Source organism: Acinetobacter sp. YH12144 (assembly GCF_013418345.1).
Lineage (GTDB): Bacteria > Pseudomonadota > Gammaproteobacteria > Pseudomonadales > Moraxellaceae > Acinetobacter > Acinetobacter amyesii.
Genome location: NZ_VPCD01000022.1, coordinates 1 through 57671, shown reverse-complemented (window position 1 = coordinate 57671; position 57671 = coordinate 1). Strand labels below are relative to the sequence as shown.

51 protein-coding genes and 2 pseudogenes (1 of these 53 running past the window's edge) are annotated in these 57671 nt (G+C 38.0%); 17 read left to right on the top strand and 36 right to left on the bottom strand.

The features are described 5' to 3' along the window. Both benD and benE read left to right on the top strand, forming a co-directional pair. Positions 1–601, top strand: partial view of a benzoate diol dehydrogenase BenD gene (gene benD / locus FTU79_RS13930; RefSeq protein WP_180027182.1) — the 3' portion only. It extends 185 nt beyond the left edge of the window; only the last 601 of its 786 coding nucleotides appear in the window; its start codon lies beyond the left edge, outside the window; its stop codon occupies positions 599–601. A gap of 64 nt (positions 602–665) precedes the next feature. Further along, entirely contained in the window at positions 666–1889 is a 1224-nt protein-coding gene (benE, locus tag FTU79_RS13925) for a benzoate/H(+) symporter BenE (RefSeq protein ID WP_180027183.1), read from the top strand. Between the two features lie 181 nt (positions 1890–2070). On the opposite strand, the gene FTU79_RS13920 is transcribed toward benE, so the two are convergent. Continuing rightward, positions 2071–2907, bottom strand: coding sequence for an SDR family oxidoreductase (locus tag FTU79_RS13920; protein WP_180027184.1), 837 nt, complete (start codon positions 2905–2907; stop codon positions 2071–2073). A 524-nt stretch (positions 2908–3431) separates the two neighbouring features. On the opposite strand from FTU79_RS13920, the gene FTU79_RS13915 reads away from it, so the two are divergent. Further along, positions 3432–3872 carry a DUF2147 domain-containing protein gene (locus FTU79_RS13915; protein ID WP_168379617.1) on the top strand — a complete coding sequence of 147 codons (441 nt, stop codon included), beginning with the start codon at positions 3432–3434 and terminating at the stop codon, positions 3870–3872. Positions 3873–3957: 85 nt separating this feature from the next. On the opposite strand, the gene FTU79_RS13910 is transcribed toward FTU79_RS13915, so the two are convergent. Next, the gene (locus FTU79_RS13910) at positions 3958–5013 is read right to left on the bottom strand and encodes an aromatic ring-hydroxylating dioxygenase subunit alpha (protein WP_180050827.1); all 1056 of its coding nucleotides are present in this window, start codon (positions 5011–5013) and stop codon (positions 3958–3960) included. Positions 5014–5261: 248 nt separating this feature from the next. Between FTU79_RS13910 and FTU79_RS13905 the strand changes: the two genes are divergently transcribed. Continuing rightward, positions 5262–6191, top strand: coding sequence for a LysR family transcriptional regulator (locus FTU79_RS13905; RefSeq protein WP_078190745.1), 930 nt, complete (start codon positions 5262–5264; stop codon positions 6189–6191). A gap of 103 nt (positions 6192–6294) precedes the next feature. Here the strand turns inward: FTU79_RS13905 and hpxO are convergent, their stop codons facing one another. After that, complete coding sequence (hpxO, locus tag FTU79_RS13900) at positions 6295–7452, bottom strand: FAD-dependent urate hydroxylase HpxO (RefSeq protein ID WP_180050824.1); 1158 nt, start codon at positions 7450–7452, stop codon at positions 6295–6297. Between the two features lie 208 nt (positions 7453–7660). Between hpxO and alc the strand changes: the two genes are divergently transcribed. Beyond that, the gene (alc, locus tag FTU79_RS13895) at positions 7661–8668 is read left to right on the top strand and encodes an allantoicase (RefSeq protein WP_180050821.1); all 1008 of its coding nucleotides are present in this window, start codon (positions 7661–7663) and stop codon (positions 8666–8668) included. A 90-nt stretch (positions 8669–8758) separates the two neighbouring features. Further along, positions 8759–9259: an ureidoglycolate lyase gene (locus FTU79_RS13890; protein ID WP_180022856.1), complete on the top strand. Its 501-nt coding sequence runs from the start codon at positions 8759–8761 to the stop codon at positions 9257–9259. Between the two features lie 204 nt (positions 9260–9463). Here FTU79_RS13890 and FTU79_RS13885 read toward each other — a convergent pair. The 6 genes and pseudogenes from FTU79_RS13885 to FTU79_RS13860 all read right to left on the bottom strand — a co-directional run bounded on the left by FTU79_RS13885 (position 9464) and on the right by FTU79_RS13860 (position 14818). Continuing rightward, positions 9464–10844: pseudogene (locus tag FTU79_RS13885) on the bottom strand (nucleobase:cation symporter-2 family protein). Positions 10845–10874: 30 nt separating this feature from the next. Next, positions 10875–11195 carry a hydroxyisourate hydrolase gene (gene uraH, locus FTU79_RS13880; protein WP_168379624.1) on the bottom strand — a complete coding sequence of 107 codons (321 nt, stop codon included), beginning with the start codon at positions 11193–11195 and terminating at the stop codon, positions 10875–10877. Then, positions 11192–11695, bottom strand: a complete 504-nt coding sequence (gene uraD / locus FTU79_RS13875; protein ID WP_180050819.1) for a 2-oxo-4-hydroxy-4-carboxy-5-ureidoimidazoline decarboxylase — start codon at positions 11693–11695, stop codon at positions 11192–11194. Before uraD ends, uraH begins: the two co-directional genes overlap by 4 nt. 143 nt (positions 11696–11838) lie before the next feature. Next, positions 11839–12801 carry an allantoinase PuuE gene (puuE, locus tag FTU79_RS13870; protein WP_180050816.1) on the bottom strand — a complete coding sequence of 321 codons (963 nt, stop codon included), beginning with the start codon at positions 12799–12801 and terminating at the stop codon, positions 11839–11841. A gap of 96 nt (positions 12802–12897) precedes the next feature. Then, entirely contained in the window at positions 12898–13464 is a 567-nt protein-coding gene (locus tag FTU79_RS13865) for a hypothetical protein (RefSeq protein ID WP_180050813.1), read from the bottom strand. Between the two features lie 958 nt (positions 13465–14422). Next, positions 14423–14818, bottom strand: a complete 396-nt coding sequence (locus tag FTU79_RS13860) for a hypothetical protein (protein ID WP_180008126.1) — start codon at positions 14816–14818, stop codon at positions 14423–14425. 265 nt (positions 14819–15083) lie between these two features. Between FTU79_RS13860 and yddG the strand changes: the two genes are divergently transcribed. Further along, a complete protein-coding gene (yddG, locus tag FTU79_RS13855; protein WP_180050810.1) occupies positions 15084–16007 on the top strand; it encodes an aromatic amino acid DMT transporter YddG in 924 nt (307 codons plus the stop codon). Between the two features lie 23 nt (positions 16008–16030). Here yddG and FTU79_RS13850 read toward each other — a convergent pair whose 3' ends face one another. The 14 genes from FTU79_RS13850 to FTU79_RS13785 form a co-directional block, all read right to left on the bottom strand. Beyond that, positions 16031–17329 carry an MgtC/SapB family protein gene (locus tag FTU79_RS13850; protein ID WP_180008124.1) on the bottom strand — a complete coding sequence of 433 codons (1299 nt, stop codon included), beginning with the start codon at positions 17327–17329 and terminating at the stop codon, positions 16031–16033. Between the two features lie 275 nt (positions 17330–17604). After that, positions 17605–18492, bottom strand: coding sequence for a DMT family transporter (locus tag FTU79_RS13845; RefSeq protein WP_180050808.1), 888 nt, complete (start codon positions 18490–18492; stop codon positions 17605–17607). A gap of 241 nt (positions 18493–18733) precedes the next feature. Then, positions 18734–20362: a long-chain-fatty-acid--CoA ligase gene (locus tag FTU79_RS13840; RefSeq protein WP_180022639.1), complete on the bottom strand. Its 1629-nt coding sequence runs from the start codon at positions 20360–20362 to the stop codon at positions 18734–18736. Between the two features lie 400 nt (positions 20363–20762). Next, positions 20763–21509, bottom strand: a complete 747-nt coding sequence (locus FTU79_RS13835; RefSeq protein ID WP_306669385.1) for an OmpA family protein — start codon at positions 21507–21509, stop codon at positions 20763–20765. Positions 21510–21529: 20 nt separating this feature from the next. Continuing rightward, on the bottom strand, positions 21530–22489 hold the full coding sequence (gene tagF / locus FTU79_RS13830) for a type VI secretion system-associated protein TagF (RefSeq protein WP_078190765.1): 960 nt from the start codon (positions 22487–22489) through the stop codon (positions 21530–21532). 57 nt (positions 22490–22546) lie between these two features. Next, positions 22547–26380 (bottom strand): type VI secretion system membrane subunit TssM, encoded by a 3834-nt coding sequence (tssM, locus tag FTU79_RS13825; protein WP_180050805.1) that lies wholly within the window; start codon positions 26378–26380, stop codon positions 22547–22549. 28 nt (positions 26381–26408) lie between these two features. Next, positions 26409–27854 (bottom strand): hypothetical protein, encoded by a 1446-nt coding sequence (locus FTU79_RS13820; RefSeq protein WP_180050803.1) that lies wholly within the window; start codon positions 27852–27854, stop codon positions 26409–26411. Next, positions 27854–28849 carry a type VI secretion system baseplate subunit TssG gene (gene tssG, locus FTU79_RS13815; RefSeq protein WP_111885473.1) on the bottom strand — a complete coding sequence of 332 codons (996 nt, stop codon included), beginning with the start codon at positions 28847–28849 and terminating at the stop codon, positions 27854–27856. Before tssG ends, FTU79_RS13820 begins: the two co-directional genes overlap by 1 nt. Next, entirely contained in the window at positions 28813–30621 is a 1809-nt protein-coding gene (gene tssF / locus FTU79_RS13810) for a type VI secretion system baseplate subunit TssF (RefSeq protein ID WP_180050801.1), read from the bottom strand. Before tssF ends, tssG begins: the two co-directional genes overlap by 37 nt. 15 nt (positions 30622–30636) lie before the next feature. Beyond that, complete coding sequence (gene tssE / locus FTU79_RS13805) at positions 30637–31113, bottom strand: type VI secretion system baseplate subunit TssE (RefSeq protein ID WP_078190770.1); 477 nt, start codon at positions 31111–31113, stop codon at positions 30637–30639. Between the two features lie 70 nt (positions 31114–31183). Further along, on the bottom strand, positions 31184–31687 hold the full coding sequence (locus FTU79_RS13800) for a type VI secretion system tube protein Hcp (protein ID WP_078190771.1): 504 nt from the start codon (positions 31685–31687) through the stop codon (positions 31184–31186). A 47-nt stretch (positions 31688–31734) separates the two neighbouring features. Further along, positions 31735–33219, bottom strand: a complete 1485-nt coding sequence (tssC, locus tag FTU79_RS13795) for a type VI secretion system contractile sheath large subunit (RefSeq protein WP_180050798.1) — start codon at positions 33217–33219, stop codon at positions 31735–31737. Continuing rightward, positions 33212–33715 (bottom strand): type VI secretion system contractile sheath small subunit, encoded by a 504-nt coding sequence (gene tssB, locus FTU79_RS13790; RefSeq protein WP_078193364.1) that lies wholly within the window; start codon positions 33713–33715, stop codon positions 33212–33214. The genes tssC and tssB overlap by 8 nt, the downstream gene beginning before the upstream one ends. A 15-nt stretch (positions 33716–33730) precedes the next feature. Next, positions 33731–34342: a hypothetical protein gene (locus FTU79_RS13785; protein ID WP_180050796.1), complete on the bottom strand. Its 612-nt coding sequence runs from the start codon at positions 34340–34342 to the stop codon at positions 33731–33733. A 457-nt stretch (positions 34343–34799) separates the two neighbouring features. On the opposite strand from FTU79_RS13785, the gene tssH reads away from it, so the two are divergent. The 6 genes from tssH to FTU79_RS13755 are packed head-to-tail and all read left to right on the top strand — an operon-like array spanning position 34800 to position 42442. Further along, a complete protein-coding gene (tssH, locus tag FTU79_RS13780) occupies positions 34800–37472 on the top strand; it encodes a type VI secretion system ATPase TssH (protein ID WP_180050793.1) in 2673 nt (890 codons plus the stop codon). 19 nt (positions 37473–37491) lie between these two features. Then, the gene (gene tssA / locus FTU79_RS13775; protein ID WP_180050790.1) at positions 37492–38622 is read left to right on the top strand and encodes a type VI secretion system protein TssA; all 1131 of its coding nucleotides are present in this window, start codon (positions 37492–37494) and stop codon (positions 38620–38622) included. Between the two features lie 5 nt (positions 38623–38627). After that, entirely contained in the window at positions 38628–39992 is a 1365-nt protein-coding gene (gene tssK / locus FTU79_RS13770; RefSeq protein WP_180050787.1) for a type VI secretion system baseplate subunit TssK, read from the top strand. 9 nt (positions 39993–40001) lie between these two features. Beyond that, entirely contained in the window at positions 40002–40805 is an 804-nt protein-coding gene (icmH, locus tag FTU79_RS13765) for a type IVB secretion system protein IcmH/DotU (RefSeq protein ID WP_111885479.1), read from the top strand. A gap of 12 nt (positions 40806–40817) precedes the next feature. Next, on the top strand, positions 40818–41489 hold the full coding sequence (locus FTU79_RS13760) for a hypothetical protein (RefSeq protein WP_180050783.1): 672 nt from the start codon (positions 40818–40820) through the stop codon (positions 41487–41489). Next, positions 41486–42442: a M15 family metallopeptidase gene (locus FTU79_RS13755; protein WP_180050780.1), complete on the top strand. Its 957-nt coding sequence runs from the start codon at positions 41486–41488 to the stop codon at positions 42440–42442. The genes FTU79_RS13760 and FTU79_RS13755 overlap by 4 nt, the downstream gene beginning before the upstream one ends. A gap of 45 nt (positions 42443–42487) precedes the next feature. Here FTU79_RS13755 and FTU79_RS13750 read toward each other — a convergent pair whose 3' ends face one another. From FTU79_RS13750 to FTU79_RS13710, 9 genes are all read right to left on the bottom strand, one after another. Next, positions 42488–43249, bottom strand: a complete 762-nt coding sequence (locus FTU79_RS13750; protein ID WP_168379488.1) for an alpha/beta fold hydrolase — start codon at positions 43247–43249, stop codon at positions 42488–42490. A 175-nt stretch (positions 43250–43424) separates the two neighbouring features. Continuing rightward, the gene (locus tag FTU79_RS13745; protein ID WP_180050776.1) at positions 43425–44309 is read right to left on the bottom strand and encodes an MBL fold metallo-hydrolase; all 885 of its coding nucleotides are present in this window, start codon (positions 44307–44309) and stop codon (positions 43425–43427) included. After that, a complete protein-coding gene (locus FTU79_RS13740) occupies positions 44309–44728 on the bottom strand; it encodes a DUF6691 family protein (RefSeq protein WP_180050835.1) in 420 nt (139 codons plus the stop codon). Before FTU79_RS13740 ends, FTU79_RS13745 begins: the two co-directional genes overlap by 1 nt. Before the next feature lie 2 nt (positions 44729–44730). Beyond that, positions 44731–45144: a YeeE/YedE family protein gene (locus tag FTU79_RS13735; protein WP_180005525.1), complete on the bottom strand. Its 414-nt coding sequence runs from the start codon at positions 45142–45144 to the stop codon at positions 44731–44733. 241 nt (positions 45145–45385) lie between these two features. After that, on the bottom strand, positions 45386–45631 hold the full coding sequence (locus FTU79_RS13730) for a hypothetical protein (protein ID WP_180050773.1): 246 nt from the start codon (positions 45629–45631) through the stop codon (positions 45386–45388). 43 nt (positions 45632–45674) lie between these two features. Beyond that, positions 45675–46430 carry a zeta toxin gene (locus tag FTU79_RS13725; protein ID WP_252725865.1) on the bottom strand — a complete coding sequence of 252 codons (756 nt, stop codon included), beginning with the start codon at positions 46428–46430 and terminating at the stop codon, positions 45675–45677. 3 nt (positions 46431–46433) lie between these two features. After that, on the bottom strand, positions 46434–46694 hold the full coding sequence (locus FTU79_RS13720; protein WP_168379492.1) for a hypothetical protein: 261 nt from the start codon (positions 46692–46694) through the stop codon (positions 46434–46436). Between the two features lie 583 nt (positions 46695–47277). Then, positions 47278–47670: a hypothetical protein gene (locus tag FTU79_RS13715; RefSeq protein ID WP_180050770.1), complete on the bottom strand. Its 393-nt coding sequence runs from the start codon at positions 47668–47670 to the stop codon at positions 47278–47280. Positions 47671–47673: 3 nt separating this feature from the next. Further along, complete coding sequence (locus tag FTU79_RS13710; protein WP_078190788.1) at positions 47674–48042, bottom strand: hypothetical protein; 369 nt, start codon at positions 48040–48042, stop codon at positions 47674–47676. Positions 48043–49161: 1119 nt separating this feature from the next. On the opposite strand from FTU79_RS13710, the gene aroQ reads away from it, so the two are divergent. From aroQ to accC, 3 genes are read left to right on the top strand one after another with little or no spacing between them, the layout of a single operon-like run. Next, positions 49162–49617 (top strand): type II 3-dehydroquinate dehydratase, encoded by a 456-nt coding sequence (gene aroQ / locus FTU79_RS13705; RefSeq protein WP_078190789.1) that lies wholly within the window; start codon positions 49162–49164, stop codon positions 49615–49617. A gap of 15 nt (positions 49618–49632) precedes the next feature. After that, positions 49633–50049 carry an acetyl-CoA carboxylase biotin carboxyl carrier protein gene (gene accB, locus FTU79_RS13700; RefSeq protein ID WP_078190790.1) on the top strand — a complete coding sequence of 139 codons (417 nt, stop codon included), beginning with the start codon at positions 49633–49635 and terminating at the stop codon, positions 50047–50049. Between the two features lie 17 nt (positions 50050–50066). Further along, positions 50067–51428: an acetyl-CoA carboxylase biotin carboxylase subunit gene (accC, locus tag FTU79_RS13695; RefSeq protein WP_111885487.1), complete on the top strand. Its 1362-nt coding sequence runs from the start codon at positions 50067–50069 to the stop codon at positions 51426–51428. A gap of 74 nt (positions 51429–51502) precedes the next feature. On the opposite strand, the gene FTU79_RS13690 is transcribed toward accC, so the two are convergent. Beyond that, positions 51503–51985 (bottom strand): hypothetical protein, encoded by a 483-nt coding sequence (locus FTU79_RS13690; RefSeq protein ID WP_078190792.1) that lies wholly within the window; start codon positions 51983–51985, stop codon positions 51503–51505. A 299-nt stretch (positions 51986–52284) separates the two neighbouring features. On the opposite strand from FTU79_RS13690, the gene FTU79_RS13685 reads away from it, so the two are divergent. Next, a complete protein-coding gene (locus FTU79_RS13685) occupies positions 52285–53667 on the top strand; it encodes a sensor domain-containing diguanylate cyclase (RefSeq protein ID WP_257224315.1) in 1383 nt (460 codons plus the stop codon). Positions 53668–53691: 24 nt separating this feature from the next. Here FTU79_RS13685 and FTU79_RS13680 read toward each other — a convergent pair whose 3' ends face one another. The 3 genes and pseudogenes from FTU79_RS13680 to FTU79_RS13670 form a co-directional block, all read right to left on the bottom strand. Beyond that, positions 53692–54852: an MFS transporter gene (locus tag FTU79_RS13680; protein WP_180050765.1), complete on the bottom strand. Its 1161-nt coding sequence runs from the start codon at positions 54850–54852 to the stop codon at positions 53692–53694. A gap of 246 nt (positions 54853–55098) precedes the next feature. Next, the gene (locus FTU79_RS13675) at positions 55099–57069 is read right to left on the bottom strand and encodes a choline BCCT transporter BetT (RefSeq protein ID WP_180008104.1); all 1971 of its coding nucleotides are present in this window, start codon (positions 57067–57069) and stop codon (positions 55099–55101) included. A 433-nt stretch (positions 57070–57502) separates the two neighbouring features. Further along, positions 57503–57671: pseudogene (locus tag FTU79_RS13670) on the bottom strand (IS5/IS1182 family transposase); the annotation flags it as partial.

Here is a 57671-nt window from a genome sequence, read left to right as displayed (position 1 = left end):
TAAAGCCAATCTTGAAACATTTGCAGGCGCTCAATCAGTTGCTGCTCAAGCCATTGAAAAATATGGCCGAATTGATATTTTAATCAATAACGTTGGCGGTGCGATTTGGATGAAGCCCTTCCAAGAATTTTCAGAAGAAGAAATCATTAAGGAAGTTAATCGTTCATTATTTCCAACCCTCTGGTGCTGCCGAGCCGTGTTACCTGAAATGATTCAAAATCAGCAAGGGACAATTGTAAATGTATCTTCTATTGCAACCCGTGGTATTAACCGTGTGCCATATTCAGCGTCAAAAGGTGGGGTTAATGGCTTAACCGCTGCTCTCGCTTTTGAACATGCCAAAGATGGTATTCGAGTCAATGCCGTAGCCACAGGTGGCACAGAAGCCCCACCACGAAAAGTACCAAGAAATACCAATCCATTGTCAGATCATGAAAAACAATGGATGCAAGACGTGGTCGATCAAACCATTGACCGTACATTCTTGGGACGCTATGGCACAATTCAGGAACAAGTGAATGCCATCTTATTTTTGGCATCCGATGATTCATCTTATATGACAGGAACAGTCGTCCCTGTTGGTGGTGGAGATCAAGGTTAAACGCTATACCGTCATTGGTTTAATTCAACAGGCTCATTGACATAGTCGCATGGAGGCAAAAGCGATGGCACCCCTGTTAAAAACATTAAAAGAAGATTGGTCGATCTCAGCGACGGTTGCAGGATTTTTAGCCGTGCTGATTTCATATTCAGGCCCACTGATTATTTTTTTCCAAGCCGCACAAAAAGCTCAAGTTTCCCCAGCCATGATGATTTCATGGATTTGGGGGATTTCTATTGGTGCTGCGCTGGCGGGTATTTATCTCTCTATTAAATATAAAACCCCGGTGATTACCGCGTGGTCAGCGCCCGGTACAGCCCTTTTAGTCACCCTATTTCCGAATATTTCACTGAATGAAGCCATAGCAGCTTATATCACGTCCGCTATTGTTATTTTCTTGATTGGCATCACTGGCTATTTTGACAAACTCTTAAAATGGATTCCTCAAGATGTCGCTGCGGGAATGATGGCAGGTATTTTATTTCAGTTTGGACTTGGACTGTTCACTGCGACAGATAGTATGCCGATCATTGTCTTTGGCATGTTATTGGTCTTTCTCATATCGAAAAGACTTTCGCCACGCTACGCGATGATTTGGGTCTTACTGACTGGTGTCATCCTGAGTTTTACATTAGGAAAAATTAATCCTGTTGATGTGAATTTTCAACTCGCTATACCGCAGTTTATTGCTCCAGTTTGGACTTGGAACTCGACTTTAAATTTGGCGATTCCCTTAATTTTAGTCAGTCTGAGTGGTCAGTTCCTTCCGGGGATGGCGATCATGAAACTAAGTGGATATGACACGCCAGCTAAGCCCATTATCACTGCGACCAGTATTGCCTCGCTCGCTGTCGCATGTGTCGGAGGTATTACCATTGTTTTGGCGTCTATTACCGCAGCCATGTGTATGGGCAAAGATGCACATGAACTAAAAGAAAAACGTTATATAGCCGGTATTGCCAATGGTATTTTTTATATTTTAGGCGGCTTATTTGCAGGCAGTATTGTCATGTTATTTAGCCTATTACCTAAAGAGTTGGTCGCTGCACTTGCAGGTTTAGCGTTATTAGGTGCGATTGGAACAAACATGTCCGTTGCGATGAAAAATGAGGCCAACCGTGATGCGGCGCTAATCACTTTTTTAGCGACAGCCTCAGGTATGCATTTTTTAGGGCTAAGCTCAGTATTTTGGGGGATTTGTATCGGTGTCGCTGCACATGTCATTTTGACCAAACGAGTAGCCACACAAGCACCGATGACAACGACTCAAGATTCTAAAAGTTCATAATGTCCAAACGCATTGCCAATACAAAGAAGATGGAACACTACATCTTCTTTGTTTAATCGAAAACTCAATTTTTTGATTTTCTTGTCATTTATAAACTTAAAAATTCAATATTCGAAATTAAGAGCTCTATAGGATAAAAAAGGGATCATGTTGCATCATCCCTTTTTTACTTATCTTTGAATTATTTACGTTTTTTCTTACCACTAAGTAGATCTATGGCTTGGGCATAACGTGTAGGTGCAATTCGCTGAATTAAATCAATAATTTTGGCATCATTACCAATTAAAACTCGACGTTTATTCTGCTTTACCGCATCTAAAATGACTTTTGCTGCGACTTCAGGCGGTGTTTTTAGCACTTTATTAAATGCTTTGGTTGCCCTATCTGGGTTCATCCCTAACGCACGAATACTGTCACTCATACGCGCGCTATTTGCAATATTGGTTCGAATCCCACCCGGATGCACGCAAGTTGCGCTGACTCCAGCATTTTCCAAGTCTAATTCTTGGCGTAAAGATTCAGTAAAACCTCGTACCGCAAACTTCGTTGCATTATAGGCACTTTGAGTCGGTTGAGCCGTCAAACCAAATAAGCTGGAAATATTAACTATATGTCCATCGCCACTTTGTTTTAAATACGGTAAAAATGCTTTTGTCCCATATACCACGCCCCAGAAATTAATATTCATAATCCACTCAATTTCATCATAATGCATACCTTCTACAGTACTGGCTAACGCGACACCTGCATTATTAAAGATCAAATTGACCTGGCCAAATTCAGCTTGGGTTGCAGCCGCCCATTGCTCTACAGCGGCACGATCAGACACATCTAATTGGGTCTGAATTATTTTCACACCGGTGTACTTAATCATTTCAGCCGTTTGTGCAAGACCGTCAAGGTTGCGATCACTTAATGCTAGATGCGCACCTGATTGAGCCAGTTGAATGGCTAACTGCTGCCCAATACCTGAACCTGCTCCAGTAATGGCTGCGACTTTGTTGTTAAAATTTTTCATCGTTATTCCTATACACACTTAATCTCGTTCAGTGAACAAGCTGCATTTTCATATTATTCATAACACAAGCTTAACGAGAACTGATCTATGAATGAAATGATTTTATTTAATTGTAAAATATGAATGCTATACATAGCTCTTTAGCGTTATTGCTTCAAATCAAATTAATGTAATTCAACATGATTAGAGCAAAAATTGAAAACTTAAATGAGCCTTTTAGCTCCGGCTTTTTTTGGGATTGTAGCTCTAAATTTTTCAGCTCAAACAGCGTTTGATATTTATAAAAGTGATACAAATCCCAAATGTTATAAACAAAGCTCAACATTTATTCTATTTTTCTACACGATCCAGATTCTACATATTCAAAATCAGTATATAAAATCCACAATATATACTTATTTTTTTGTGAATATAGCCCTTGAAGACAACAAGGCTGATGCTTTGTAATTTTCCAAGTCTTGTGTATCCACCCTTTGGAAGATCAGGGATGCACATCTCTTACTATGTTCAATAGAGGTTCTAAAATGATAAAAACAACTCTTAGCCTAATCGGTTTGTCACTGGTGTCTAGCTTAGCTTTGGCTGCTGATCCATTGCATGGTACTAAATGGAAAACCATCGATGACCAAACCAAAAAACCTTTATCTGTAGTTCAATTTAATGAAACATCAAAGGGCGTTTTATCTGCAAAAATCGTTGATGTACTCACCCCGGGTGAAGCAGAAAACTGCCAAAAATGTGTAGGTAAATTCCACAATAAACCACTACTCGGTGTGCAAATCGTGAATGGTTTGAAAAATACCGGTAAAAATACCTATGACGGCGGTAAAATTACTGACCCGAAAAATGGTAAAACCTATAGTTTCAATGCCAAAATGTCGAATGACGGCAAGACCTTGAATGGTCGTGGCTATATTGGTGTATCTGCGCTTGGACGCAGCCAAACATGGATACGTGTAAACTAATCCTTTATGTACAAAGTCAAAAGCGGCTCGATTGAGTCGCTTTTTTTGTATGAAAACCAAGAATGAAATTATTCGAAAATAAAAATTAAACGGTATAACGTTTGCTTAGCCCCCATTCAGCTAATATGCGACGATAGGTTGTCGATGATCGATCTGCTTCGAAATGCGCCTCCATACTAATATCCAGTGGCAATTCCTCTGGTTTTTGACTTTCCACCATGTCCTGATCTTCAGCAAAAATTTGTGCATTAAAATCATAGACCGCTTGCAAATCGCCAGTGGTATCAAAATTACGAGTTAAAGGCACAAATAAACGGGTTTTATTATGCGATACAGGACAACAAGCATTTAAGATTTTTAACACCCCATTTTCAGGAAAATCGATGGTTAAAATTGCAGAAAATGGCGGATAGACATCAAACGTTCTTTTCCATAAAAAATCTTCTGGCGCTAAATGTTGTAAGCCATGCGGATAATTACTCACATCACTGAGATATTCTGTATGTAGTCCATAGTCTGTACGCACTGTCGAATATTTTTTCACTTTGGGGTTTTCACGGTCTGCAAAGCTCTCATGATGCACCCATGCGAAATGTGCAACATCAATAAAGCCTTCGAGCTGACGTCCACTTGAACCACCAATATCTACATAAGGTGGCAATATAGATTGGTGCTGCTCGTTATCCCACGTGTCTAAATCTGGAAAATTGGCCGTAGATTCATCGCGATTAAATAAACTGGTCCACACCAATCCATATTTCAATACAACTGGAAATTTAGTTAATGAAAAACGCTCTGAAATTTGAGTCAGCTCTGGCTGTGCGGGAATTTTTACACACCTTCCTGCGCCGTTATAATGTAAACCATGATATGGACAAATGATGTCTTCACCCTTGACCCAGCCTTTAGTTAATGGCACCCCTCGATGTGGACAAATGTCACGAACCAAATGAATTTTTCCACTTTCAGTTTGATATAACGCCATTTTTACATCGAGTAATTGCACTTGTTGCGGTTCAGTCGAAACATCTTCTACACGTGCAACGGGATACCAGTGCTGCGCCAAAATATTCCAGTCGTTGGCATCAAATGTACTGCACTGAGGTTGGGTAAATAAATTGAGTACTGGAATGGCATTCATAGTTCATCTCGACAATTGCAATATTTCTTTAGCATTTAGCGCTATTTAAATTTTGCTAAATCCTTATTTTCTAAGTCGAAATTAAATTCTAAACACATTTCTGTCTATTAGAATGATTTGCATAGATTGTTCTGTTTTTTAGAACAATAAGCATTGATCTCTGCACGATTTGATAAAGCTGGCATGAATATCGCTTAAAATGCATAACATTATAATTCGCTAATCACGCGATAGAGATTGAAGCTTGTATGTCGATTACCTTTTCTAGATTTTCTGAATATTTTATGGCGGTTGCACGGACTGGAAGTCTGCGCAAAGCTGCTGAACAACTTTTTATTTCAGTCTCAGCAGTACATCGGCAAATCGTTTTGGCAGAGGAAGAACTGGGGGTTGCCCTATTTGAACGATTACCTCAGGGCTTAAAACTGACGCTCGCGGGTGAATTACTGTATGCCGATTTATTAAAATGGCAAAAAGAATATCAACTGACACGAACTCGATTTGATGAAATCCAAGGCTTAAACCGTGGAAACATTGAAATGGGCTTTATTGCGGCTTTGAATGACAGTTTCGTCGTCGACTGTATTCAAAAGATGGCTGAAACCTATCCGTGGATCAACCTCAATATCAGCATGAATAGCAGTGAAGATATTTCCAGAAAAATCGTCGATGCAGAATTAGATTTTGGCATTATTTTAAATCCCAAAAGCCATAGCCAATTAGAGATTTTATCCTTTATAGAAATTCCGTTGGGCTTTGTGATGTCGCCGCATCATACCTTGGGTGGAATGGATAAAATTTATCTTTCAGATACGTTAAATGAACGGCATATTTTGCCGAGTGATCCACTCATTATTAGTGAATATGTACAGACTTTATATAAACATCATAAGTTTAGTCCGATTCAAAAGATTGAATGTAATGACATTAGAATGATATTATCATTGGTTCAACAGCAATTAGGTATCAGTTTGATGTCATACATGGATGCTTTACCACTGCTTGAGAATAATAAGATTATTTTTAAACCGATCCGTGAAAAAGGCTTACACAGTTTGACCATCGCTTTATGTGTCGCATCGAAACGCCAAACCTCTCGAATTTCTCAGATCATGATTAATCTTTTGGTGGAAAAAATGGAAGAAATTAAGATCAATTTAAAATCTTTGAACCCCTAAAACCATTATTTAGGCTTTTTTTGTCACTTAATTTTTTGTAAAAAAAGCCAGTGCGAATAACCCGTACTGGCTGCTGAAAGCTAAAGTTTTATCTGTTTATTTTTTAATCCAATGGATTACCTACAATATTACTAATAATGCCTTTCATAATATGATTGCCTTGTTCTTTACGCAGTTCTGCATACCATTCACGCGTCACACTTTCATCTTTCATATGGGTCACATCACAACGCTTACGCGCTCGCAGTACCAATTCATTGGCACGTTCATTACGTTTATTTTGATAACGACGCAATGAATCTTGTAAGCCTAAAGTATTGATTTGCAGAGAACGGGCTAAATAAATTGCATCTTCCATTGCTTGGCAGCCACCTTGTCCAATATCCGGCGTTGTACTGTGTGCTGCATCACCCACGATCACCACACGACCTTTGTAGAAATCTGCAAAAGGTTCAATATCATGAATTTCTACCCGATTGGTTTTTTGGGCATCTACAGCATCAATCAGCTTTTGCACCGGTTCACACCAACCTTTAAAGTATTCTTTAAATAAAGCCTTATATTGTGTGCGGTCATTTTCTAAGCCTGCTGCTAAAGGGACATCAAAGAAGAAATAGAATCGGTTGTCGGCAACGGGCATCAGCGAAACACGTTTACCTTCTCCTACAAATGTCGTCCATTGATCTGCCGCAGCAAATTCTTCTGAAATATCGACTAAACCGTTCCAATTGACATAACCTGCATAGCGGCGCTCAACTTGTTCCCCCAATACATACGCCCGTGTCAATGAATGTGTACCATCGGCGCCAACCAATAAATCAGCCAGAACCTCACTTCCGTCAGCAAAACGGGTGATCACTTGATCATCTTGTTCTGAGAAGCTCACCATTTTTTTGCCTAGATGAATATTCTCACGACCAAATTCATCCATGAGCATATTTTGTAAGTCTGCGCGTGAAACTGGATAAGGTCGCTGACCAACTTCTTCGATTAAAGGAAACAGACTAAACTGTGTCATAACATCGCCCGTTAAACCATCGATATAGGCTAAGTGATCCATCTTGCCACCGAGCTTTTCGACTTGTTCGGTTAGCCCCAAATAGTTCAAACATTTGACACCGTTAGACCATAAAGAAATAGCGGCTCCAACAGGTAAAATTTGTTCTGCCTGTTCATAGATGGTTACTTGGTGTCCAAATTTTTTCAAAGCGATCCCTGTCGTTAGGCCCGCCATACCTGCACCAATAATTGTAATGTCCATCTATAACTCCCCTGTGTTTTTTTAAATATCTTTCTCCTAAAAAGCGAAAAGCATGCCATTTTTTCAAACAAACAATAAAAAAATCTAAAGTTGGCACACGCTGTGCTTCTAAACACGTGTAAATGCTAGTTTTTATCAAATGTTAAATTTTTAACACTAAAAACAAAATGCATATGTTTTAAATGAAAATAGTGAATGGATTTTATATATGGCGACTTTACTCGCACCAAGTTTTGATATTCCTGCACAATTACAGACACTTACAAATTTAGCAGATGACCGTATTGGTGCAAAAATACTTGAATGTTCAGATGATTTTTTTGCAGAAGCAAAACGCATGCTTCAATTTAATGCACCTATCTTCGTCGAAGATAAATTTGATGATCATGGCAAATGGATGGATGGTTGGGAAACGCGTCGTAAACGCCATGCAGGTTATGATTGGGCAATCATCCAACTCGGTGTTGCTGGACGAATTCAAGCCTTAGATATTGATACAACATTCTTTACAGGGAATTATCCAGCTTCCGCATCAGTTGAAGCCTGTTTTGCACCAAGTGGTGAGCTAGCACAGGCAGCATGGGTCAATATCTTAGACAATACCGTATTGGGCCCGAGCCAACACCTTATATTGAAGGTCTCAAATGATCAGGTGTTTACCCATGTACGTTTAAATATATATCCAGACGGTGGTATTGCACGATTTAAAGTCTATGGTGAAGTTCAGGTTCAAATTCAAGACAGTACGAGCACATTAGACCTTGTTGCACTGGAAAATGGTGGACGCGTAATTGCTTATAGTGATGCTCATTTTGGACATCCACGAAACTTAATTAACCCTGGTCGTGGTATCAATATGGGAGATGGTTGGGAAACTAAACGTCGCCGTGCACCAGGTTTTGACTGGTGTATTTTGGCTTTGGGTCAATCTGGTGCAATAGAGAAAATTGATATTGATACTGCCCATTTTAAAGGCAACTTCCCTGCGCAGGTTTCCATACAAGCTATTTATGTGGAAGATGCCACTGACCCTCAACTGATTCCGCAAAGTATGTTCTGGCCGTTTTTGCTCGACGCACAAGACATGCAGATGGATCACATTCATAGCTTCGTCAGTGAGATTTTAAAGCATGAAAAAATATCGCATATCCGCATCAATATGATTCCTGACGGGGGGATTAGTCGCATACGGTTATGGGGAAAAATACATCCTTAATTGCAATATTGATAAAATAGGAAGCCTTCGTGCTTCCTATGTGTATGGTTTCAATTTTTTTAATTAAATGCCTTACTAAGATATCTAAACATGACACATAGCATAAAAATACAAGCTCTAAGTATTGAAGGCTTTGCGCCTTTTGGAGAGGTCATTTGCACGACTGGACATGATTTTTTCCACATCAATGACACACATACAGAGCGATATCATGCCCTCGTGGAAACAGAAATTTCAGGTGATGCGGTTGCTGGAATTAGCATCTTTAGAAATATCAAAACCACTGAATTGCCTTTTACGATTTCGATGTTGGAGCGTCATCCCAACGGCTCACAAGCGTTTATTCCAATGCAAGCGCAGGCTTTTTTAGTGGTAGTTGCACCTGCGTTGGATGATCACAGCCCTGATCTTACACAGCTATGTGCTTTCATCACTGATGGGAGCCAAGGAGTCAACTATCGTGCAGGAACATGGCATCATCCTCTCCTGACACTCGAAGCACCCAGTAGCTTTGCCGTCATCGATCGTATTGGCATTGGACATAATTGTGATGTGTTCCAGTTCCAAACGCCTATTCACATTTCAAATTAATGTATTTTTAGCTTAAACACTTACAGTTAAATAGACTAAAAATCACTTAACCAATTGTTAATACATAATTAATTTCATCTTTTGATATTATTTAATTTAAACATAACGCATTAAAAAAGCCCTCAATTCAAAGGGCTTTATTTATTCTATACAAACTATATTCTATGAATCATCGTGTGGTTCAAGACCCAAGATTGCCAATGATTAATGTTGTACATCTATCGCCATGCTTGGTTTTTTAACCTGATCTTTGCTCATAGTCACTTCTTTATTTTTAAATAAATTCAAATGATTGAACACAATATTTAAAATAATCGCCATCAAACAAGTTGAACTAATGCCTGAATGAAAGAGTGTTTGCACCCATTTCGGGAAGTTTGCGTAGAAAGAATGATCGATAATTGGAATCATCCCTGCTGCAATCGCAGTCGCAACAATGATGAGGTTCTTTTGCTCGTTATAGTCAATTTTCGCCAAGGTACGAATACCACTTGCCGCAACCGTTCCAAACAAAACTAAACCAGCACCACCTAATACAGGGACAGGAATCGCTGCAATCAGTCGCCCCATAATTGGCAGAACGCCTAATACGACTAAAATCATTCCACCCGCTGCGACAACAAAGCGACTTTTCACGCCAGTAATCGCTACTAAACCGACATTTTGTGCAAAAGCACTTTGCATGAATGAGCCGAAGATTGGCGCTGCTGCACTAGATAACATATCTGCACGTAAGCCATTGGTAATACGCTCAGCATCCACTTTAGTACCAACAATCTCCCCAACGGCAATAATATCTGCTGTCGTTTCAGTCATAATCACTAAAGTCACGATCAACATAGCAATAATGGCACTTAACTCAAAAGTTGGCATACCGAAAGCAAAGAAGCTTGGAAATTGAATCCAGTTACCATTTGCAACTTTAGAAAAATCGCCAAAACCAAAGGCATAAGCCAGCACCGTACCGAAGACAATGGCCAACAAAATTGATAAACGTCGGATAGTTGCATTACGGGTTAAGTTCAGCGCAATCACGATACCCAAAGTTAAAAATGCCAAACTGATGTTCTCAGCACTTCCCCAGTCTGGTGCTTTATTGTTCCCCCCCCATCATCCAGCGGACCGCTACAGGCAGCAATGAAAGACCAATCACGGTGATCACACAACCAGTCACAATCGGTGGGAAAAAACGAATAATTTTTGAAAAATATGGAGCTAGAAAAAAGCCAATTAGAGATGCAACAATCACTGCGCCATAAACAGCAGAAAGCCCACCGCCTGCGGTTACTATGGCAATCATCGTCGCCACACCTGCAAATGAAACACCTTGTACTAAGGGTAATTTTGCACCGATATATTTCACACCTACGGTTTGTAGGATGGTCGCCAAGCCACCGACAAAAAGCGCCGCCGCAATCAATAAACCGATCTGCGCAGGTTCAAGTCCCGCGGCTGTACCAATAATCAATGGCGGAGCGATAATACCGCCATACATGGTTAATACATGCTGTAGACCATAGGCAAGGCTTTTCCCTGCGCCTAAATATTCATTTTCTGGTGAAACTGTTTTATCTTGTTCTGTCATTTTTATATCCCCTATTTTTTAACTTTGCTCTTAGCTTCCGCGATACGTTGAATATGCAAATGGGCTGATGAGTAAAGGAATATGAAAATGCTGCGAGGCATCTTTTACATAAAAATGAATCACAGCTTTTGGAAAAAAGGTTTCGGTATTTAAAGTCTGAAAATATTCAGCAGTCGCAAATTCAAGGCTATAAGCACCTGCTGTAAAGTCCTTCAGCGCAAAATCATTGACGCGACCATCTGCATTGGTTTGGGCTGAACCTAGTAACTCTCCGTGTGCATTAAATAATTGAATGTGGACATTCGCTGCAGGTTTACCCAGATTGGTATCTAAAATATGTGAGCTAATCATGCGCTAAGCTCCTGTTTTAATCTTAATAAGGCAATTTCAGCCAATTGATGATGAACAATTCGTTTTTCAGTTTCAGGATCATTCAATAATCGATATTGCAGTGCCTGTAGTACATCTTCACTACTAAGGCCAGAGGCTTTGATTAAAAAGAGATAACCATACTTTTTCTCATACGCGATATTGCCTTTGAGCAATGCAAATTGAGTTTCTTCATCTGCTGAAATTTTAGACTGTTCTCGATTTGAAAATTGTTGTTCAAAACTACTTAATTCAGCCTGCGCCTTTTTTTCACCAATCCGGGGATGGTTATCTAAAGCATTTTTGATTTCATCCCAAGTCCAAGCATTTGCAGCTTTTACTGCTTGATCTATGATTTGCGTGACAGAGGTATAAGGGCGCTGCGCCACAATGTGTTCTGCCCAGCTTTCAATTTGCACACAGTGCTTTAAAAAAGTTTTTACATCTGCTTCGGATGCTTTATTAAATTCAACAAGTTGCACTATAAAATCGCCTAAAATTATTGAATGATTGTTCAAATTTAGTTTTGCAATATCAGTGCCAACCTAGGTCTATGATGTCAGTTACCTAAGTACAGGCCTAAAAAAAGAGGAGCTAAGCTCCTCTTTATCCAAATATTTTTTTACTAGACTGCATGATGTGTATACCAATGTTCCGCAATATCACCACGGCGACAAATCCACACTTTTTCATGTGATTGCACATAATCTAAGAATCGTTGTAGTGCTTTAAAACGGCCTGGTCGCCCTAAAATACGACAATGCATCCCAATCGATAACATTTTTGGCGCGCTTTCACCTTCTGCATATAGCACATCAAAAGCATCTTTAAGATATTGATAAAATTGTTCACCACTGTTGAAACCACCAGGCGAACAAAACTTCATATCATTGCTTTCGAGTGTATAAGGAATAATTAAATGTGGACGGGTTTGACCATTTTCATTTGTCAAACGACTCCAAAAAGGTAAATCATCACCATAGTGATCACAGTCATATTTAATTTGCGGAAATTCAGCCAATAGCTGACGTGTGTTGGGACTGTCACGCCCTGTGTACCAACCAATAGGCGTCTTTCCAAATAATGCTTCAAGCACACTAATTGCCTGATCCATGTGCTGACGTTCCAACTCTATCGGCATATCCTGATAATGTAACCAGCGTTGACCATGTGAAACGACATCATAATTGGTTTGTTTGATCGCATCGACAATATAAGGATTGCGTGCTAAAGCCATACCAACGCCAAAGACCGTCATGGGTAAATCACGTTTTTTAAATTCTTCATGAATCCGCCAAAAACCGGCTCTGGAGCCATATTCATACATCGAGTCCATCGACATATGTTTGGCAGGAAAACTGGCCGCTCCAATAATATCGGATAAGAATTGTTCTGATCCTGCATCCCCATGTTCGATATGGTTTTCTCCACCCTCTTCATAGTTCAACACAAACTGCACTGCGATACGTGCCTGATTAGGCCATACGACTTGAGGTACATCGCCATGATATCCAATTAGGTCTCTGGAATAATCCTGTTGTTGGATCTGGTCAATTAAGTCTTGCCCGCGTAAGTAGCCTGTAGTCACTTCAACTTCCTAATTTGTTATATCAAACAGTAAAAAATTAGGTAGAAGCAAGCAAATTATACGCCAATATCGTAGACGGCTAAATAACTTTTCATATCAATGACCATTGCCTTTTTTTAAAATATTGAATGGTTGCCCTGAATCATCTGCAATGATTGAAATTTGCCAAATTTCATCTATTTCTGGAAAATTCTGATGCAGTTGATCAATGAAATAGTAATAACCCTGTGTATTTTCGGTAATATAAATGATTGTATTTGAACACAATATATAGAGCTGAATCTCATCAATGGTTCCAAGATCTTGGCGTACGACATCTATACTTTGAATATCTTTCCATAATATAGTTTTAGTGCTTATTTCAGGCCCAGTTATAGTGTATGTGAAACCATCATTAAAATATTCAAAATCACCTTTATCCTGTCTTAGAATTTCAAATTCGTTTGTTTTATTTTTTATATCTTGTTTTAAATCAATTGAATCTACAAACCAAATATGAGGATGACAAATTATTGCATTCCAAATAATAAAAATACAAAGTGTAAAAAACCATATATTAGCTGTAATTACTATCGTAAGCACTGCCAATATAAATAAGATAAAACCCAAATTTAGGTTTAAAAATAATATAGTTGAAGTTCTTATTGGTAGTTGTACTTTCATTGGCAACTGCTTGAATAAAATATTACCATCATTCAATTTTTCGTTATATTTAAAGTAAAAACAAATTGCCAGTATTAAGAATGATATTAAACTAATGAATGTAAAATGTTTTTCCCATATTTGCCAATTAGATAAAAAATATATAAAAATGACCATAAATATTGAAATTGAACAATACATCGTAAGTAAGGAATTTAAAAAAATATGCATTCTCATTGTTTGTTTAATCTAGTAATTTTTTAATGGTATAACTATACTTAATTATTGATAAATTTAAAGCGTCATGATCAAATATTCTTTGTAAAATCAACACACCTAACTCTGAAAATTAATTTATATTCATAAGTCACTTTTACTCAGTTCCAAATAAAAGATTCAAACAATAAGATTGGCTAGCAATTGATTAATCCATGCTTTGGAGAAAACAAAAGATTTTGATTAGGCCCACCTCATATCCAAGTAAGTTACTTAATTTTTAGTGACTTATGGTGGTCTGCCTTAAGAATCTTTATGCAATAGAGCCATAAACGAGCAAAACTCTACAAAATATTAAAAAAAATATTTACTTATAATTTTTAAATTTTACTCTTCACTCAACAATGCAATATATTGAAAATAAATAAATTACAAAAATATAGATAAACCTAATATAATATTCATAAACTTCAGTTTCTTTTTTTATCTTTCCGATCAACAAATAACTCCCATTATAAATTAGATCAACAAAGATAATAAAAAAAACTACTGCACCAATAAAACTCCAGAAACCTATCCCAAAAAAGTAATACTTTATTAAAAAAATCAAAAATTCAATAATAAAAAAAATAGCTATAATTAGCCTTTTACAATCGTGATAAACTCTAATTACAAATTTATCCATTATTGTTCCTTTTTAAACTATCGATCCATCTCATTACGAACTGCATCATTATTTACTTCTTCAGTAGACATCAATTATTTAATACACATTGCGGCGGTAATGACCTGCTTTACGCAGTGTATGCAGTTGTTCAATGCCCAGTATCTCTTGCAAAGTGGCATCTACCGCTTTGGCCATATTCAAACTGCCGCAGATATAGAGACAAGCCCCTTGCTCTAGCCAATCAATCAATTCAGCTTTTTTTACAACTAGGACATCTTGCACATACTTTTCAGCAAATCCATCACGAGAAAATACCCGATCGATTTCTGCAATTTTACCTTGGTTTTGTAATTCATGCAGTTCATCAGCAAAAATTGCATCGAAAGCTTGTTGACGCTCACCATAAATTAACCAGTTTTGACAGTGCTCTTTTGCGACACGTTGCTTAAGATGTGAAAGCAAACCCGCCATTCCTGAGCCATTGCCAATCATAATTGCCGACTTAACGCCCTCTGCTAAGTGAAAATTTGGATTCGCACGAATATAGGCATGAATACATTGTCCAAGTTTTAAATCGTGCGTTAATAAGCCAGAATCTAAACCTAGTTCATCGCCATGCTGCTCTTGACGTACGACGAGCTCTAAATCTTTTTAATTAAATAGAGTTTGATAATTTCACGCTTATACTAAACGACTGAATAAAGACTATAATAAAAATTAAAAATTCATTCGCCATTTGCGAAATCTTCGAGCAATCATGTCCAAAAATCTTGCAACGCTGATTGGATTCAGTGCAATCTTACAATGGTCTTCTATTGTTGGTTTACTTAAGAAAATTAGTTTCAGTATTGGCCCTGATCTTGCTGTGCTCTTTATGTATACCTTGAGCGCAATTATTCTATTGCTCTTATTTAAAATTCCAAACCTTAAACTGGTTCCGCGCCAATTTTTGATATACGCCACCCTTTTATTTGTGATTTATGAGTTGTGTTTTTCGTATGCCATTGCTTTGGCTCAAACAGCTCAACAAGCGATTGAAATCAGTTTGGTCAATTATTTATGGCCGAGTCTGACAATTGCCGCGTTAATATTATTTAAAGAATTAAAATTTAACTTTTTCGTAATCATTGGTTTAGCCATTAGTTTGGGCGGCATTATTTTAATCCAAACTGGTAACGGAAGTTTTAACTGGTCTACAGTCTTTACCAACATTCAGTCCAATCCCTTTAGCTATTTTCTTGCTTTTATGGGCGCGAGTTTATGGTCACTCTATTGTGTGATTACACGTAAATACAGTCATGGGCATAACCCTATTTCATTCTTTTTCGTCGTGATCACCATTGTGCTATGGCTAAAAATGTTGATATTTCACGGTATCCCGCGAATGCCTGCCGTAGACTTACATACCGGTAAGTATATGTTAATCGTGTCCATCGTGACCGCATTGGGTTATGCAGCGTGGAATGTAGGTATTATAAAAGGCAATATTACGATATTGGTAACTTTATCGTATTTTAGTCCGATTTTTTCTTCGGTTATTTCAATGTTTATATTACAGACACCACTGAGTTTAAGTTTTTGGCATGGTGCCATTTTGGTGACATTAGGTTCGCTGGTATGTTGGATTTCAACCAATTGGCCACAAATTAAAGCCAGATTAATGCAATTGCGCCATGAATAATAAGAAGCAGTCACTTGGCTCATTTATCTTAAACTGAATAGCAAAACCGCGATTAGGCACAGCATATGAAGTAACTGTGTTGGTGCAAAATATAGAAAATATTTCCAGCCACCTGTGAGAAATGCATTCACACATTTTGAAATCGCATGGGCTGATAATCCAATCACCACAGCATAAACCAATGTTAAATTGTCGATATTACCTTGCATCACCACGGTTGCCATAGCTGCATGGACTTCAAAGAGTGATGCTAATAATGTCCCTAAAATTAAGCCTTTATCACCTAAAGCGAGATTTAATCCATAAACAAGTGCTTGGATCAAAGTAAGCGTGATGGCAATGATTGCCGCCTGTTTTAAGCTAAACATTCGACTATCAGTATTTTCTAACGGCACTGTTTCATTCGCCTCTACACGAAGCATTTCAGGTTCTGACTCTTTATTATGCTGAACTTGAGATGAGCCATAAATCAGATATAACGCAGTAAGGACCAATATCAAGATGCCGACGATACTTGGTATAACTAATATTTTAAACCAAGCAAAACTCACCCCAAGGACAATGATCAAAAGTTGAACCAATGTCGCAACACATGAAAAAAGTCCTGCCCCTGCATTACTTTTGGCACTGGCTTTTCCTGCTCGCACTTCCATGCCTAAGCTTGCGATTGTTGCTGTGCTCGACACAAAACCTGATGCCAAGGCCGATAAGATAATCGCTTTATCAGAAGATAGAAGCCGCTTGGCGATGTGCGCTAATGACTGCACCACCAAGATCAATATCAGTAATTTTAAAATCACATAGGGATTTAATACAGAACCCCAATAGGCCTGATTCGGCGTTAAAGGTAAGGCAATTAGGATCAATGCCAGTAAAAATACACCATCTCTTAACTCATAGTCTTTGATCCAATGTGCTGCAAAATGATGTAAGCCTTTTTTTCCAACTAATATGAGGGTCAACACCACAGCCAAACACGCAGCCAATGGAATATTAAATACACAAGCAGCGCCGATTAAATAGGTCATAACAAAAGCTAGTTCTGTGGTTGTGCCAATATCTTGTTTTTGCTGGCTTAATCCATAATAGCTAAACACACTGACGACAATTGCACCGATTACACCAACAGCTAAATGGATTAAAAAACACAATGCTCCAAACAGCGCACAAATGGTAAATGAGCGTAAACCGGCAAAGCTCTGTTCACTGTCCAAATTGTTGTTACGTTGACGCTCCAAACCGATGAGCAATCCACAGCCTAAAGCCGAAGCTAAAATAGTTAACAACGCTGGGAAGGATAATGTTTGTATGAGTATTTCCAAATTTAAGCCCTCCCATCAATACATTGTTTATTTTGGCAATATAAATAAAAAATAATATAAAAATTTAACGCTAAAATTTGAAAAAAACATATAAATTGAACAACTTGAGAATTTTCAATCATGTTCAAAGTTTAGTCATACTTTAAATCATAAACAATTCCATGATAAATATCCTAGTGGACATCAAATATTTCTCATCTTTTAATTAAAAAAAATATTCGAAAATCTGACTTAAATTCGGACTTTTTTACCTTCATGTCTGTTTAAAGCACACATTAAGCCCAAATCACCATAATCGCCGCAATCACCACTAGGGCTAAACCCCAATGATCAGTTCTTGCGAGTTTTTCCTTAAAGAAATAGGCAGAGATTAAGAGGCTAAATAATATTTCGATTTGACCTAGGGTTTTGACAATCGCAACCGTTTGCATACTCATAGCAGTAAACCAGCCCAAGGATGCTAGAAAGCTACAGACACTAACGCGAAAGGTCAGACCGACTCTATCCCACATGGCAATGAGCGTTTTGCGGCTAAATAGACTGAGGTACAGCAGCATAATCACACATTGAAAGCCAATTACACTCAACAATACCCACGCCGCACGATGCAAAGTCGGTAAATCACTTAGCTCTAAACTGGCTTCACGAACCAATAAAGAGGTAATAGCAAAACTTAATCCACTCCCTACACCGATGCATAAAGTTGGCAAAGATAACTTTTGTCGTTGAGAACCTTTGCTTAAAAGAAAAACGGCTATGCCACCAACCAAAACACCAATCCAACCAAATAAACTTAATTGTTCACTTAAGAAAATCACTCCAACAATGGCCGCAAAGATCGCTTCACTTTTCGCTAAACCGACGCCGATGGCATAATTCTTTTGCTTAAAAAGCAAGACCATTAAAATCGTCGCTAAAATTTGACTTAGTCCTGCAATCACCACATAGATCCAAAACATAGGTGTAAATGTGGTCACCTGAGTCACAGGCTGTTGTTGGTACAGCACAAATAAATAAATGCAGGCAAATGGGAGCCCAAAAATAAACCGTGCAAGGGTGACACCATACACATCAACAGTGGTACTGAGTTGTTTTTGAAATGCATTGCGCCATGACTGCATAAAAGCAGCCATTAAAGTGAACAAGATCCAAACTGGAAACATAAGAAAGGTGGTTTAACGGTGGATGCCTCATCAATTTACGCTTTTATTGAATTGAATGCGACCCAACAGGGCTAGATTATTCATTGAACTTGGTTATAGATTCGTTGAAAAAAATTTATTTAAAAACCTGATATTAAGAATATAGTATTTATCAAAATTTAAGTTTTTATAAAAAAATGCAAAGGCATATCACCTTTGCGTTTTGCTCTTTACCAATATTTAGTTGGTAACTTACAGTAAGTTAGCTTTCAAGTAGTACAGCACCAAATTGCTCACGTAGATCTTTTTTCAGCATTTTACCTGTTCCGCTCAAAGGAATAGCATCCACGAAAATTACTTTATCTGGCACCTGCCATTTAGCGACTTTATCTGCATAATAATCCAAAATTTCTGTATCAGATAAATCGACATCTGGCTTTTTAATTGCAATCAATACAGGACGCTCATCCCATTTTGGATGGGTTGCTGCAATCACTGCCGCCATTGCAATTTTAGGATGTCCCATAGCTAAATTTTCTAACTCAACAGAAGAAATCCATTCACCGCCAGATTTGATCAAATCTTTTGAACGGTCACTAATTTTTAAGAAACCATCCTCATTCAGGGTTGCAATATCCCCTGTATCAAACCAACCATCTGAGGTTAATGGAGACTCTGTTTTGCCAAAGTAATTGCCAATAATCCAATGCCCTTGGATCTGTAAATTACCCGTCGTTTCGCCATCACGTGCAACTTCGTGTGTACCGTTTTCTTCATCGGTAATACGTAAATCGACCCCAAATGGTGGACGACCTTGTGATAATCGTACTTGTAATTGTTCTTCTTCAGATAATAACAAATGTTTGGCTTTAAACTGGTTTGAAGAACCTAATGGACTGGTTTCGGTCATTCCCCAAGCATGAATCGTTTCACAGTTAAATTGTTCTTTAAACACTTTTAACATCGCAGGAGGACAAGCAGATCCACCCACCACATTACGCACTAAACTTTGGAGCTGACTACCCGCTTGTTGCGCAGCATTAATTAAACCCTGCCAAATCGTTGGAACACCCAATGCAACGGATACTTTATAGTCATCAATCATTTGCGTCAGGCTTGCTCCATCTAAACCTGGGCCTGGCAGCACTAAAGTACATCCCACCATTGCCGCAGCATATGGCGTACCCCATGCATTGACATGGAACATCGGCACAACAGGCATCATAATATCCCGCGCTGAGATATTTAATGAATCCGGCATACAAATCGCATAACTGTGTAAGACTGTTGAACGATGGCTATACAACACACCTTTCGGATTGCCTGTGGTACCAGAGGTATAACATAAAGAACTAGCCGATAATTCATCTAATTCTGGCCATGTATAGTCTGCAGATTGTCCCGCAATAAGTTCATCATAAAATTTAACATCTGGCACCGCTTCGACAATTGCTGCATCTGGTGCATCTAAACAAATAAAATGTTCAACAGATTTTAATAGTGGTTTTACTGCTTTGATTAACGGCAAAAAGGTTTTATCAAATAACATCACGCGGTCTGCGGCATCATTGATGATAAAAATTAATTGTTCTGGAAATAAACGCGGATTAATAGTGTGACAGACATAACCACTACCTGAAATAGCGTACCAAGACTCTAAGTGACGATGGTTATTCCAAGCGATGGTCGCAACACGATCCCCTAAATTTAAACCGAGTGATGCAAGAACATTGGCAAATCGTTTTGAATTTTTATGGACTTCACCCCAAGTGGTTTTCGTAATCGTCGTGTCTGTATTTTTTGAAATTACTAAACTATCCGCATGATAGCGACCCGCATGTTCAATCATGCTACTAATCAAAAGCGGTTTAAACATCATATTACCAAGCATTCTTTGCTCCCACATTCATCCATATTGAGTTGTTGTTTTTCCGCACTGTCCTGCAGATTTTTTAAAACTTTGCACCATGTCAAAAGTGATTATTCTTTATCGACAAGGTTAAAGCAGTAGATATGAAACGCATATCCAAAACTGATTCTTATGTTTTAACCTTAATTGATTTTAGAATCCACTGTTTTATTACTCAAAATATGAATGCTTTAGTGGTATAAAATGCAAAAATTAATAGCATCATCCCAATTCAAAATATGTTCCTATTTTGTTTTCGCTCTGCTGCTTTAAAAAATGTCGTTTTCAGTTATCAAATAATCGACTGAGTCAATTGGTATAAAAAAACCCAGTCTAGATACACTGGGTTCATTCGTCGCATTAGCCGTTGTAGTTACAATAGTTACAGTACTTCAAACTCAATACGACGGTTTTTCTTACGACCTTCAGGCGTAGCATTGTCTGCTACAGGCTTATTTGAGCCCATCCCTTCAGTACTTAAGTTCGCCGCTGCAATATTTTTTGAAATCAGGTAGTTTTTAACTGCATTAGCACGATCTTGGCTTAAACTTAAGTTTTTCTCAGGATTCCCCGAGCTGTCTGTGTGACCAATAATTCGTACTTTTTTCCCACCGACGCGATTCAGTGCGACAACCATTTCATCTAAGATCTGTACCCCAGATGGCGCTAAAATAGCACTTCCCGATTCAAATTCGATAATACGATTACGTAAAGCCGCATCAATAATAGCCTGTTCAGCCTGATTGACAGAAAGCTGTGCATTGAAACGAAAAGGTGCTGTGACCAAAGACTGAAACTTGGTGGTCGTTGGTTGGATATCATTTTGATTTGACATCTTGCCACTTAAATCGACTTGCGTTCCGCGTACAGAGAGTTTCCCCTGTTTTACTTTTTTTAAGTCATCATTAATCATTTGGCTTACGCTATTGCCCCAACCATTGGGTGCTGTAACCGCTCGAACCTGAATTTTATCAACCACATTTGCCTGACCATAGGTCAAATAGGCTTTATTTAATATTTCTTGCTTGGTTGCTTCATTCGGTACAGCACCTTCAATCACAATAGGCTCTGCCCAAAGCAAAGTCGAACAACCTAAAATGTACACACTCGCAAGAAATTTGGGCAACATTGGTAAGATTCTTTGCATCATTATTCTTCTATAAAAGTCTGTCTAAAAAGTTTAATGCCATGAATAAGGCTGATCTGGCGCTCACTCAAAGACTGTTCCAAAACGGCTAAGCCTGCATTTTGTTCAAGATAAGGATCAATCCAACTAGCATCAATCAAGGAAACCCAATGATCACTTTGCATGTTTTGGGTAAATACATCACTCAGCGCTGTAATATCAGCGCCTTGAAAACCAAACAGTAAAACTGGCGAATCACTGTGTAGGATGCCAATGAGTAATTCAGCATCTTGGTTTTCGACAAAGCGACTAATTAAATTGACCCAAAAAGCCGCAATTTCATAACAGTAACTAATATTATTGATCGGTAAGATCAACACTTTATTCAACCGAGACGTACCCTGATGAATAATCGGTTGTAGCAGCAAACCGAGACCAATCATGCTTTGCGCCAGCTGATACGGCGTAAAATTCAATAAACGTGCAAATGAATGCAAAGTATGATGCTCATAAAAAGAAGAGGTTTCTTCTGTTCCGAACACTTGGATTTCGTTATTTAATTTACCTAATTTATCGAGCAAAATATCGGGATCGCGAATAGAACGCATCACTCGGTTACGCTGATATAAGTCAATCAAAGTCTGTTTATAACGATATGGTGCATACAAAATATTATCGAAAGGATCATCGATTTCTAGCAGATGAGCGAGCACCATTGGAAATTGACGCTTTGAACTGTCTTCACTACTAATCAAATTGGCAACCAAAAAACGCTTATCTTTTGGACTGGCAATAAAGAAATCTAATGAAGGCAGTGAGTTATACGCTGCATTAAAATTGTCTGAACGCATAGCGAACTCAAGCGCCTCCGTGATCCACTGATCGATTAACTGAATCAGTGAATATTGTTCACGGCTCTTTAAGAAGTCACCACGAGCTGGACATTTTCCATAATACAGCGGTGTCGTTCTCACTTCATACATCGTCACACTCCTTGTTCTTTTGCACGAATGCCACCGCTCTCATTTTTAAATTCATCATCATGGTGTTGCTGTTCCTTGTACAACACTCATCGGTGAAGTCGCTGGTGGCGCTACAGGCGCTTGTCCTGCAGGCATCGTTTGCGCTGCGACGACACGAACACCTTTATTCGTCACCACTTGATCAACAAGAGTCATACCTGAATAGCCTGAACCTGTAGTTGGGCCAGATGCGTTACCACTAATTAAACGGAAATTCACTTTAACAAACACTTTTGGATTTTGTTTGCTACGCCACACCATTTCAAATGAATTACCATTTTGTGTACGCTGAGCGCCTTCAACCAATCGGTTAATACCATATTCACCCGGCTCATCAAAAATCGTATGCGTTTGACCTTCCAAGTCAATTGCAGTAATACGTGCACCCGGAATTGCCCCTTTATTTGGCCAAACGAAGTTCACCCATTGCTGAACACCGTTTTCATACACCATACGCTGACCATCAATATCAATGGTATATGAAAGCAACTGTGTATTTTCTAATGGGAAGAACTGGAAGTTCGATTGATTGGTTGCCGCAGGTGCTGCTTGACTCAATTCCCCTGTAGCAACGCCATTACTTGGCGCAACATAGCGTTGGAAGTTCGCTACAAATTGTGGATTTAAACCAATGCCCAAATCTTTCCATGTTTTCGTGGTTAAGGTATAGCCTCGACGAATCACCAATGGATCTAAATATTCTTTTACAAAGCGAGCGATACTTCCGTTTTCACCAAAAATTTGGCTAATTTCATTACTGGTCGCTTGTAAAGTAGCATTGCTATTAAATGGATATTTAGGTGCAAGATTGGTTGTAAATGGTTGATACGCCTGCATTGCCCACAACTTATTAATTTCGTTTTGAGCTGGAATCAAAAGAACTTCAAATGACTGAGTCACCGGCTGCATAAAGAGTTTTTGAATCAACTGCTGGTCTAATTCATTCAGACCCACAGACATTTTTTCATCCACAAATTTTTGCGTGCTATTAAAGACAGAGCTTTGATCATTGATGGTTTGTTTCACCAATGTCATGCTTGCAGGTCCCATATCACCGCCACTCTTCAAGTCATTGAACTTGCTGCGCACTTGACTCAAAGACAGCATGTATTCATCTAAAATAGATTTGTTTTGCTGATCATCACGCTTACGAACCAATTGATAGAACACATCAAATTCTTTTGCAATAACACCTTGACCGGCTTTAGAAGCAACTTGCTGTGCCTGCTGCGCATCATCACGGCTGAGGACTTTACGTTTAAACCACGCAATAAAACCTTTCTGAGGCGCAGCCAGTTCTGCTTGAACAATTGGATTATCCCAACTGGTTTCTTTCGCAATACGGTCCACCACTTTACGAATTGGCGAATTCTCAGGTTCACCTAAAATATCGATAAAACGTGACTGCTGAGCGACATCTGCGCCTTTGCCATAATGCACAGCATTTAAGAATTTACGCCATTCAGCGATATATTCCTGCTTATAAAGTTCGGTTAACTGTTTACTGATCTGATCTGGACTACCACTAAACGTCAGGTCATCAGAACGATTGGTATTGAGTACCCAATCTTGAGTATCCGTCGGATTATTCGCAGCTTGGTTAATCGCATCTTTTACATAATCATTCCAAGCTTGGTAAGTAAAGATACCCGGCAAGGCGTAACTACCCAACATGCTGTTTTGGCCTGTTTCACCTAATATTTGCTTCACTGTCACCGCAGGGAAACGTACCGAACCACGCATTTTAATTTCATTATAAACGCGGTCACGTGCAGGAATACCCATGGTAACAGCCGTCAATAATTGACGTGTTTGATCTACCAATAAAGGATCAGATTCCATTTGCGGAAACGCAGGATCAGCAGCTAAAGTCATCGCATAAGATAAAACTTGTTCGGCTTTTTGAATCATTTCCCCACGTGGCATTTGACCACGATTTGAATCTAACCACGAACGCCAGAAACGAGTAACTTGGTCACTCAAATGGCTCGATTCCATATATTTATGATTGCTCATCATCAAATAAGCCTTCAGTGCATTATATGCATCCTGAGGGTTAGTATCTGATGGTTCTAAATAGGGCTGATTTGATTTCACAGCTTGAGTGATTTGCACATTGACGTGATTTTCTTTCAACGTCGCTTCATTGGCTTTAACGCGTTGTAAGTACTGCGCCATATTTTGCTGAGATGGTACTAATACAATTTGTTGAATACCACGTAAATACTCAACTTTAAGTTTTTCACGGATTTTATTCCCTTGGTATAAACCAAAGCTGTATTTCAAAGGACGATCTTCATCAAAGTGATCGAGCTGCTGTAAATGCCCTTGTAATATCAGCAATGCATCCAATTGAGTCGAAAGCTCACTTCCGCTACGGCTTTCCATTTGCACAACTTTGTCTAAGTCAGCTTGAACTTCCGCCACGAGTTGTTGGTTATTACGATACGACCAAACCCATAACCCAAGCACCACAGCAACCAATAACAATGCAGCAATAAATGCCATAAAGCGCTGACGTTTACGTGCAGGATTGATATGTTGTTTAACTAGATTTTTATCTTTTAAAATGACGGTTGAAAAGAGTCCTTTTAAGAAATAACCATGGTCTTGCGAAACAGAATTCGTAGGAATGCCAAACTCACTATCCGTACTTTTCACCAAATGAAAGTCTTCAGCGATTTGCTCGGTCATTGGACTTTCAATCACACCTTCTTGTAACGCACTGGTGAAATAGAACCCACGGAAAACTGGTTTAAACTGATAAGGGTTGTCTTGAAACAACGTACCAATAAAAGTTTTTAACACTGGCTTTAAACTTTTAAACTCAAGTGGAAATGTCATTACACTTGGAGAAATATTTTGCGAATGACGACGACTCAAGTGCGTAGTACTGACGCTCTTCAAACCATCGTATAAAATTGAATAATGCTTTTCGAACATCTCAACGGCATGCTCAGATGAGTCTGGATCATAAGGCAGTGTTGCACCCCAAACTTGATCAAATTCATCCTTATCATAACAATCAAAAAATTCAGTAAAGCCAGCAATCAAATCCATTTTTGAAAAAACGATATAGACTGGTGCAAAAATTTCTAAACGTTCAGTCAAATCCTGTATACGTGCGCGTAAGTTTTTGGCTAATTTGATTGATTTTTCAGGGCTTTGACTGACAAGCTCAGCCACAGAAACAATCACGATTAAACCGTTAATTGGTGCTTTAGAACGGTTTTTCTTTAGAATATTTAAAAAGCCTAACCATTCTGAATGGTCTTCGGCATAAACAGAATATCGACCTGCGGTATCGAGTAACACACCATCTGTAGAGAAAAACCAATCGCAGTTACGAGTACCACTTAGACCTGCCGACACCATTTTCTGATGAGTTTCTTCAAATGGAAATCTAAGACCAGAATTATAAATCGCTGAACTTTTACCCGCTGCTGGGTTACCAATCACCATGTACCAAGGTAATTCATATAGCGCTGCATTACCCTTTTTGTCGCCGAGTTTTGATTTACGGATAAGTTGAATCGAGTCTTTCATTTGCTGATTGATCAGCGCAAGTTCTTCTTTATTCTTTTGTTTGCCGTATTCAGCTTCATTATCTTTGGCAATCGCCTCAGCAAGCTCTTCGCCTTGCTGTTTATGACGATAATGCTGCACTAATTCATAAATACCCCACAGAATTAATCCGAGAATATAAACAGCAACCACAATGTAAAAAGTCTTTTGTGGAATCGAATTATGCATGGCAACAATGGCCACAAAAAATGACAAAGCCACCATCGCTTTAGGATTGGTGACGTACTGCCAAACATAACCGAGGATCGTATAAAATAGTGTGTTCACAATGTTCTCAATTTCGTCTTAATTCTAATTAAACAGTTTCTTGTTCAAGTTCATCTTCTACTGAAAATGCTTGAATAAAAGCAAATGTCGATTCTTGGTCTGTGCTATAAATCATGGCAGTTAACTCTTCTGGCAAGTGCATACCCAACATGAATCCAAAAATTTTTGCCAATTGCTGGGTATTTCCAAGATTCTGTTTTGTATATAAAAAATGATAGGTTTCAATCGCGGTTTCATTAAATTTATACTGTAATTTTTTCACCACTTTCATATCCGTTGCATCATCTAACATCAATAAAAAGGGTTGTTCTTGATCATACTGATCTAAATTATTCAGTGCTTTAAGCTCTAAATTACGTTTCAACTCAGGCTCATGTGCCACCACTTGTAGCACTTTATTTGGAGTTAAACCTCGAACTTGAACGTCTGAAGCAGCCAAACACCAACTCGATGCAAACTCTGCAGCAATGTATTTTTCTTGTAACCACAGCTTTTCATCAATCCATTCTTGGTCGATTTCAGAGTCAGCATTGAGAATCAAACTGACTTCAAACTTTTGTTTTGAAATCATCTCTAAAATGCTTAACCATTCTGAATAAGCGACTTGAGTGCCGATAAAATGTGGCTCGATATGAATTTGTTCGGGAATGATCGAAAATCCGTCAGATAGATACTGCTGAATAATTTGAGCATAATCATCATTCCATTGATGAATCAAATTATCAGCAAGCAAAATATGGACATTTAAACGATTTAAACGTGAAACTTGCTGTGCATTGTTCGCCAAATGTTCTGGATGTTCATCTTGCGTATAATCTGGATCCACCCAACCCGGATGCATACGGTACTGATATGCCAATTCACTATCATAAAAGAGTGCTGATTGCTTCAGATGCTCAGCAATTAAAAATAGACTTTCAACGTGTTGCTCTAGTTGTTGCTGAATAAGTGACTGGATTCGTTTTTCACGCATGGTGATGGCACTAAATTCATCATCTGCTTCTTCACTAGTAAGTTCATCTAAATCTTTGATTCGAAATGAAAGAACAGGCAAACCGTATGCATTGAATAATTTATCATCGAGTTCAGGACTTTTGAATTGTTGAATATCTTGGATAATTTGTTCGTTTTCACCAAAACTATGCCAAGCCGCTGAAGAATAAACATTTAAACGAAATTGCTGTACATCGACAGGCTTCGGTTTTGCTTGTTCAATGGCCTCAAGTTGTTGTTGCTCAGCTTGTTCTTCTGCACGTTTTTCAGCTTCAAGTTTTTTTTCTTTTTGATGTTGAATGCCCTTGTAAAGCAAATAAGGCGACAAAATAATTGCACATAAAGCTAAAGGAAGAAGTAAAAAGTATGTGACTAAATCGAAAGCCGTCGGATCATAGCCTGTATCTCGCCAGTAAAAAATCACGAAAGCAGTACACAAAACAAAAAGCGTACTAAAGGTTCCAATTATTAATTTCAGCATTATTTTGCATTCCCCATTAAGGCATAACAGGTTTCTGTATTATCGACCTGTTTATTCGGCTGTAAAAATGCTCCCTGAGCTAAACCAATTCCGCTCAAAGAATTTAAACACACCGGTTTTATTTCTTCTTTTTGTAAAATTAAGCGCACATCCACCATTAATGTTGGACTACACCAAGTTTGAATCATTTGTTTTAATTTTAGGCTGCGTGCCTGATTCGGTAAAAATGTTAAATAATCTTCATGATTTAAAGGTCCAATCACGATTTCAATTTTTTCGTCAATCTGTTGAATCTTCTCACCACAAAAAGTATTCAGCCCCAATAAGCTCGGCTGAGATCCACCTAAACATGTTCTCTGATCTTCTTCAAATACAAAAGTTTCAGGGATAAATTCTCGAATATCAAATTTCTGCTTAAAGATACAATTCAGCATGGTTTTTAATGCATAAGCTGTATTGTTTTGCCCCTGCATTAAACCTGAGAATTCAGCAAAATAATCATCTAAATCTGGCTGATCATGCTGGCTACTGATATAACCATTTAATGCATGTAAAATATCAAGATAGTGATTATCCTGCTCGATTTCATAACGAATAGGTAAATGATAATTTAAACTGGCATCAACATAATGTGCTGTTAATTTATGATTAAACAGCCCTAAAAACTTTTGTGTTTCGTGTCGCTGATGTCGCCCGCTGAGCTTAATCTTATTGGTATAGCTATAAGGTAATGCACCTTGAATACCCGTTAAACCCACCATTAAATTTGTCAGTTCAACTTTCTCATCGTTGAACTCTAAACTTTCAATTTCAGTGTTCGGGAAGTTCAGATTAAGTGAACTATTAAACTCAAAGTCATTTGCCCAGTGAACTTGAGCCGCTCCATAAGGTGCATGTCTTAACAAACGAGTGGCTTGAACAAACTCGTAGGCTTTCGGTTCTTGGAAAAGTCCGTCAATTACAGAGCTTTCTTGCCACCAACGTTCTGCACGCATTGGTATAACTCCTGTTGACTATTTGCATCAAAAACCGAGACATCGACAAAGCTGTTCATATTGACTTTTAAATTAAAGATATGGGCCAGCAATTGACTAAATATATATAGGCTATGTCCTCTAAATATATCCGCATCGATATCGAGCTGTACTTTTAAACCTCTGACAAATAATGGAAATGGTTTACTATCCACAAGTTTCTGCGTAGTAGAAAACTGAATCTTTTTTATGGAGTCGATAATAATTTGGTTTTCTTTTGATTTAGGTAAATTATACAATTCCAAAAGTTCTTTAATATGAGAGACCGCATCGCCTTTCATTAAAGACATATTATTCAAAGATAAATGTGAAATGACCCGCCACTGTTCTTGTTTATTTTGCTCAAAATAATACGGTAACGACGGTCGTTTGAGCATCAGAGCACGACGTGCCAAATTACTATCATTCAGTGTTAATGCATTCTGATCTTTATTATAACTTTCGTAAGGTAACTCACGATTACTACACAAAAGTTCAGTACTAATAAAATCGGACTGAGTACTATGCGGGTCTAAAGCACGAGATATGATTGAATAGTTTAATTCCTGATGTTTATTCTTCATCTGCTGCGGATTTAAACTATAAAAAAACTGGACTTTATCTTGATGATAATGACTCATTGCAAAAAAAGGCAGTACCGGATAATACACTTCATCTTGGTTACTTTTTTCACGCACCATATTCATTTTTAAAATGCTATAGGCCTGAAAATATTCAGGATGGTGCGCATCTGTCACCAATGGATATTCCATTCGCTTATGATTAATCTTTTGCGGCTCTGCTTGTTTATTGAAGAGATTAACGATTGGTGTAGCAAACAATTTAAAATTTGCAGCATTTAATTCAGAATAATTTCGAATTGCCGCTTGATCGTTTAAATTAAGCTTAAAGTGCATTTGAACATCAAATTCACTGTGTTCTAAACTTAAAAACTTAATGAAATCTAAATTTAGATTTAAAAAATTGAATTTTTCAGGAACACAAAAATATTCCATCAATAAACGATATGCATGATGCGTATGCTGATCGATAGGTAGAACACTTTGAACTTCATCAAAGCCCATAATTTCAAATGGATTGGCAATATCAAAAATGTGCTGCCCCACACGAATCGAAAAACTCGTAGTCGATTTAAAAATACTATCTAAAACCTGTAAAGGAAAATTAGAAATAGCGTCTAAAAATATCGGCAAAGTTTCATTTTTGAGTAAAGCGTGCTTATTCGAAAAAATTTCAAATCCTAAGCTCAATGTAGCATTTTGATTTAAATGCATATGTGCCGATGGATGAGTTTTGAAATTGAGCTGTTTTAATTGAATCGGTAATAAAGTGACTTCTTGTACCGTCTGATATTCACATTGAACACCACGCGTACTTTTGGCTTTTAGACTGGTCACCTTTGGAATAACGTGTCGATCTGTTAATTGCTTAATTTTATTTATATCTTCGAAGCTCACCACAGAACATGCAGGAAATGGTTTTAAATATTGAGGAAACATCACCTCAAAAATTGATCGGGTAAAAACGTCATAACTATCTGCAAGTTTTTTATCAATCCGTGCAGAAATTAAAGAAAAGGCTTGAATTAAACGCTCAATATGCGGGTCATCTATTTGTTCTTGGTTTAAAGACAAACGCTGGGCGATTTTGGGGTATTTACTGGCAAACTCACGGGACTGTTGTCCAAATTCCTGTAGTTGTTTTTCGTAATACGGTAACAGCTCTTCAATCACAGATAACCCACTTCATTAAGCTCTTGGAGAAATAACATATTGTTGTGTTGTTGGTTTTAATAAGGCATCAAAAATAACTGGTTCGTATAAAGGATGAATATTTAAATATGCCTGAATACTTAAACATAGTGCCCCCATATTATGACCATCCATGAGCATTTCGACTCGAATCTGTTTTAAACGCGGTTCATGTGCAGCAATCGATTGCTCAATTGACTGGCAAATTTTGTCGCGATCCGATGGATTTGCTGTCGATAAGCCCACAAAATCGATAATGCCAAATTGCAAAATAGATTTTTTTGCTAATGGAAAGTCATCAATTAGTTCATCTAATTTTGCCACACGACTATTGAGGAGATCCTCTAAATCGGAAGCAACAGATTCACGAAGTTCTTGCAAAGACAGACCTTGAGTTTGCTGAGCATCTGCTGGTAATAAGCGGTCAAATAAAGTCGTTCTAAAACCATAAGGATAAAGCTGATCGAGATTCATATCTTCTTATAAATATTTAAAAAAATGAAAATAGAGGCTACCCAAGTTAGCCTCTATCTGAATCCATCTATTACGCTGCGTATGAAGCAGTGTTGTTAGATAATGACCACTTCTTAGTAACAGCACCTTTCGCAGTACCGTTAATATCTTGTTGGTTATATGTCCACTCTACTGCAGCATATTTCAAACCAAATGATTCGTGTGGAACACCTTCATCGTTTACAGTTGGTGTCACGCTAGAAACCAACACATGTTTCAGTTTGATTTGAAGATATTTAATACGTTTGTCGCCATTCGCACGGTAGAAATCAATTTGAACTTCATCAAATGTATAACCTGCTGAACATGCTTCCCAAAGTTTAGGGCTTGTCGCGTCTAAATCTTTAACAAACACCATATCAGAATGTTCTACACGTTCTGCAGTATGACCACCCACACTTGAAGAAGTCGCAGATTTAGGTTGACGGATGTTATGCGTCCAAGAGTTTACTTCTAACCAACTCTTGTGCTCTGCATCACGAGATTCGCCGTCTACTTTGTACTTACCACGAAATTGAATGTATATATCTTTCATTGTTCTGAATACCTATTTATTTAAAGTTATTATAGTGTTGACCCAAATTAATTTGAGGACTGAGGTAACTCGGTCACAAGTCGTAATGAAACAGACAACTCATCCAACTGGAAATGTGGTCTTAAGAAAACCACAGATTTGTAGTGACCAGGCAAAGCTGGATTTTCTACAACTTTTACAGAAGCTTCACGCAATGGATACTGAGCTTTAGCTTCTTGAGATGCACCATCATCAAGTAATACATATTGCGATAACCACTCATTTAAGAAGGTCTCAACATTACCTGCTGATGCAAAACTACCTACTTTGTCACGCATCATTGCTTTTAAATAATGTGCAATACGTGAAACTGCCATGATGTATTGGATCTGGCTAGACAATGCAGAGTTTGCATTAGCTGTATCGCTGTCATATTTTTTAGGTTTTTGCGTCGATTGCGCACCGAAAAATGCTGCATAATCAGTATTTTTGCAATGAACTAACGGAATAAAACCAAGATCACTCAGCTCTTTTTCACGACGGTCGGTAATGGCAATTTCAGTTGGGCATTTAAAGACCACTTCACCATCATTGGTTTTGAACGTATGGACAGGCAAGCCTTCAACTAAACCACCACCTTCTACACCACGAATCGCAGCACACCAGCCATGCATATCAAAAGCATTGGTTAAACGTGTACCAAAAGCATAAGCCGCGTTCATCCATAAATATTCATTGTGGTTTTCGCCGGAAACTTCTTCAACGAAGTTAAAGCCTTCAGTGGCAATGCCTTCTTTTGGATCATATGGCAAACGACCCAATACACGTGGCATTGTCAACGCAACATAACGTGCATCGTCACTTTCACGGAATGAACGCCATTGTACATATTCTGCTGTTTCAAAGATTTTAGATACATCACGCGGACGATCAATATCAGTAAAAGACTCTAGTCCCAACATATTCGGGCTAGCAGCCGAAATAAACGGTGCATGTGCAGCCGCAGCGACATGTGAAATTTGCTCAAGCAAATACATATCAGATGGAGTACGGTCAAACTCAAAGTCACCAATCAATGTTGCATAAGGCGCACCACCGAATGATCCATATTCTTCTTCATAGATTTTTTTGAACAACGTGCTTTGGTCAAAATCGGTCGCACCTTGGAAATCTTTAATCAATTCTTTTTTCGTCGTATTTAACATACGAATTTTTGTTAAAGAATTTGAAGGTGTTTCTTGGCAGAAATAATACAAACCACGCCATGTCGATTCAATTTTTTGAAATTCAGCATGGTGCATGATTTTACTTAACTGAGATGAAATCAACGCATCAATTTCAGCAATACGCTTATCAATTGATAAAGTCATATTGTCTGAAACGGTGATGGTACCTGCCATCACTTCTTTAGCAAGTTCACCAATCAAACTTTTTGCACGATCATGTTCTTGATCTGTACGCGCGATACGACTTTGTTCGACAATTGAATCTAAAAGTGAATATTCTTCGGTTGCTTCAACGTTTGCAGCAGTTGCAGTATTATAATTACTCATTTTCTGCCTCCACGCTCAACTTACGAATTTGATCAGTGTTATGTAACACTTCATCCAATAAATCTTCTAAGCGTTCATTATTTGAAATTTTATTACGCAAGTCAGACAGACGCTCGCGCGCAGCAACTAACTTTTGTAGTGGATCAACCTGTTGTACAACTTGCTCAGGAGTAAAATCGGCCATGCTCTTAAATGTAAGATCTACCGACATTTTTCCACCGTCTTCAGTCAAGGTATTTTCAACTTGAAAATTAGCACGTGGCGCTAAAGACTCCATGACTTCATCAATATTATCTAAATCAACATTAATGAATTTCTTGTCTTTTAATTTGGTTTTCTCTACTTCAGATGCCGCTGAGAAATCACCTAACACCCCTACAACGAATGGTAATTCTTTAATTTCTTTACCGTCGCCAACTTCAACATCGTAAGTCAATTGAACACGAGGAGGACGAATTCGTTGAAGTTTTTTCTGTACACTTTCACGTTTTGCCATGAGTGCTTTTCCTTGTTATTTATTTTTTAATGTATCGAAAGGTGAACCACTGGCAGCAGGTTTTTTCGCTGTAGTCTGCGTTTTTGCTGTCGTGGTAGTTTTCTTTTTGCTTGCTGCTGTAGTCGTTTGTTTAGACTTGGTAGACGCTGTATTGGTTCGTTTTTTAGCTGGTGTTGTCTGTTTAGATTTCACATTGCTCGAAGATTCTGTACTTTTTTCACGAACATCTGCTGCAGCAGACGCAGATTTATCAATCGTCGGCTGAATATAACGAATATTATCCGACAACACTTTGGCAGGAGAATAGGTCTGTTCATCTAGAGTACGATTTTCATTACTCCGCATATGATTCAGCGCATTATAAGAAATAGCGATACCTGCTAAAAAAGTGACATCAGTAAGTTCAGGCGACTGATAGTTCTTTTCTCGCAGCAGATTGACCGCTTGCAATGCTTTTAAATTGTAACCATTAGCTTGATATTTTTTGGCAATATCTACAAAAATTTCATTTTTTAAGTTCTCATTTTTCTTATTTTTTTTGTCACATAACTGATTATAAAAACCAATAATCTCTGGATCTGTATCACCTACTGCCAGTGGATAATCCTTTAAACAGGATTTTTTCACAGATGCCGCTTTATCTTTTGCAAAAACGGTTTGTGTTAAACTGGCTGCTAAAATTATAGGTAATAAAACACTAAATTTATTCAAAATTGCCTCTGTATTTCTACGTGCTAAAACTTAATTTATGTGGAGAAATCACCACTTATTTTCCCGTGGGTTTTCTCTTCATTTATCAAAATTAAAAATATGCTGCAGATTTAACAAAAAATAAGCACATAGAGTCAATACAAAAATGTGCCAAATACTCCAAAGTTTGTCGACTATTTGTTTTTTTTTGTTTCATTTTATAAAAAAATCTTTTTCCTTTTTTTATTTAGTCTGTATTATATCGCCTAAAGCAAGACACTAATAATATATAAGGTGTTGATTTTAAAGTTTTTATTTTTATAGCAAGAAAAAAGAGATCACAGTCAAACTTGTAAAATTTCGTACTGTGGATTCTAAATTTGATGAGTTATTTATGAATAATTTAAAAGTTTTAATTACTAAACTTTCACCTCACGCCCGCATTTCACTCGAAAAGTCAGCCAATACATGTATTTCACAGCAAAATTATGAAATCGAAATTGAACATTTTTTACTCGAATTATTAACCTATAACAATAAAAATGACCTTCAAATACTCTTAGAAAAATACAAAGTTTCTACAGATGGTTTGGCAGATGACCTCAAAGAAAGTATCGCTCAACTGCCTAAAGGAAATACGCGTACCCCTATTTTTGCCCAATCTATTGTACGCTTACTTGAACAAGCTTGGTTATTAGCATCCGCTGAACAAAATCCACAAATTCGTAGTGGTCATTTACTTGTTGCGCTCCTCACCGCGCCAGACTTATACCAAATTGCAGCAAGAGCCTCTTCCCTGTTCGATTTATTACCTATCGATACGATTAAACATAAATTTTTAGATCTTTGCCTAAAGAGCATTGAAAATGAAGATTTAGCAACGGTATCACCAGATGAAAAATCAGCAGCACAAACGAATGCAACAACGCCAGTTAAAACACCTGCTCTAGACCAATACACCATTAATCTAACTGAAAAAGCTAAAAATGGCGGCATAGATCCTGTGATTGGTCGTGAGTTTGAAATCCGCTTAATGCTCGATATTTTGATGCGTCGTCGTCAAAACAATCCGATTTTAACGGGTGAGCCTGGTGTTGGTAAAACGGCCGTTGTTGAAGGTCTGGCATTAAAAATCGCAACCAACCAAGTTCCAGATGCTTTAAAAAACGTCAGCATTCATACTTTAGATATGGGCTTACTACAAGCGGGTGCCAGTGTTAAAGGTGAATTCGAAAATCGCTTAAAACAAGTCATTCATGAAGTTCAAGCCTCTGCACATCCAATCATTTTATTTATTGATGAAGCACACACGTTGATTGGTGCGGGTGGTCAAGCAGGCCAAAATGATGCAGCAAACCTGTTAAAACCGGCGCTCGCACGTGGTGAGTTAAGAACCATTGCCGCAACCACATGGGCTGAATATAAGCAGTATTTTGAAAAAGATGCCGCATTAAGCCGACGCTTCCAAGTAATTCAGGTTGAAGAACCGACTGAAGAAGTCGCAATCGATATGCTGCGTGCCATGATTCCCGTGATGGCAAAACATTTCAATTTACAAATTGACGATGAAGCTATCGTTACTGCAGTCCATGCATCACACCGTTATATCACTGGCCGTCAATTGCCTGATAAAGCGATTAGTGTCTTAGATACGGCTTCTGCGCGTGTTGCGTTAACGCAAAATGCACAACCTGTAAAATTGGATCAACTTCATGCTCAATTACATAATTTGAAGCTTGAATTGGCGATTCTTGAAAATGAACATAAGAATATTCCTATTCACCACGAACGCATTGAAAGTGTAAAAACACAAATATCCGCGCTTGAACAAGAAATTCAGTCGACAGAAACGCAGTGGAAAAAAGAACTCGAATTCGTTCAACAGATTAAAACGCTTGAACAAGAGTCCGAGCAAAAACCAGAAAATATTGAAACTTTAAGCAATATTCGTAACCAACTGGCAACTTTACAAGGTCAAACGCCGCTTGTTTTTGAGCGTGTGAATGCACAAATTATTAATGAAATCATTTCAGACTGGACCGGTATCCCTGTTGGGAAAATGGTGAATGATGAAATTCAGCAAATTTTGAAGCTTGAAGCACAGTTAGAACAACGTGTGATGGGTCAAGATTATGCACTGCATCAACTGGTACAAGGTATTAAAACCTCTAAGGCAAAATTGGAAGATCCAAATAAACCTCAAGGCGTTTTCATGCTGGTTGGCCCAAGTGGTGTGGGTAAAACCGAAACTGCACTTGCGTTAGCAAACGAGTTATATGGTGGTGAGTCACATTTAATCACCATTAACATGTCTGAGTATCAAGAAGCACATACCGTCTCGTCTTTAAAAGGTGCTCCTCCAGGTTATATCGGTTATGGCCAAGGTGGCGTACTGACAGAAGCAGTTCGCCGAAATCCATATAGTGTGGTTTTGCTCGATGAGATTGAAAAAGCACACAGCGATGTTCAAGAGCTATTCTACCAAGTATTCGATAAAGGTACTTTGGAAGATGGTGAAGGTCGTGTCATTGACTTTAAAAATACCACGATCTTATTGACTTCAAATGCCGGCTCTAGTGCCATTATGCAGGCTTGTTTAAATCAGCCAGTAGAAGAATGGCCGTCAGCAGAAGAACTTCTAGATGTATTAAAACCAGCTTTATATAAACAATTTAAGCCGGCATTTTTAGGTCGTATGCGTATCGTGCCGTATTTCCCATTGCACGATGATCTGCTCGTACGCATTATTCAGCATAAATTAGGCAAAATCACCGCGCGTATTGAAAAACAATATGGTACGCAAACACGCTATACCGATGATTTAGTCGAATTATTATTAAGTCGCTGTACTGAGGTCGATAGTGGTGCGCGTAATGTCGACAACATTTTAAATGCGACGGTCTTGCCTGCTTTAGCCACTGAATTACTCATGGCAATGAGTGAGCAAAAGATTCCATCGGTCATTGAAATCGATGTCAAAGACGATGAAATTATTTATGTTTTAGATCCTAAAAGTAAACCTGCGAAAAAACGCAGCAGCAAAAAGACTAAAACCTTAGAAGCATAAGCTAGGAACGATGTAGAATATGAGTTTAGAGCTCGACGCTTTATTGCAACCGATTACGGATGATTTACCTTGCGGTAGTGATTTTTCATTTTCCAATGATTTTCATGCAATTAAAAAAGCTAAAACACAAGATGACCCACTCTTGGATCAAGGCGACTGGATCGCAGAACCAAAACAGGCAGATTGGGGCTTTGTGCACCAAAAATCGTCAGATCTACTTCGCGAACAAACTAAAGATATTCGCTTATATGGTTGGTTGCTTGAAGCGTGGACTCACATTCATGGTTTCGAAGGGATTGCCAAAGGGATTGAACTTACACAAAAAAGTTTGCAAGACTTTTGGCTACAACTTCATCCTGAAATTGAGGATGATGACCTTGATCAACGTCTAGGTCTATTACAAGGGATAATTAATCAAATCCCAACATTAATTAAATCAGTTTCAATCGTTCATGGTACGGCAGCGTATTCCCTGTCCGACTATGATCGACTGCTGCATGTTCAAAACCAAAGACGTAAATCTAACCATGAAGATGATGATCAAGAAGAGTCGTTTAATGGTATGGAACAGTTTGAACATGCCTTGTTCAATACGTCAAAATCAATTCAATACCAGTATTACCAACAGTTTTTAGATATTTTAAATCATTGGGAAAACTTAAAAACGACTCTTGATGGTTTGATGGGGTTAGATGCGCCAAGCTTTGCTGGTATTGACTCTCAAATCGAAATGATTCACTTGAGCTTGAAAAAAATCTATAAAGCAGATGCTTTTATCAATTCATCAAGTGCTGAACCTGTTCAATCAAATTCTCCAATTGAAAGCCCGACACTTTCCACTGTAAATTCCGTGCAGAATGATATGCAAATAATACAACAACAGCATACACAGCAATTTAAACCTCAAGTGCAAAATCATCTTGAAAACCGTGAACAAGCCATGAAAGTTTTACAAGATATTGCGGACTATTTCCAAGTGAATGAGCCGCATAGCCCTGTCAGTTATATGCTGCAAAAAACCATTAAATGGTCACAAATGCCTCTGCATGAATGGTTAACTCATGTGATTAAAGATGAAAACCCTCTTGAAGCTGTACAAGAAATGTTAGGTGTTCAGCAACAAAGTAATGAATCGAATAGCGACTGGTAAAAACAATGTTTAAAGCAGAAAAAATTTTATGGGGTGAAGGATTATTTTTACGCCCACAACACTTTCAATTACAAGATGCTTATCATGAACAGCGTTTAAACCATACGGTTCGCGCAACGATACCGTTCGCTTATGGTATTCAAAGTTTAATTTTTGATGAATCGCAACTCAGTACCAACACATTAGCTTTGAATAAAGTTGAAATGATTTGGCAAGATGGCGAGATTTATCAAGCACCTGCACAAGACTTATTACCTGAGCCTGTACTACTTGATTCATTAAATTTACGCGGCGAAATGCAAATTTATTTAGCATTACCAATCGTTCAACCGAATAAACGAAACGTCAATTTTGAAGAAAATACCCAATCGAGTCGCTATCATTCACATTTGACTGAAACTCATGATTTGTTTACAGATGCAACGGCTGCTGAAATCACTTTATTACGCCGCCGTGCAGAGTTCAAAATCTTTGAATTAGGCCAAGAACCACAGCACAATCTTGATGGTTTTCTTTATATGCCTATAGGCCGAATTAAGCGCCAAAGTTCAGGTAATTTTGTTTTAGATTATCAATTTATCCCACCAATATTACATATTAGTTCGTGTGATTCACTGATTACCGGGCTTAAACGAACGCTCAATATTATCAAAGCTAAAATTAAAACCATTCAATCGAATAATCGTGAAAACGAACAAAAGTTAATTGAATTCCGTTCTGGTGATATCGTTTCATTTTGGTTGGTTAATGCGCTGAATACTGCGCATGCGACCTTAAATCATTTATTGCAATATCCACTGATTCATCCTGAACGTTTGTATTTTGAATTATTGCGTCTGACAGGTTCCTTACTCACCTTCTCTACAGCTTATGAAGTAGATCGGCTTCCACAGTATCAACATCATAATTTGCAAGAAAGTTTTGCTCAATTAGATGTGATTTTACGTGAGTTGCTCGATACGATTATTTCAAATCGATATATCAGTATTAACTTGAAAGAAACCCGTCAATCCTACTGGGTGGGCAGTCTTGAAAGTGACAAAATTACTCGCGATTCGCGCCTGTATTTAGCTGTTTCAAGTAGTGTGATGCCTACACATGACATTATTTCTTATGTACCGCTGCGCTTTAAAGTCGGCAATACTGTCGATGTTGAACAGCGTGTCATGGCGGCATTACCTGCTGTTCCATTGCAACATATGATGCAAGTGCCAACAGCAATTCCAGTTCGTTCAGGTGTGAGTTATTTTGAAGTTGAGCCAAATAATGATTTGTATCAGCGTATGCTTGATTCTGAATCCATCTGCGTTTACATACCAGCTGGCTTCCAAGATATCTCGATTGAACTTATTGCTGTGATGAATGGTTAAGGAGCAATCATGAATATTTCAAATAATGCCCCTTCACTTTTTGACGACGGTCAAATAGGATTAGGCTCTTCAAAACCAAGTGCTGAACCGAAAATCAACAGTTCAACCAATTTAGTTGATCTACTGCATGATGGTTTTTACATCGTATTCTTACTCAAAAATCAATATGTTCCATCCAGCCCTGAAAGTTTCAGGACAAAAATTATGGATCTATTAAACCGATTTGAAAGCCAAGCCCGTAAGCTTCAATTCAGCAATGAAGATATCACGGACGCAAAATATGCCTATTGCGCTTTATTAGATGAAACCATTGTCACCCAACAAGATGCACGCTTTTTTGATTTACAAAACAATTGGATGATGAATCCATTGCAATTAAGTCTTTTTGGTTCACAGCTTGCGGGTTACCGCTTTTTTGAAAATTTAGAGCAAATTCGTTCTAAGAATAAAGATCGTTTAGCAGCACTTGAAGTTTATCATTACTGCATGCTCCTTGGTTTTCATGGTAAATACCGACTTGAATCGATTGAAATGCTCAATTCACTCGTTGCACGTGTCGGCGATGAAATTGATTATATGAAAGGTAAAAAGGCGTTTTCGCCTTTCGCGGCATTACCGGATCAAATTAAAAACATTATTCACCGTGAATTACCATTTTTTTGGATCATTATCTTTTGGGCTTTGTTTGCTGTATTAGCATTTGGTGGACTGAGATATATGTTATCTAGCCAAAATAATCAGGCGTTATCACAATATCAAAACGTCATAACTGCCCCATCGGAACAGGCTTATATCACCATTCATTTACCATAAGACTTAGACACCATGGCAAACGAAAAATCGAATAACGTTAGAATTTTACAGTCGACTCAAAAAAATAATTTACCGCCTTTAGCTCATGCTGCTATCGGCTTTCTTGTTGGTGCAGCGGTGATTATTGTTGTTGGCCTGGGATATTTTTATCTAAATTCTGACGATCAGCCTACAAATGCAGAAATGACTACTTCTGCCCCAACTGAAGATAAAGCTGAAACTGAGGCATCCGCTGTACCTCGTCAAAACGAAAATGAGCAAGCTTCAGCTGAAAAAGCGCAGCAAACCGTTCATGCAACTGAAGAAAAAGATCCGGATAATGATTTATATTCGAATGATTTAGCTACTGCTTTCAATCATGGTAACACGGCTAAGGCAACTCAGCCTGTTCAAGCTGTGGCGAATAACCGTTCACCTTTTGAAATTACCCAACCGCAGCGCCCTGTTGTAGCTGCTACAACAACCGTTAAACAACATATTCCTACTACATTAGTAAAACCAAAAGCTGCGCCAACAACAGCTAAGGTGACCAAACCTACAGAGCCTTCTACGAAAGCAGCAAAAGAAGATGAGCACTTCGAAGAGCCGATGGGTGGAACGCAAATTTCTGAAACCAAACGTCCGAAAGTGGTTGCTGCAACAAACACTGCTAATGCGACTGTGAGCGCTACAGTTTCCCCATGATCATCTTTTTGGTTAGTTGTTTCTTTGTCTTAGCACTGGTGACAGTGCTTTGTTTTTCTTATGAACTCAGAGTTAAAGTTCAGGATTTTTTCTTTCAAATCATTCCACAAAGTAAAAAAAGAATTCAGCACGCCAAAAATTTTGCTTATGAACTGAACTATGCAGCAGCACCACAACAAATTCAATCACACTGGCATTTACAACAATGGTGGATTTTATTTGCTGGCTTTTTACTGTTTGCCAGTATTTTATTATTTGCTTTTACGCGGCCGATTACTGCAAGTAAAGTAGAAGCGGATTATTTACGCAAAGTCGACCCACAAATTTACGCCATGCTTGATGGACAGGTTTTAGATGCACCTCCTGAAGTTGAAGAATATCTTGTTCAAGAAGCGATCGCTGAAGAAGCAGCAATGATTGAGCAGCCATCTGTTATGGCCTTAAGTTTCAATCCAGAAGTTCAAGATATCCATACGCATTCATACTCTACAGATGTGCCTTCAGCAGATCGTAAATGGCATAAAATGAACCCACGTTATAAGCAGCGTTTATTGATGGTGTTCAAAATCATGCGTGAACAACATGGCTATGAAATGATTTTGCTTGAAGGTTATCGTAGTCCAGAACGTCAAAATAATTTAGCCACCAATAAAAATACCACTCGTGCGCGTGGCTTCCAAAGTTATCATCAGTTTGGTTTAGCAGCCGATGTCGCCTTTAAACGCAATGGAAAAGTGGTCATTACTGAACGAGACCCTTGGGCTATGCGTGGTTATCAACTTTACGGTCAAGCCGCTGAGTCTGTCGGTTTAACATGGGGCGGACGCTGGAAATCCATTCAAGATTATGGCCATACAGAATATCGTATGCCAGGCCTGAAAAAAACTGCAGAGATGGCGGCACTACTCACCTCTGAAGGTCAGCTTCAAGCCAATAATATTTCAATTGAGTAATATTTCGATGTTGTGCCTTCAAAATATAATTGAAGGCACATTGTATTATTCTAGATAATTTTGTATTTGCTCTATTACTTCAGTTGTTTTTTCTGCATGTAACCAATGGCCTGCGCCTTCTATCTCTACAATTTTCGCATTTGGAAATTGTTGTTCTATCGTATTGGTATGTTCCACTTTTGAAATATAAGGTGACTCTCCACCTTTGATGAACAATACAGGCTGTTGCCAAGTATTTTCAATATTTTCCCAACCAATAATCTGGTCATATTGTTTATACAACGCATCTACATTAAACAACCATTGTCCTTTGCTAAAAGACTTGAGCAGAAACTGTATCACCATATCGAAATGAATATACTCACGCATAATTTCAACCGCTTGTTGTCTAGATTGAATTTGTGCATTTTGTACAGCGATCAAAGCTTTAAATATTTCATCATGATGACGTTCTTGATATGCAAAGGGCGCGATATCCAGTACAACAAGTTGCACTACCCGCTCTGAGATTAAAGCCAATTGCATTGCGACCTTTCCTCCCATGGAATGGCCAATCACTGAAAACTTATCGATGCCAATTACATCTAATGTCTCAAGTACATCGTTTGCCATTTCACGATAATTCATTTCTGTACTTTGAGGTGATTTACCATGATTTCGTAAATCGAGCTGAATCACTGAATGTGAATTTTGAAAAGCTCTGGCAAGCATCCCTAAGTTGCTCAGGCTGCCAAATAAACCGTGAATAAAGACTAGTGGATGCGTTTCGCCTTCTAATTTTTGATGATATTCGTAATTTAGGATCATTTCTGAATACTATGTTAAATTGACATTATGATGCCTAGTTGATGGAATGAAATCAAATGGCCGTTAAAATTTATTAATCACACTTAGGCTATTTTATGTAACAACTATTTAATTTGCTTAGGCTATTTAATAAAATGAAATAGCGAGCTACATTCAACCTAAAGGATTTTTGTCTTTAATTTGCAGATTTAAAGTGATTAAAAGGAATTTTTAAATAGCGAATACCATTCCCTTCTGGTTTTGGAAATTTACCTGCATCCATATTGATTTGTATTGCAGGTAAAATCAGTTTTGGCATAGCCAAATTTGCATCACGCTGAGTTCGCATTGTGACAAAATCTTCTTTTTTCGTACCAACGTGGATATGAATATTCTGCTGTTTTTGCGCATGTACACTGCTTTCACAGCAGTATTCTGACCGATTTTCTGGTAAATAGTCATGGCATAAAAACAAGCGCATTTCAGGTGCTAACTGATAAATCTTTTGTACTGAATCGAATAATACTGCTGCACTGCCCTTGGGAAAATCACAGCGTGCTGTGCCATAATCAGGCATAAATAAGGTATCACCGACAAACACAGCATCATCACCAACCACATAGCTCAGACAAGCAGGTGTATGTCCAGGCGTTGGAATGTTATAGGCCTTTAACTCACCGATTTTAAATGCCTCATGATCTGCAAATAAATAATCAAAAGACTGATGTGAATTAAAATATTTCACATCAAAATTATAAATGGCGCTGAATGTTTCCTGCACAATCTTGATGTTATGGCTCATCGCAATTTTGCCACCAAGAACCTGTTTTAAATATTGTGATGCCGTTAAGTGATCTGCGTGCACATGCGTTTCTAAAATCCATTCTACGCTTAGGCTATTTTCTTGAATATAATGAATAATCAAATCTGCATGCTTCGTTTGAGTAGTTGCAGAAGCAGCATCATAATCCAATACACTGTCTATAATCGCACATCGGTTTGTTTGCGGATCGGCTACCACATAACTGAATGTATTGGTATTTTCATCAAAAAAATGTTGTACCTGTGCACGATTTGACATTAATTTGCTCCCGAAAATTTACGATGTATATAGACGCCCGCAAACATCGCTACAACGAAATAGATCGCTTGATAATAACCAAGCCCGATCAAAGTAAAGGCTGGCGCAGGACAAATCCCAGCAATGCCCCAACCTATTCCAAAGATAACACTCCCCATGACGAGTTTTGCATCAATTTGATTATTACTCGGTAATTCAATCGCCGTCCCATCAAAGGTTGTCGGTTTTGATTGACGAACGGCCATTTGAAATGGAATAAATGCAACTGCAATGGCTCCCATCATCACAAAAGCTAAACTCGCATCCCACTGCCCTGTTATATCAAGGAAACTTAAGACCTTTTCTGGATTAGACATGCCAGAAATCATTAAACCTAATGAGAAAATTCCACCAAAAATAAAAGCCAATATATTTTTCATCATTAAGCTCCGATTACATGTCTCATTACATAAACTGTGATAATCCCTGCCAACATAAAACTAGCAGTTGCAACGAATGAACGCTTAGAAAGACGACTAATACCGCAAATGCCATGTCCGCTTGTACAACCTGAACCTAATCGCGTTCCGAATCCAACCAATACCCCGGCAATGATCATCATCCATGGGCTTGCATCCAGTTCAATTGTCACAGAGGTCATTTTCCCGTAGATAAAAGGCACAATAAAAAGTCCCGCTAAAAACCATATCGCAGGTGTTTTTAAAATCGTTTGAGGATTCAACATTTGCGCAATTAAACCACTGATACCGGCGATTCGACCATGTACGTATAGGTAGCCAACTGCGGCTAGGCCCAATAAGGTCCCGCCGAGAAAAGCGGTTAGAAAGGGATGCATATTCATCAGCCACAAAAACAATATATGTTTTTATAATATGTTATTTAAAAAAAGATGCAAGCCCTCCAACCGAAATATTCGTTCTGACTTGCCTTTTCCTGATTGAAAAATTCAACGTTTCAAGAGTGTTTGATTAATTTATTTAGAAATAATTTATAAACTTGAAAAATCACGAAATATATCCTCGGAGATTTTTCAATAAAGGCTGTTTATTATGAAGTTAATTGAAATAATAGATAGTTTATAGATCAATACTGATATCGCTGAGTGCATCGCTCACCCACGTTAAAGCATCTGAACCCAATTCTATAATATTCGAACCAATTTCAGCTAAGTCGGTCAAATCTAGAGAAGATAAAGGATCAAATGATGTACTATTTTTTTGCTGTTCTTGTTCAGCTTGCTGCTCAATGGCTTGATCAAGATGAGTTTGATCTAATGGAGATGAGTTTGAATGTTGTTGTAATTCATAGTCGTTATTTTGCATAGGTTCATCCTGTTATTTTGTTTTTTATTACGTTCAGTTGATATTAATTTGGCTCAAACTCTTTGAGCACCTTATCTACAAACCACCAAGGTAAACGCTGAATACCTGAATTCATCTTTAAAATTTCAGCTTGTTCAATTTCCGCAATGAAAGAAGCATGCTGTCCATCGGCAGAGTTATCAAATAAATAACTACGATCCGTTGCTTCTACCGCCTGCATTAACAGATCCATACTTCGATAATAACGTTCGCGAATTTTTTGTTCTGGCACACCATGTCCACCCGTTTTCACGCGGTACTGAACACGTGAAATATTGATAACAGGATCAATAGTGGAAACATAATATAGATAGGTTCGAAAGCCTTTTCTTTTTGCTTCGCGTAGAAACTCCACCTTGGAAATATGGGACATCACCGTTTCAAAGGTAAAACTAATTTTTAGTTCTAAAAACTGCAAACGGATGTAATCGATAATTCTTGCACAAAGATATGAATCAATCTGATCTGGATGAAATTCAATTTTCCACGGATCTAATATCTGAGGTTTTCGTGCTAATAGCGGAATAAATTCTCCATCAGCGGGACGCTTTTTCGTATATAGAAAGTCAATTAGTGCTTCGGATTTTAAAGCGGGATGGTAATCCAACAAATTGAGCCGGTGTGAATGTTTCAGTTGAGCTTCGAGTTCATCCGCATTTAAATATGCCCCAATATGATGGGGCAATAAATATTCTTTAACTGTGCTTTTACCTGAACCATTTGGACCCGCGAACATTCTAATGCGAGGTTGTGGAGGCATGTATTAAACAATTTCCTCTATTTTCTTTTTTCGTTTTAAAATTTTTGGTAGATCATCCACTTGTACAAAGTCGGCTGATACATCTTTTATTTGTACTTCTTGACCATTTTGCAGACGTTGAACCAGTTGTAGACCTTTTACATAAACCACAGTGGATGACGCACTTGCTTGTTCAAAAGCATGGCGAAATGCATGGATAGCAAGGCTCGGGATCATATCGTCCTCATATTGGCTTGCTTTCATTACTGAAGTATAAGCTGTCATGTAACAACTCCTCAAACATCAAAAATAATGTGTTCAATCATCTTATCATACTCGCAATATTTGTCTATTTATCCATCAGTCATCCTGAGAAGAAATTGATAAAAATTCAAAATGCTTAAATCATTTGATTGTATTGCTCGAAAAGAATGTCGTATATGAGTCAATGTGTGTGGATAGTAAATCAAGAATTATGTAAAAGTTACCTACATTGGATTTATCACCCAATTAAGCATTTAATTTTTCACAAAAAAATAGCCACTTATTCAGTGGCCAAAAGAGAACGACATCAACAAGTTGATGTATTAGTACTGACCTATGCAACAGGACCAGGGATGTTTGTTGCATATAAATCGTTCTAACTTGATCATAATAATGTGATGGACTTGTCAATTTAAGCATATTTTATATCATTTTCTGACAATCTACATTTTCAACTTCTAAGATTATTAGAAACTGCACCTATAGTGAATAATGCTGTAATAATTTTGAAATATTAGACCATTTCGAATTATGAAAAATAGAACAAAATGAAAGAAAGTTAGACTAGAGCCCAAAAGTTTAAGCAGAGAAATTTAAACCTAAATTATTTTGTAGGACTCGAACAAAATGCACTTTCGTTTAAGCCAGATGACTGCATACTCTGTTGCTGTTGTTGTAAATAGTGCTGTGAAGCCACTCGCATTAGATTGGCCATTTCAAGAGCTGAGTTTTGCTGAGATATTTCTAAAATCTGTCGATATGCATTCAATCTTAAACAAAATGCTTGAGTTTGCTGCTGACCCGTTGCAGTAGATGTAGGGTCATCTAAAATGGCTTTGGTTGAATTAATTTGCTCAGTATATGTATGTATCTGAGCATTATATTCAGCTTGAGTCAGTTGTGGAGTAACCGCTTCATTCACATTTGCATATGCTACAGAAGCAGTAAACACAGAAAAAATAAAGACATAAAGTTTATACATCAACGGAGAATGCATAAATTAAGCCTCATCACCTTCTTTCCAGACATCTTCATAATCATCAGCATCGATCATAAAACGATAGCCCACATCCAAAGCTAAATACGGTAGCACTTCAGGCACAACATCTTGCAGTTTACGCACAGTCATTGTTTCAAAGTTATCTGCGCCTTCAAGCTCGCCGCCATAAATATACCAACTGACATTTTCATCACCTTCTGCAGGCTTACGAATACCAACTATTGGATCTTTATTTAAGGTATGGACAGCCACAGCAATTACATCATCGCCCTGCACTTCTACATATGCAGAACCCACTTCTTCACATAAAAGTTTTTGTTCTGCAATCAGTTCTGCCAAAGGTGATGAATTTTGCGTATGTTTTGCCATGTTTGTTCTCAGGCCATATAGGTTTCGGGCATTCTACCGTGAATTACACTTATATAGATAAATTTTTTCCGTGCGAAAGCATTCGTGCCTTGTTTTATCAATTCATTTATAACAAAAGACTCAATGCTGTAGATTCCATGTAAAGGTATAAACAGGAATAAAGGAAACTTAATTTAAGACATATACCGCTCAAACACAGAAATAGACGAAAAAAAATAGAATCAACATTCAAACAGCAAGCTTCTTTACCACCACAGATTTAACTTTTGCCAATGCCTGTGCAAATTTGGACAAATACCCGATTTTCCAAACTTACATGATTTATGAAAGAAATCGTCAATGCCTTGCACGTTTCATAGATTCAAAACACTGACTAGAAAATACACAGGATGGTTAATACGCTTATATATAGGTCTATAAAGTATGACTTAGCTAGGCAATAAATGTTCATCATATCTAAAGCTGCCTACTTATAAGGAAATGCTCCCACAGAATATTTAATTCGCTAAGGCAAACAAAATATCTAGCTTGAGCCCTATCATCTATGAAAAAAATTTCATTGGCCTAGAAATATGCTTTATAAACCATAGAAAAAGTAACTATCTTTTAATTTTTATATACTTAGCACACAAACCTGATTTATTCTTTCAAATAACTCGATTGAAAACTGAGAACAATTTAGATTCCTTTACGCGTGAAATAAGTTAAACCTTAGAATTTTTAATACGCTGAATAAATACTATCTTTACGACTATGCATGCGTAGGCAGTTCAACTGACGATCTATAAGACAAATGTACAGGCCATCTCACCTTTCAGATCATTTGTACTGGTTATTGCTACACGAATGCACCACGAAAAAGCAAGTTTACACAAAAGATATCAACAGTTTTAGCCAATTGGGTTTAAAATGATGCCCTACAATATAATGATAAAAAATGTAATCTTTTAACATTGCCAATTCTCTGCAAAGTTCGCATTATATAGCCCATTCTCGGCACATGCTTTTCACGTCAATTCAAAGAAATTATAAAAAAAATGTGGAATTTTATGCCATAATGAGCAAACTTTGCAGGTATCTTGCAAAGTAAATTTGCAACTTTTTATTGGAGCAGGCTGAATGAGCTCGACCATTTTGGTCATTCATGGACCGAATCTCAACTTACTGGGAAAACGTGAACCCGAAGTTTATGGCTATCTAACACTCGAAGATATCAACCAAAAACTGATTTCACAGGCTCAAAACGCTTCCATTTCTCTCGACACTTTCCAAAGTAATTGGGAAGGCGCTGTCGTCGACCGAATTCATCAAGCGCAACAAGAAGGCGTTCAATTTATCATTATTAACCCAGCAGCCCTAACACATACTTCGGTTGCTGTGCGTGATGCCCTTCTAGGTGTAGCCATTCCGTTTATCGAAGTACATCTATCAAATGTCCACGCTCGCGAAGCATTTAGACATCACTCCTATCTATCTGATAAAGCCGTTGGCGTTATTTGTGGTTTAGGTGCAAAAGGTTATGCCGCAGCACTAGACTTCGCCATCGAAAAAATTCAACCAACTTCTCAATCTTAATTAGGAATACTGTTCATGGATATCCGTAAAATCAAGAAACTCATCGATTTGATGATTGAATCTGACTTACAGGCGATTGAAGTTAAAGAAGGCGATCAATCGATTGCTCTAACTCGTCGCAATCCAGTAGTTGCTGCCGCTGCGCCTGCTATGGCTGCACCTGCCGCTGCGCCTGCTGCACCTCGTTCACCACGTGGTGCTGTTGAGCCGTCTCCTATGGTTGGTGTGTTCTATGCTGCGCCAAATCCAGGTGAAGCACCATTTGTGAAAGTTGGTCAAACTGTATCTGCTGGTGAAACACTCGGTATCATCGAAGCAATGAAAATCATGAACCCAATTGAAGCAACTCAAAGCGGTGTAATTGAAGAAATTTTGGTTAAAAATGGCGAAGTGATCCAATTCGGTCAACCATTATTCCGCTATCGCGCTTAAGACCACGGGGAATCACAATGTTGCAAAAAGTTTTAATTGCAAACCGTGGTGAGATTGCGCTCCGCATCACCCGCGCTTGCAAAACTTTAGGAATTAAAACCGTAGGGATTTATTCCGATGCCGACAAAGACCTAATGCACTTACGCTTCTGTGACGAAGCAGTGTGTATTGGACCAGGTGCCAGCAGCGAAAGTTATCTCAATATCCCTGCCATTATTACAGCGGCTGAAATCACCGGTGCAGATGCCATCCATCCAGGTTATGGTTTCTTATCTGAAAATGCTGAGTTTGCTGAAATTGTAGAAAACTCAGGTTTTATCTTTATCGGCCCGCGTCCTGAACACATTCGCTTAATGGGGAACAAAGTTTCTGCCATTATTGCCATGAAAAAAGCCGGCGTACCGACTGTTCCAGGTTGTGACCATGCTGTAACGATTCACAATGCTTTGGCAGAAGCTAAAGAAATTGGCTTTCCATTGATCGTAAAAGCAGCTTCTGGTGGTGGTGGTCGTGGTATGCGTATCGTTGAACGTGTAGACACACTCCTCGAATCTGTACAAGCTGCTCAACGTGATGCTGAAATGTGGTTTGGTGACGATACCGTTTATATGGAACGTTTCCTTCAAAAGCCACGCCATGTCGAAGTGCAAGTTCTTGCAGATGGTAATGGCCATGCAATTCACCTTTATGATCGTGACTGTTCATTGCAACGTCGTCATCAAAAAGTACTTGAAGAAGCTCCTGCACCGGGTCTACCTGAAGAAGCACGTGCGCATATTCTTGAAGCATGTGTAAATGCTTGTAAATTGATGCAATACCGTGGTGCGGGTACATTCGAGTTCTTATTTGAAGAAGGTGAATTCTTCTTTATTGAAATGAATACTCGTGTGCAAGTAGAACATCCTGTTACTGAGCAAGTAACTGGTGTAGATATTATCGAGCAACAATTACGCATTGCTGCTGGCTTAGGTTTGGATCTTCAACAAGAAGACATTCAACTTAAAGGTCATGCGATTGAATGTCGTATTAATGCGGAAGATCCATCTACATTTATGCCTTCACCGGGCAAAATCGATCATTTCTATGCACCGGGTGGCGCAGGTATCCGACTAGATTCTCATATCTATCAAGGATATAGCATCCCACCCTACTATGATTCAATGATTGCAAAACTCATTGCGCATGGTAAAGATCGTGAAACCTCTATTGCGCGCATGAAACAAGCTCTAGAAGAGATTATCTTAACTGGCGTGAAAACCAATATTCCGCTACATAAAGATTTGATTCTTCAAGATAAAAATTTCTGCGAACAAGCAATGGATATTCACTATCTTGAAAAGCATCTATTAAAGAAAGTCGAAGGACATGAAGATAAATAAATCTTCAGCGTCAAAAAAACCACTCAAATGAGTGGTTTTTTATTTTCATAAGAAGAAATATCAATATGTCATGCTTAAGGCAATACTCGACGCAATGTCGCAAAACACTGCTGAGCCTGATCATTGGCACAGAAATTAATAACCGATGGACTTTTCCACTTTACAAAGTATTGTGAAATTTCGCCGGTTTGATCTTGAATATTGCCCGAACAATCCATCTGATTATTGTCATATTTAACTTGTAAAATCAGTGCTGGAATTTGCACATTCGGATCTTGCGCAGGTTGATAGTCATATACCCCAGATGACCACTCTTCACCGCTTTTGATCACAACATCATTATTGCTCTTAAAATTATAATATTCAACACACTTTTTATTGGTCGGAATTTCCATGCCCCATAAGCCAACCAATTCAGAACGTGTTGTCACCCTAAAGCTATTCACCGCTTCAACTTGATTTTTAGCCTCTGAATTTTGAGTTGTATTCTTATTATCTGCCGCCATCACCAACGATGAACTCAACATGAGTAAAACTGTAAGATATGCTATTTTCATACATTTAATCAGACATATAAATCATGCTCTTAAAGTAACACATTTTTTTACAAATCCGCGGTTTATCACATTTTCATAACAATCATTTTTCCTATTTATCCAAAAAATCAATCTCGGTTAACGAAACTACAAATCAGCTAAATGCCAAACAAATCACACTATTTACAATAAAATAATATAAAATCTTTTTTATCGTTTAATATACGAAAAAAACGAATTCTCCCATATTTAACCTAGGCTTACATAAGCTAATGAAACTGCATTCGAATAGTCTTGCTACGCTTAATGCAAGCCACAGCATGGCTTTTGTAATAGTCGCTGCAGTTATTCTTTGCTGCTGCTTAATCGGTATTTTCACCCGCCCATTAAGCTATTTAGCGATTTTTTGGCCTGCCAATGCAGTGCTATTAGCATTATTCTTAAGGTTCCCTAAACTGAGTAATCTGGGAGGATGGTTAGGTGCATTTACCGGTTATATGCTCGCAGATTTAGTGACGGGCAATTATTTCCAACTCACTTTATTTCTCACTTTTTCAAATTTAACCAACAGCATGGTATCGTTATTTTTTATGCGATATTTTCAGGTGAACTATCAAAACTATAATAAAGGTTTCACCTTTCTGACCATGATTGTCATCATCGCCTGTGGTGGATGCCTTGCAGGTGCTCTTTTTGCTATTTTCACTGTGCCTTATATCCCCAACACGTTTATGTCGACCGATCGATTGTCGATTGATTTTGGTATGTGGTGGATTACTGAAATATTAAATGCGCTGATTATATTACCGCTTATTCTGTCTTTTCCTAAACTGGCCGATCTTAAACTTTATTTCAAAGATCGACGTCATCAAAGCTTTCAGATCAATAAAATATTTCCGGCAATTGCAGTTGTCTTCTGTGTATTTTTAACAGCCGTTTCTACAGGTCCAGGGGCAATTCTCTACCCTTTAGCGGCTCTAATTTGGGCAGCATTAACCTATCGATTATTTACCTTATCCCTAATTAATGCCGTGGTAATTTTAGCGACCTATTACAATTTAAATGCGTTCTACTTACACGATTCTTCATTAGCCTATTTATCGACAGCAATTTCAGTCCGTATCGGCCTAGCCATGCTGATTCTCTCGCCGTTGATTCTTTGTATTATTAGCCGAAATCGGCACGAATTATATAAAGAGGTTTTATACCTTGCAAATCATGATAGTTTGACTCATGCGATGAATCGTCGATATTTTTTCGAGCAAGGTGAGCTTTACCTACAAAACCAAATTCAGCTTAACTTTTCCATTATCATGATGGATATTGATCATTTTAAAAAATTAAATGATCAATATGGGCATTATGTCGGTGACCAAGTTTTACAAGAATTTTCGAGCGTTGTGCGTAAGAATTTACGTGAAACTGATTTATTTGCACGTATTGGTGGTGAAGAGTTTAGTGTATTACTCACGAACATTGCAGCAGCTGAAGCTCAAGGTATTGCTGAGCGTATCCGAAAAGTCGTTGAAACTACGCCTATTTTCATTGATAAAAAAAATACGATTTATATTACGGTGAGTATAGGTCTGATTCATCAGTCTTTGCCCAATGCTCCAAGTTTGCAAAGTATGATAAATCAAGCCGATCAGGCCTTATATCAAGCCAAAGAGCTCGGCCGTAATCAGGTGATTTTAGTTCATTGAGATTTATCAAAATACTGAATTGTTTTAAGTTGGCTTTTGGATCGTTTTAGGCAAGCCCACGACCAAAAACATGGCAGGTATAACCACCAGTCCTGCGATCATAAAAATAACGGGTCCCGAAAGCATGTCCCAATATCGGCCTGCTAAAATACTGCCACTCGCAACACCTAAGCCCCACATGGTACTGTATAGCGCTTGACCACGCCCTTGTTGACTCGCAGTAAAATTTTGAAAAATGATCCGCATCGCGATTAAGTGGAATAATCCAAAACTAAAGGCATGAATCGTTTGCGCTGCAAATTGAGTGATAAACACCTTCGGATATAAACCTACAATCAACCATCGCATCCCTGTTAGCCCCAGACAAATGAGCACTAAATTGCGCCAAGAATATCGATTAAAAAAGACATTGGCATAGGCAAACATAATGATTTCTGCAATGACTCCTACAGACCATAAAAAACCGATTTGGCTCGTCGAAAAATCAGCCTGCTTAAGGTAATTGCTATAAAAACTATAAAACGGTGCATGCGAAAAGAGCAGAAAAAATTCAATGATAAAAAAACTCGCTACAATAGGCCGTTTTAAGATAGGCCAAAGTGGTTCAAGTTTTTTCTGTGAAGATGGTGCAGTAGCGGGCTCTTTAATCGTAAATGACCAAATAAATGCGAGAAATGCAATGCATAACAACATGATAGGAAGCATGGAAACAGGTATTATTTCTAGCAAAGCCCCTATTCCAAATACCCCAACAATGAAACCAACTGATCCCCATTTTCTGACTTTTCCATAAAGTTCTGCACGCCGCTCAGCTAACCAAAATAAAGTTACTCCTTCAAATTGAGCCAATATGGCATTTTGAAAGAAACTAAAAACCAGCATGAGTAATGCAACAGACTGAAAACTGTTGGGAATTATAAAAATCAGAAACCAAATACAGGCTTCCATCCAAGTTGCAATTCGAACTAAAAGCATACGCTTGCCGGATTTATCCGCAATCCACCCCCAAATAAATGGGGCAAAAAAACGTGTCACAATTGCAATCGAAGATAAAACACCTATTTCTTGATAATTAAACCCTTGATCCTCTAAATACAAACTCCAATACGGCATGAATGTACCCACTATTGAATAATAGAAAAAGTAGAATCCACCGAGTTTGGATTGGATTGGAATGTTAAGCATCAAACTGTATTCCTTAGTATTTACAGTAAGTTATAAACTTTTCAGAGTTGTATGCTTTTGCATCTAAAAGGCTTGGTTAGGATATGACGAGTATACAAATTTATTTTAATTAAATTATTTCAAAATTTGTACAATTTTATCAAAATATCAAATTTCCTCATTATTCTATTTATTAAACAATATGTTATTTTTACTTATAAAACTCTCATATGTTAATAAAAACCGCCCATTTGGGCGGTTTTTTATCTATTGGCTCTTAGTTCGAACTAAATTTAAAAAATGCAGATGACGCTCATATTGATCAATGACATCTTGCAAGATATCTTCTTGCGTCCATTCGATGATGTCATAATTTTGACCACCTTCCCTCAAAAATACTTCAGCTTGATAATCTTGCGTAATTTCTCCTGAATCAATCATAAAGCTTGGTGTATTTTTTTCTTGGACAACTACTTGGTAGATAAAGTTAATCTCATCTTGATGGTTTACACGAAGCTGCAAGCCATCATCTATCGTGTTTACCGTCACATCTAAATGACGACGCTTAAACTCTTTCTGTAGATTTGAAAATGCCTGGCTTACCGTTGTATCAATATATTGTTCAACTTCTTCACGTGTATGCGGATAATGCATAATCAATCCTAAACGTTGCTGCCAACTTCTTGGATTATGAATTGCTCTAGGTGTAATACGCGCATCCTGTAATGCTTGCATCTTGGTTGCATCTAAATGTAGAGCCTTGACTAAGCCCCAGCAAATTAAAAGCATTACAAAAGTGAATGGTAATGCACTCAACATTGTTGCAGATTGTAAAGCACCTAAACCTCCTGCAAACAACAAAACAATCGCAAGAACAGCCATTAGAGTTGTCCAAAACAATCGTTGCCATGTTGGGGAGTTCTCAGATTTAGCTGTTAAATAATCTGTAACAAGTGCACCAGAGTCCGCTGAAGTCACAAAAAATAGCATAACCAATATGGTCGCAACAAAACTCATAATGCCTGAGAATGGCAAAGTTCCTAAATACTCAAATAGCGCAACGGATGAGTCTCGTTGTACTGCAGAAATCAGTGAGGTATTCGCTTCGTTTAAGATGCTATAGAGTGCAGCGTTGCCCATCACTCCCATCCAGATCAGCGTGAAGCCTGTTGGTATAAGTAAAACACCTACAATAAACTCACGAATAGTACGTCCTTCAGACACACGCGCAATAAACATACCTACAAATGGCGACCATGAAATCCACCATGCCCAGTACATAATTGTCCAACCACCAATCCAACCATCAGATTGATAGGCATATAAATTAAAGGTCATGTTAAATAAGTTTGAAAAATACTGACCAGCATTTTGTATAGTCGCTTGCAATATAAATATTGTTGAACTAGCAAAAAATACAAATAATAAGAGGGTTAATGCTAAGCCTAAATTGATCTCTGATAATCGTTTAATACCCTTGTCTAAGCCCATAAATACGGACAAAGAGGCCATAGCCGTAACAATGACAATTAGAATTAGTTGCGTCGTCGTTGAATATTCAATCCTGAATAGATAATTCAGGCCGGAGTTAATTTGGGTTACACCAAAACCTAATGTCGTTGCGACACCAAATACAGTACCGATCGTCGCAAAGGTATCTACACCATCACCGATTGGACCATAGATTTTTTTTCCTATGAGAGGATATAACGCAGAGCGAATTTTTAGAGGTAGATTGTGTCTATAAGCAAAGTAAGCTAACGCTAAGCCAACGATGGTGTAGATTGCCCATGCATGAAGTCCCCAGTGGAAGAAGGTTACGCGCATGGCTTGCTGCGCTGATTGGATCGTTTCAGGATCACCAGTTGGAGGTGATACATAGTGCATCACTGGCTCCGCGACACCGAAAAACATTAAGCCAATACCCATACCAGCAGTAAATAACATAGCAAACCAGGAGCTATTACTATATTTTGGTTGGCTATGGTCTAAACCTAATTTAATTTTACCCATATTTGAACAGGCAATATAAATAAGCACTATTAGAAAAATGGCTACAGATAACACATAGAACCAACTGAATGAGTTTGTAACCCATTGATTTAGTTGTTTAGTAATTAGATCAAAAGCATTGGGAGCTAAAAATACAATGGCAATGAAAATGCCGATAATAACAACTGTGCTAATAAACACATTTGGATTCACATTGGAATACCATGACGGTTTCAATGAAGATATACCTTCCCTATTCCGTTTTATTTGTAAGACAGATCAAAATTGATCAAAGAGATATCCGCTAACTGCGGAAGAAACAGGCTTGTAAAGATGAGTGCTGGCGATTGTAATTTCGCTCTATACGATAAATATTAAAAATATTCATGTGCATAAATTGAAAATTAAAGGCTGACTCAATCTAAGCCACTGTTTAGAATGTGCACATGTTATCATATTTTTAGATACTAAATTAAATATTAAGCAATTTATTAAATTAAGAAAACGATCAATTTAATGTCTTCATTCTAAATTCATTATATTTATCAATATCATTTTTCTTAATTTCTTATAATTTTCCAATTAATACAAAATTCAAAAAACCACTTTTTGGTGGTTTTTTGAATATTTTTTTATCACTTATATAGGGTGTGTTGACATTTACAGCCGATAAATTGAGCTAAAGAGGCAACCATATAAATATACAAGCTAAAGCAACAGTGCTTTGATAGTTACGTTTTAGCTTATCGTATCTTGTGGCAATTCCTCTAAATTGTTTTAATCTACAAAATGCATTTTCAACTAAATGTCTGATTTTATACATATACCAGTCCATATCATCATTGCTA

Coding starts and splice junctions, on each gene's coding strand:
- icmH (WP_111885479.1), top strand. CDS start 40,002: ATGAATATTTCAAATAATGCCCCTTCACTTTTTGACGACGGTCAAATA.
- FTU79_RS13920 (WP_180027184.1), bottom strand. CDS start 2,907: ATGAAAAATTTTAACAACAAAGTCGCAGCCATTACTGGAGCAGGTTCA.
- accB (WP_078190790.1), top strand. CDS start 49,633: ATGGATATCCGTAAAATCAAGAAACTCATCGATTTGATGATTGAATCT.
- FTU79_RS13760 (WP_180050783.1), top strand. CDS start 40,818: ATGGCAAACGAAAAATCGAATAACGTTAGAATTTTACAGTCGACTCAA.
- hpxO (WP_180050824.1), bottom strand. CDS start 7,452: ATGGACATTACAATTATTGGTGCAGGTATGGCGGGCCTAACGACAGGG.
- FTU79_RS13860 (WP_180008126.1), bottom strand. CDS start 14,818: ATGATTGGCAATGGCTCAGGAATGGCGGGTTTGCTTTCACATCTTAAG.
- alc (WP_180050821.1), top strand. CDS start 7,661: ATGGCGACTTTACTCGCACCAAGTTTTGATATTCCTGCACAATTACAG.
- tssB (WP_078193364.1), bottom strand. CDS start 33,715: ATGGCAAAACGTGAAAGTGTACAGAAAAAACTTCAACGAATTCGTCCT.
- FTU79_RS13730 (WP_180050773.1), bottom strand. CDS start 45,631: ATGCAAAATAACGACTATGAATTACAACAACATTCAAACTCATCTCCA.
- FTU79_RS13745 (WP_180050776.1), bottom strand. CDS start 44,309: ATGTCAAATCGTGCACAGGTACAACATTTTTTTGATGAAAATACCAAT.
- aroQ (WP_078190789.1), top strand. CDS start 49,162: ATGAGCTCGACCATTTTGGTCATTCATGGACCGAATCTCAACTTACTG.
- FTU79_RS13905 (WP_078190745.1), top strand. CDS start 5,262: ATGTCGATTACCTTTTCTAGATTTTCTGAATATTTTATGGCGGTTGCA.
- FTU79_RS13720 (WP_168379492.1), bottom strand. CDS start 46,694: ATGACAGCTTATACTTCAGTAATGAAAGCAAGCCAATATGAGGACGAT.
- tssA (WP_180050790.1), top strand. CDS start 37,492: ATGAGTTTAGAGCTCGACGCTTTATTGCAACCGATTACGGATGATTTA.
- FTU79_RS13710 (WP_078190788.1), bottom strand. CDS start 48,042: ATGGCAAAACATACGCAAAATTCATCACCTTTGGCAGAACTGATTGCA.
- yddG (WP_180050810.1), top strand. CDS start 15,084: ATGTCCAAAAATCTTGCAACGCTGATTGGATTCAGTGCAATCTTACAA.
- tagF (WP_078190765.1), bottom strand. CDS start 22,489: ATGTATGAAGTGAGAACGACACCGCTGTATTATGGAAAATGTCCAGCT.
- tssE (WP_078190770.1), bottom strand. CDS start 31,113: ATGAATCTCGATCAGCTTTATCCTTATGGTTTTAGAACGACTTTATTT.
- FTU79_RS13690 (WP_078190792.1), bottom strand. CDS start 51,985: ATGAAAATAGCATATCTTACAGTTTTACTCATGTTGAGTTCATCGTTG.
- FTU79_RS13910 (WP_180050827.1), bottom strand. CDS start 5,013: ATGAATGCCATTCCAGTACTCAATTTATTTACCCAACCTCAGTGCAGT.
- benE (WP_180027183.1), top strand. CDS start 666: ATGGCACCCCTGTTAAAAACATTAAAAGAAGATTGGTCGATCTCAGCG.
- FTU79_RS13800 (WP_078190771.1), bottom strand. CDS start 31,687: ATGAAAGATATATACATTCAATTTCGTGGTAAGTACAAAGTAGACGGC.
- tssH (WP_180050793.1), top strand. CDS start 34,800: ATGAATAATTTAAAAGTTTTAATTACTAAACTTTCACCTCACGCCCGC.
- FTU79_RS13845 (WP_180050808.1), bottom strand. CDS start 18,492: ATGTTTCCAGTTTGGATCTTGTTCACTTTAATGGCTGCTTTTATGCAG.
- FTU79_RS13680 (WP_180050765.1), bottom strand. CDS start 54,852: ATGCTTAACATTCCAATCCAATCCAAACTCGGTGGATTCTACTTTTTC.
- uraH (WP_168379624.1), bottom strand. CDS start 11,195: ATGATTAGCTCACATATTTTAGATACCAATCTGGGTAAACCTGCAGCG.
- FTU79_RS13865 (WP_180050813.1), bottom strand. CDS start 13,464: ATGAAAGTACAACTACCAATAAGAACTTCAACTATATTATTTTTAAAC.
- FTU79_RS13820 (WP_180050803.1), bottom strand. CDS start 27,854: ATGCTGAAATTAATAATTGGAACCTTTAGTACGCTTTTTGTTTTGTGT.
- FTU79_RS13740 (WP_180050835.1), bottom strand. CDS start 44,728: ATGAAAAATATATTGGCTTTTATTTTTGGTGGAATTTTCTCATTAGGT.
- FTU79_RS13685 (WP_257224315.1), top strand. CDS start 52,285: ATGGCTTTTGTAATAGTCGCTGCAGTTATTCTTTGCTGCTGCTTAATC.
- FTU79_RS13750 (WP_168379488.1), bottom strand. CDS start 43,249: ATGATCCTAAATTACGAATATCATCAAAAATTAGAAGGCGAAACGCAT.
- FTU79_RS13890 (WP_180022856.1), top strand. CDS start 8,759: ATGACACATAGCATAAAAATACAAGCTCTAAGTATTGAAGGCTTTGCG.
- FTU79_RS13835 (WP_306669385.1), bottom strand. CDS start 21,509: ATGTTGCCCAAATTTCTTGCGAGTGTGTACATTTTAGGTTGTTCGACT.
- tssC (WP_180050798.1), bottom strand. CDS start 33,219: ATGAGTAATTATAATACTGCAACTGCTGCAAACGTTGAAGCAACCGAA.
- FTU79_RS13840 (WP_180022639.1), bottom strand. CDS start 20,362: ATGCTTGGTAATATGATGTTTAAACCGCTTTTGATTAGTAGCATGATT.
- FTU79_RS13755 (WP_180050780.1), top strand. CDS start 41,486: ATGATCATCTTTTTGGTTAGTTGTTTCTTTGTCTTAGCACTGGTGACA.
- FTU79_RS13915 (WP_168379617.1), top strand. CDS start 3,432: ATGATAAAAACAACTCTTAGCCTAATCGGTTTGTCACTGGTGTCTAGC.
- accC (WP_111885487.1), top strand. CDS start 50,067: ATGTTGCAAAAAGTTTTAATTGCAAACCGTGGTGAGATTGCGCTCCGC.
- FTU79_RS13725 (WP_252725865.1), bottom strand. CDS start 46,430: ATGCCTCCACAACCTCGCATTAGAATGTTCGCGGGTCCAAATGGTTCA.
- FTU79_RS13715 (WP_180050770.1), bottom strand. CDS start 47,670: ATGCATTCTCCGTTGATGTATAAACTTTATGTCTTTATTTTTTCTGTG.
- tssG (WP_111885473.1), bottom strand. CDS start 28,849: ATGCGTGCAGAACGTTGGTGGCAAGAAAGCTCTGTAATTGACGGACTT.
- tssK (WP_180050787.1), top strand. CDS start 38,628: ATGTTTAAAGCAGAAAAAATTTTATGGGGTGAAGGATTATTTTTACGC.
- FTU79_RS13735 (WP_180005525.1), bottom strand. CDS start 45,144: ATGCATCCCTTTCTAACCGCTTTTCTCGGCGGGACCTTATTGGGCCTA.